The sequence below is a fragment of the Neisseria gonorrhoeae genome (genome assembly GCF_003315235.1).
GTDB classification, from domain to species: domain Bacteria; phylum Pseudomonadota; class Gammaproteobacteria; order Burkholderiales; family Neisseriaceae; genus Neisseria; species Neisseria gonorrhoeae.
Window position 1 is genome coordinate 1 of record NZ_QNRU01000008.1, and the last position, 57,671, is coordinate 57,671.

At 50.7% G+C, this 57,671-nt stretch carries 38 protein-coding genes and 19 pseudogenes (1 of these 57 running past the window's edge); 26 read left to right on the top strand and 31 right to left on the bottom strand.

Annotated elements, in window-relative coordinates; all coding sequences use genetic code 11:
- From DFR77_RS05115 to DFR77_RS13325, 9 genes and pseudogenes are all read left to right on the top strand, one after another.
- Positions 1-77 (top strand): annotated as a pseudogene (locus DFR77_RS05115) (IS1595 family transposase); the annotation flags it as partial.
- A gap of 54 nt (positions 78-131) precedes the next feature.
- On the top strand, positions 132-344 hold the full coding sequence (locus DFR77_RS05120) for a helix-turn-helix domain-containing protein (RefSeq protein WP_002243493.1): 213 nt from the start codon (positions 132-134) through the stop codon (positions 342-344).
- Between the two features lie 105 nt (positions 345-449).
- Positions 450-749, top strand: a pseudogene (locus DFR77_RS14655) (phage baseplate assembly protein V); the annotation flags it as partial.
- An 85-nt stretch (positions 750-834) separates the two neighbouring features.
- Positions 835-1,029 carry a baseplate assembly protein gene (locus DFR77_RS14660; protein ID WP_010358072.1) on the top strand — a complete coding sequence of 65 codons (195 nt, stop codon included), beginning with the start codon at positions 835-837 and terminating at the stop codon, positions 1,027-1,029.
- Positions 1,026-1,352, top strand: a complete 327-nt coding sequence (locus DFR77_RS14010) for a GPW/gp25 family protein (protein ID WP_003688709.1) — start codon at positions 1,026-1,028, stop codon at positions 1,350-1,352. The genes DFR77_RS14660 and DFR77_RS14010 overlap by 4 nt, the downstream gene beginning before the upstream one ends.
- Positions 1,353-1,372: 20 nt before the next feature.
- Positions 1,373-1,930, top strand: a pseudogene (locus tag DFR77_RS14015) (baseplate assembly protein); the annotation flags it as partial.
- 328 nt (positions 1,931-2,258) lie between these two features.
- Positions 2,259-2,822: a phage tail protein gene (locus DFR77_RS14020; protein ID WP_003695326.1), complete on the top strand. Its 564-nt coding sequence runs from the start codon at positions 2,259-2,261 to the stop codon at positions 2,820-2,822.
- 39 nt (positions 2,823-2,861) lie between these two features.
- Positions 2,862-5,113, top strand: a pseudogene (locus DFR77_RS14025) (tail fiber protein).
- Between the two features lie 98 nt (positions 5,114-5,211).
- Entirely contained in the window at positions 5,212-5,541 is a 330-nt protein-coding gene (locus tag DFR77_RS13325; RefSeq protein WP_003691215.1) for a hypothetical protein, read from the top strand.
- A gap of 15 nt (positions 5,542-5,556) precedes the next feature.
- Here DFR77_RS13325 and DFR77_RS05160 read toward each other — a convergent pair whose 3' ends face one another.
- Positions 5,557-5,868, bottom strand: coding sequence for a HigA family addiction module antitoxin (locus DFR77_RS05160; protein ID WP_012503658.1), 312 nt, complete (start codon positions 5,866-5,868; stop codon positions 5,557-5,559).
- A complete protein-coding gene (locus DFR77_RS14525; RefSeq protein ID WP_003699970.1) occupies positions 5,865-6,158 on the bottom strand; it encodes a type II toxin-antitoxin system RelE/ParE family toxin in 294 nt (97 codons plus the stop codon). Before DFR77_RS14525 ends, DFR77_RS05160 begins: the two co-directional genes overlap by 4 nt.
- 81 nt (positions 6,159-6,239) lie before the next feature.
- Between DFR77_RS14525 and DFR77_RS05170 the strand changes: the two are divergent.
- The 3 pseudogenes from DFR77_RS05170 to DFR77_RS14535 form a co-directional block, all read left to right on the top strand.
- A pseudogene (locus tag DFR77_RS05170) lies at positions 6,240-6,853 on the top strand (hypothetical protein).
- Positions 6,832-6,996, top strand: a pseudogene (locus tag DFR77_RS14530) (DNA helicase UvrD); the annotation flags it as partial. The pseudogenes DFR77_RS05170 and DFR77_RS14530, both read left to right, overlap by 22 nt.
- A gap of 103 nt (positions 6,997-7,099) precedes the next feature.
- A pseudogene (locus DFR77_RS14535) lies at positions 7,100-7,231 on the top strand (DNA helicase UvrD); the annotation flags it as partial.
- Positions 7,232-7,314: 83 nt separating this feature from the next.
- Here DFR77_RS14535 and DFR77_RS05180 read toward each other — a convergent pair.
- The 8 genes from DFR77_RS05180 to zwf all read right to left on the bottom strand — a co-directional run bounded on the left by DFR77_RS05180 (position 7,315) and on the right by zwf (position 15,246).
- Positions 7,315-7,698, bottom strand: coding sequence for a type II toxin-antitoxin system HicB family antitoxin (locus DFR77_RS05180; protein WP_003691223.1), 384 nt, complete (start codon positions 7,696-7,698; stop codon positions 7,315-7,317).
- A gap of 104 nt (positions 7,699-7,802) precedes the next feature.
- On the bottom strand, positions 7,803-7,943 hold the full coding sequence (locus tag DFR77_RS05185) for a hypothetical protein (protein ID WP_003688719.1): 141 nt from the start codon (positions 7,941-7,943) through the stop codon (positions 7,803-7,805).
- Positions 7,944-7,987: 44 nt separating this feature from the next.
- Positions 7,988-9,001, bottom strand: a complete 1,014-nt coding sequence (locus DFR77_RS14665; protein WP_003693055.1) for a lysozyme inhibitor LprI family protein — start codon at positions 8,999-9,001, stop codon at positions 7,988-7,990.
- 216 nt (positions 9,002-9,217) lie between these two features.
- Entirely contained in the window at positions 9,218-10,864 is a 1,647-nt protein-coding gene (pgi, locus tag DFR77_RS05200; RefSeq protein WP_003693054.1) for a glucose-6-phosphate isomerase, read from the bottom strand.
- Between the two features lie 225 nt (positions 10,865-11,089).
- Complete coding sequence (hexR, locus tag DFR77_RS05205; RefSeq protein ID WP_003688727.1) at positions 11,090-11,938, bottom strand: DNA-binding transcriptional regulator HexR; 849 nt, start codon at positions 11,936-11,938, stop codon at positions 11,090-11,092.
- Between the two features lie 48 nt (positions 11,939-11,986).
- A complete protein-coding gene (locus DFR77_RS05210; protein WP_003688729.1) occupies positions 11,987-12,973 on the bottom strand; it encodes a glucokinase in 987 nt (328 codons plus the stop codon).
- Positions 12,954-13,649: a 6-phosphogluconolactonase gene (gene pgl / locus DFR77_RS05215; RefSeq protein ID WP_003688731.1), complete on the bottom strand. Its 696-nt coding sequence runs from the start codon at positions 13,647-13,649 to the stop codon at positions 12,954-12,956. The genes DFR77_RS05210 and pgl overlap by 20 nt, the downstream gene beginning before the upstream one ends.
- A 151-nt stretch (positions 13,650-13,800) precedes the next feature.
- Entirely contained in the window at positions 13,801-15,246 is a 1,446-nt protein-coding gene (gene zwf / locus DFR77_RS05220; protein WP_003693052.1) for a glucose-6-phosphate dehydrogenase, read from the bottom strand.
- A 326-nt stretch (positions 15,247-15,572) separates the two neighbouring features.
- On the opposite strand from zwf, the pseudogene DFR77_RS13715 reads away from it, so the two are divergent.
- The 3 genes and pseudogenes from DFR77_RS13715 to DFR77_RS05230 form a co-directional block, all read left to right on the top strand.
- Positions 15,573-15,682, top strand: a pseudogene (locus DFR77_RS13715) (IS5/IS1182 family transposase); the annotation flags it as partial.
- A gap of 83 nt (positions 15,683-15,765) precedes the next feature.
- Entirely contained in the window at positions 15,766-17,601 is a 1,836-nt protein-coding gene (edd, locus tag DFR77_RS05225; RefSeq protein ID WP_003691226.1) for a phosphogluconate dehydratase, read from the top strand.
- A 208-nt stretch (positions 17,602-17,809) separates the two neighbouring features.
- Positions 17,810-18,448 (top strand): bifunctional 4-hydroxy-2-oxoglutarate aldolase/2-dehydro-3-deoxy-phosphogluconate aldolase, encoded by a 639-nt coding sequence (locus tag DFR77_RS05230; RefSeq protein WP_003688737.1) that lies wholly within the window; start codon positions 17,810-17,812, stop codon positions 18,446-18,448.
- A gap of 188 nt (positions 18,449-18,636) precedes the next feature.
- Here the strand turns inward: DFR77_RS05230 and DFR77_RS05235 are convergent, their stop codons facing one another.
- The 3 genes and pseudogenes from DFR77_RS05235 to DFR77_RS05240 form a co-directional block, all read right to left on the bottom strand.
- The gene (locus DFR77_RS05235) at positions 18,637-18,822 is read right to left on the bottom strand and encodes a hypothetical protein (protein WP_003688739.1); all 186 of its coding nucleotides are present in this window, start codon (positions 18,820-18,822) and stop codon (positions 18,637-18,639) included.
- Positions 18,823-18,832: 10 nt separating this feature from the next.
- Positions 18,833-18,945 (bottom strand): annotated as a pseudogene (locus DFR77_RS13720) (IS5/IS1182 family transposase); the annotation flags it as partial.
- Between the two features lie 97 nt (positions 18,946-19,042).
- The gene (locus tag DFR77_RS05240; protein ID WP_003688741.1) at positions 19,043-20,083 is read right to left on the bottom strand and encodes a zinc-dependent alcohol dehydrogenase family protein; all 1,041 of its coding nucleotides are present in this window, start codon (positions 20,081-20,083) and stop codon (positions 19,043-19,045) included.
- 162 nt (positions 20,084-20,245) lie between these two features.
- Between DFR77_RS05240 and mutY the strand changes: the two genes are divergently transcribed.
- A complete protein-coding gene (gene mutY / locus DFR77_RS05245; RefSeq protein WP_012503665.1) occupies positions 20,246-21,286 on the top strand; it encodes an A/G-specific adenine glycosylase in 1,041 nt (346 codons plus the stop codon).
- 375 nt (positions 21,287-21,661) lie between these two features.
- Here the strand turns inward: mutY and DFR77_RS12985 are convergent, their stop codons facing one another.
- The 4 genes and pseudogenes from DFR77_RS12985 to DFR77_RS14550 all read right to left on the bottom strand — a co-directional run.
- Positions 21,662-22,030: a hypothetical protein gene (locus tag DFR77_RS12985; RefSeq protein ID WP_047952879.1), complete on the bottom strand. Its 369-nt coding sequence runs from the start codon at positions 22,028-22,030 to the stop codon at positions 21,662-21,664.
- A gap of 17 nt (positions 22,031-22,047) precedes the next feature.
- Positions 22,048-23,790 (bottom strand): annotated as a pseudogene (locus tag DFR77_RS14545) (ShlB/FhaC/HecB family hemolysin secretion/activation protein).
- A 151-nt stretch (positions 23,791-23,941) separates the two neighbouring features.
- On the bottom strand, positions 23,942-24,058 hold the full coding sequence (locus DFR77_RS14670; protein WP_228841301.1) for a hypothetical protein: 117 nt from the start codon (positions 24,056-24,058) through the stop codon (positions 23,942-23,944).
- Positions 24,059-24,553: 495 nt separating this feature from the next.
- Positions 24,554-30,082, bottom strand: a pseudogene (locus DFR77_RS14550) (two-partner secretion domain-containing protein); the annotation flags it as partial.
- Between the two features lie 200 nt (positions 30,083-30,282).
- On the opposite strand from DFR77_RS14550, the pseudogene DFR77_RS05280 reads away from it, so the two are divergent.
- Positions 30,283-30,534, top strand: a pseudogene (locus DFR77_RS05280) (transposase); the annotation flags it as partial.
- On the opposite strand, the pseudogene DFR77_RS14075 reads toward DFR77_RS05280, so the two are convergent.
- A pseudogene (locus tag DFR77_RS14075) lies at positions 30,529-30,724 on the bottom strand (replication initiation factor domain-containing protein); the annotation flags it as partial. The pseudogenes DFR77_RS05280 and DFR77_RS14075 overlap by 6 nt on opposite strands.
- 393 nt (positions 30,725-31,117) lie before the next feature.
- Between DFR77_RS14075 and ribBA the strand changes: the two are divergent.
- A complete protein-coding gene (ribBA, locus tag DFR77_RS05285; protein WP_003703978.1) occupies positions 31,118-32,455 on the top strand; it encodes a bifunctional 3,4-dihydroxy-2-butanone-4-phosphate synthase/GTP cyclohydrolase II in 1,338 nt (445 codons plus the stop codon).
- A 162-nt stretch (positions 32,456-32,617) separates the two neighbouring features.
- On the opposite strand, the gene DFR77_RS05290 is transcribed toward ribBA, so the two are convergent.
- The 9 genes and pseudogenes from DFR77_RS05290 to DFR77_RS05325 all read right to left on the bottom strand — a co-directional run bounded on the left by DFR77_RS05290 (position 32,618) and on the right by DFR77_RS05325 (position 41,806).
- Positions 32,618-32,734, bottom strand: a complete 117-nt coding sequence (locus tag DFR77_RS05290) for an ABC transporter (protein ID WP_225577407.1) — start codon at positions 32,732-32,734, stop codon at positions 32,618-32,620.
- A 31-nt stretch (positions 32,735-32,765) separates the two neighbouring features.
- Positions 32,766-33,842: an HsdM family class I SAM-dependent methyltransferase gene (locus tag DFR77_RS05295; RefSeq protein ID WP_226888064.1), complete on the bottom strand. Its 1,077-nt coding sequence runs from the start codon at positions 33,840-33,842 to the stop codon at positions 32,766-32,768.
- 3 nt (positions 33,843-33,845) lie between these two features.
- Positions 33,846-34,367, bottom strand: coding sequence for an SAM-dependent DNA methyltransferase (locus DFR77_RS14080; RefSeq protein ID WP_249033550.1), 522 nt, complete (start codon positions 34,365-34,367; stop codon positions 33,846-33,848).
- A 66-nt stretch (positions 34,368-34,433) separates the two neighbouring features.
- A complete protein-coding gene (locus DFR77_RS05300) occupies positions 34,434-35,276 on the bottom strand; it encodes a hypothetical protein (RefSeq protein WP_003688774.1) in 843 nt (280 codons plus the stop codon).
- 10 nt (positions 35,277-35,286) lie between these two features.
- A complete protein-coding gene (locus tag DFR77_RS05305; RefSeq protein WP_002239757.1) occupies positions 35,287-35,847 on the bottom strand; it encodes a hypothetical protein in 561 nt (186 codons plus the stop codon).
- Positions 35,840-37,042 carry a restriction endonuclease subunit S gene (locus DFR77_RS05310; protein ID WP_003691244.1) on the bottom strand — a complete coding sequence of 401 codons (1,203 nt, stop codon included), beginning with the start codon at positions 37,040-37,042 and terminating at the stop codon, positions 35,840-35,842. The genes DFR77_RS05305 and DFR77_RS05310 overlap by 8 nt, the downstream gene beginning before the upstream one ends.
- A 49-nt stretch (positions 37,043-37,091) precedes the next feature.
- A pseudogene (locus DFR77_RS05315) lies at positions 37,092-37,322 on the bottom strand (virulence RhuM family protein); the annotation flags it as partial.
- 49 nt (positions 37,323-37,371) lie between these two features.
- Positions 37,372-40,376: pseudogene (locus tag DFR77_RS05320) on the bottom strand (type I restriction endonuclease subunit R).
- A gap of 119 nt (positions 40,377-40,495) precedes the next feature.
- Complete coding sequence (locus DFR77_RS05325; protein WP_003688780.1) at positions 40,496-41,806, bottom strand: replication-associated recombination protein A; 1,311 nt, start codon at positions 41,804-41,806, stop codon at positions 40,496-40,498.
- 196 nt (positions 41,807-42,002) lie between these two features.
- On the opposite strand from DFR77_RS05325, the pseudogene DFR77_RS14555 reads away from it, so the two are divergent.
- From DFR77_RS14555 to DFR77_RS14085, 3 genes and pseudogenes are all read left to right on the top strand, one after another.
- Positions 42,003-42,310: pseudogene (locus tag DFR77_RS14555) on the top strand (hypothetical protein); the annotation flags it as partial.
- A 673-nt stretch (positions 42,311-42,983) separates the two neighbouring features.
- Positions 42,984-45,728, top strand: coding sequence for an autotransporter outer membrane beta-barrel domain-containing protein (locus DFR77_RS05335; RefSeq protein WP_003697146.1), 2,745 nt, complete (start codon positions 42,984-42,986; stop codon positions 45,726-45,728).
- Positions 45,729-46,046: 318 nt separating this feature from the next.
- Positions 46,047-46,259 (top strand): annotated as a pseudogene (locus DFR77_RS14085) (IS1595 family transposase); the annotation flags it as partial.
- Positions 46,260-46,270: 11 nt separating this feature from the next.
- On the opposite strand, the pseudogene DFR77_RS05345 reads toward DFR77_RS14085, so the two are convergent.
- Positions 46,271-47,187: pseudogene (locus DFR77_RS05345) on the bottom strand (LysR family transcriptional regulator).
- A 253-nt stretch (positions 47,188-47,440) separates the two neighbouring features.
- Here DFR77_RS05345 and DFR77_RS05350 point away from each other — a divergent pair.
- The 5 genes and pseudogenes from DFR77_RS05350 (at position 47,441) to DFR77_RS05370 (ending at position 52,809) form a co-directional block, all read left to right on the top strand.
- Positions 47,441-48,903, top strand: a pseudogene (locus DFR77_RS05350) (DUF3360 family protein).
- Between the two features lie 250 nt (positions 48,904-49,153).
- Complete coding sequence (locus tag DFR77_RS05355) at positions 49,154-49,522, top strand: hypothetical protein (RefSeq protein WP_003691259.1); 369 nt, start codon at positions 49,154-49,156, stop codon at positions 49,520-49,522.
- 72 nt (positions 49,523-49,594) lie between these two features.
- Positions 49,595-51,004 (top strand): threonine synthase, encoded by a 1,410-nt coding sequence (gene thrC / locus DFR77_RS05360; RefSeq protein WP_003688790.1) that lies wholly within the window; start codon positions 49,595-49,597, stop codon positions 51,002-51,004.
- A gap of 46 nt (positions 51,005-51,050) precedes the next feature.
- Positions 51,051-51,845: a BUD32 family EKC/KEOPS complex subunit gene (locus DFR77_RS05365; RefSeq protein ID WP_003697149.1), complete on the top strand. Its 795-nt coding sequence runs from the start codon at positions 51,051-51,053 to the stop codon at positions 51,843-51,845.
- A gap of 187 nt (positions 51,846-52,032) precedes the next feature.
- A complete protein-coding gene (locus tag DFR77_RS05370) occupies positions 52,033-52,809 on the top strand; it encodes a ferredoxin--NADP reductase (protein WP_003688792.1) in 777 nt (258 codons plus the stop codon).
- A gap of 657 nt (positions 52,810-53,466) precedes the next feature.
- Here the strand turns inward: DFR77_RS05370 and DFR77_RS05380 are convergent.
- The 3 genes in view from DFR77_RS05380 to DFR77_RS05390 are tightly spaced (at most 5 nt apart) and all read right to left on the bottom strand, a layout consistent with a single transcriptional unit that may run on beyond the window.
- The gene (locus DFR77_RS05380) at positions 53,467-55,938 is read right to left on the bottom strand and encodes a heavy metal translocating P-type ATPase (protein WP_025456195.1); all 2,472 of its coding nucleotides are present in this window, start codon (positions 55,936-55,938) and stop codon (positions 53,467-53,469) included.
- Complete coding sequence (hflX, locus tag DFR77_RS05385; protein WP_003688795.1) at positions 55,935-57,113, bottom strand: GTPase HflX; 1,179 nt, start codon at positions 57,111-57,113, stop codon at positions 55,935-55,937. The genes DFR77_RS05380 and hflX overlap by 4 nt, the downstream gene beginning before the upstream one ends.
- Before the next feature lie 5 nt (positions 57,114-57,118).
- Positions 57,119-57,671, bottom strand: the final stretch of a protein-coding gene (locus DFR77_RS05390; protein ID WP_003693022.1) for a CAP domain-containing protein. 728 nt of this gene lie beyond the right edge of the window; only the last 553 of its 1,281 coding nucleotides appear in the window; the start codon falls outside the window, past its right edge; it ends in the stop codon at positions 57,119-57,121.

Sequence of the window (57,671 nt, forward strand, 5' to 3'; positions counted from 1 at the left end):
GGGAATGCGAATTTCGACTTAACTTCGGCACACCGTCCCGGCAGCTAAAAATCCTGCGGGATCGGTGTGGAATTTAGGGATAATCTAGTACAGCCACAAAAAATATGCGAAACAAAATAAACCGCAACGACATGGAACTCGGCTACACGCCTTACAACCTTCGCACCCTGCGCAACCGCTGCAAACTGACACAGGCCGAGTTGGCGCAAATCGTCGGGGTGAAGCACTACATACAGGTAGGCCGCTGGGAAGCCGAACCCGATACCGAAACGCGGCGGGCCGATATGCCGCTGGAAAAATGGCGGCAGTTCCTCGATTGGATAGAAAAAACAAACGCCGTCTGAAACCTTCAGACGGCATTTTTTACCCACCCCCAAACCTAAAAACCACAACCAAGCCCTACACCGCTTGCCCCCACCTCGCCGCCGCCCCAAAATAACCTCACTCTGTTGGAAGCCTGCCGGAAACGGCAAAAGCCGCCCCGTTCCGCCATTACGGGGCGGTTTCCCACATCAAGACGAGACAGAAATGACCGACCGCCAAATAGACAACCTCATCAAACCCGCCACCATCGCCGACACCGACCCCGCGTCCGCGCACAACACGGCGGCATTACCACCGACTGGCTGCCCTATATCGTCCCCTTTGCAGGCGGCGTGTCAGTATGGCGCATCCCAAGTGTCGGCGAAGCCTGCACCATCTTATCCCCTGCCGGCGAACCCGAGAACGGCGTAGTTTTATGCTGCCAAGCCTCCGACCGATACCCCGCCCCGTCCGCCGACCCCGCCGAAACCGTCGTCCGATTTCATCTGCTACAACCACAACAGCGGCGCGATGGAATTAAAAGCCGTTACAAGCCTGACCATCGACACCCCCCAAACCACCATAACCGGACACCTGACCGTCAACCAAACCACCACCGCCCAAGGGCTGCTGACCTACCAAAATGGCATGAACGGCCAAGGCGGCAGCCTGTCCGAGCACACCCACCCCGACGACTCCGGCGGTACAACGGAAAAACCCCAATGACCGACGCAGAAAACGGACGCGGGCAAGACACCCTCGCCCACATCGCCCAATCCATCCGCAACATCCTGTTCACAAGAATAGGAACGCGGCTGATGCGCGAAGAATACGGCAGTTTTATTCCCGACTTGATCGATATGCCCGCCGGTCACGCCGCCATCGCCCTCATCCACCAAGCCGCCGTTACCGCCCTCGCAAGATGGAAACCCCGCATAACCGTCCGCCGCATACAGGCAGACACCGCCGACCTCGCCGCCGGCAAAATCAAATTAACCCTAGACGTAACCCTTGCCGACGGCGGCGAACGAACCTACCGCATCAAATAATAAAAACAACAGGATAAACAATGGGAAACAGCCGATTAAGCCAACTCCCCGCGCCCGCCGCCATCGAAGAAACCGACTTTGAGGGCATCTTCGCGCGCAAAAAAGCCGCCCTCACCGCCCTATGTCCCGAAAGCATCCGCGAAACCGTCGCCCAAACCCTCGAATTAGAATCAGAACCCCTAACCATCGACCTGCAACAGCAAGCCTATCAAGAGCTGCTCGTCCGCAACCGCATCAACGAAGCCGTCAAAGCCAACCTCTTGGCATACGCACAAGGCAGCGACCTCGACCACATCGCCGCCCAATACGGACTTTCACGCAAAACCATCCGCGCCGCCGACCCCGACGCGAACCCGCCGGTTGCCGCCGAATACGAAACCGACGACGCATTCCGCGCCCGCGTCCAAGCCCATCCCGAAAAATACGCCGCCGGGCCGCGCACCGCATACGAAGCCCACGCCATCGACGCACACCCCCAAATCACACACGCCCGCGCCGTGCGCCGCGCCGTCGGCACGGTGGAGGTTTACATCAAAACCCAAAGCGGCACGCCCGACGAAACCATTTTGACCGCCGCGCGCGAATACCTGCCCGCCGAAACACGCCGCCCCCTTTGCGACAACGTGCAAGTAACCGCCGCCCAACCCAAAGACGCGGCAGTAGAGTATTCCGCCGAATACCACCCCGCCGCCAATATTCAAGCCGAACGGCAGACCGCCTGCGAAGCCTTGGATAACCTATGGCGGCAAAACGCCCACATCGGCGCATCCGTCGCCCTGTCTAAAATCATCGGCGCGTTAGACACCCCCGGCGTGAAAAAAAATCACACTGCACAGCCCCGCTGCCGACATCGAATGCGGCAACGGCGAATACATCCGAATCACGTCCACGCTCGAGCGCGAATAAATGAACAGCACCGTCCCCGCGAACAACAGCCCCCTGCAACACGCACTGGCAAAGCTGACAGAACGCGAAACTGCCGCCGTCTCCCGCCAACTCGACCCCGCCCGATGCGACCCCGGATTTTTACCCTTTCACGCCTTCGCAAGAAGCATCGGCACGGAAGAGGGCTGGGACTTTGCCGAAACCGACGAAGCCCGCCGCAACCTCATCGCAGGCTTTGCCGAAATCCACGCCCGAAAAGGCACGCCGTACGCCATCCGCGCCCTCTTCCCCATCTTGCGGCTGGGCGAAATCCAAATTATCGAACGCGACGGCGAGTTCAAGTGGGACGGCTCGGTCTTGTTCGACGGCAGCCGCACATTCGGCAGGCGCGAGGGTGACTGGGCGGAATACCGCATTGTCTTAACGCGCCCCGTCAGCATCCGCCAAACCGCCCGCATCCGCGCCATGTTGGCGGAAATCGCCCCCTTGCGGTGCGAACTTACCGCGCTCGACTACCGCAACCATCCCCACCGCTGGAACGGCAAAATCCGCTTTAACGGCGAATACGGTTTCGGCACGACATAACGCGCCCCCGAAAATCAACAAACAAAAGGAAGCCCCAAAATGGCAAACGCAACCGAACAAAACCAATTCGACCAAGCCGTCCGCCTCATCGAACCCGGCGACAGCGTCGTCGTCGGCCCAGGCGCGCCCGTCAACCAACCACTGCAAGCCCTCGCCAACCGCACCCTTTTGCTCAAAAACCAAACCGAAGCCCTTCAGACGGCATCCGACACCAAAGCCGCCGCAAGCACCGCCGTCAACGCAGGCGACGGACTGACGGGCGGCGGCAGCCTTGCCCAAAGCCGCACCATCGCACTGGGCGCGCCCGGGCAAATCACCGCAACAAGCCAAAACACCGTCCCAAAAAACGGCCACACCCACGCCATCGACACCGCACGCACCGACCGCGCCGGCATCGTCCGATTAGACAATGCCATTAGCGAAGCCGAAGACACCGCCGCCACCCCCAAAGCCGTCAAAACCGCGCTCGACCAAGCCCGCGCCGCCGCCGCGACCGCCGACCTCAAAGTCTCCCTCTCCGACAACCAAACCGTTACCGGCCAAAAAACCTTTACCGCCGAAACACAATTCCAAAGCGGCATCCGGCTGTCCGCCAACCCGACGCACTGAAACGGCGGCTACAAAGCCTATATCGGCGCGGATAACGAAAACGCCCACATCGTCTTCGGCGACGACACCCTGCGCCTGCACGGCGCAAATAACCGCATTTCCTACAACAACCACGACATCTTCCACAAAGCCAACAAACCGCGTTTCAACGAAGACATCGAAGGCAAACCGAACACGCTGTCCGGCTACGGCATCGGCAACTTCAAAGTCGAAACATTCCGGGGCGATTTGAACAGCCTCAAAACCGACGGCGTCTATTCCCTGCCGACGGCGGTCGGCAGCTCGAACCTGCCCGTTGAAAACACCGCCTGCCATATCCAAGTCATCGCCGGCACGCAACCCGGCTGGTGCAGGCAGTTGGGCTATCCCGCCTACACGTCCGACGTGTACGAACGCTACCAGACCAGCAGCGCAAACGACGACTGGAGCGCGTGGAAAAAACTCAATTCGGAAGGCATCCCCGCCGGCGCGATCGTGTCCTTTCCCAAAGCCGTCCGAAACCCCGCAGGCTATCTCAAAGCCGACGGCACGATCTTTGCACAAAACACCTTCTCGACCTTTACCGCGCCCTGGGCAACACAAACAAACTGCCCGACCTGACCCGTACCGACATCGGCATCACCGCGTGGTTTCCGTCCGACCAAATCCAGACGGGCTGGCTGGCGTTTGACGACATCCGAGAGCGCGTAACCGAATCGGCTTATCCCGAACTTTACCGCCTGCTGACCGAAAAATACGGACGCATCCAAAACGTCCCGCAGGCGGAAGACCGCTTTATCCGCAACGCGGGCAACGGCTTGGCGGTCGGAACGAAGCAGGAAGACGAAATCAAACGGCACGTCCACAAAGTATTTTCACACTGGGCAAACCACCCAGACGCCGCCGCCGTCGGTTACGAAGACCGCAATGAAAGGCAAAGAAGCGCGCTCGTATCGACTTGGACGGACGGCGACTTAAACGACAACGGCTTTTTAACCCCGCGATTGGACAGCAAAATGGCAACGGGCGGCGCAGAAAACCGCCCCAAAGCCCTGGTTTTAAAACTGTGCATCAAAGCCGCCGACACCTTGGGCGAAGCCGTGTTCCGGATAAAGTCCCACGGCGAAACCGCCAACGTCGGCGCACTGGACGCGTCAAGGCTGGCGCAAGGTTTGCAGGAAAAAGCCGACCGCGACCACACCCACACCACCGCCCAAATCCAAGGGCTGGACGAAAAAATCAGCGCCGCCGTTGCCGCGCAATTCACACGCCAAACCATCGGCGGCGTGGATATTGTCAGATTCCCCGACGGCACAATGATACAGACCGGCAGTTACAGGTTTGCAAGAGGCGGCAGCCCCATAGGAAACGAAGTTGTCTTCCCCATCGCCTTTGCCGACGGCAACGTCAAATGCTTCGTATCCGAACGCCATTCGGGACGCGTCAACGGCGAAAGGCAACACAACTGGCTGTTTATCCGCGCAAAAAACCACGCCGCCGCCATTATTACCAACTGGTACGAAAGCAGTTGCGACTGGATGGCCATCGGCAAATCCGCCTCGGGAAACGCCGCCAGCCCCACCCCGATAGTCCCCGAAATACCTGAAATCGATGAAGAACCGCAAAGAGAGAGTGGAAGATCATCAACCGGACTCCGAAACCCCCGCCGCCACCGAGGCCTCGACTTCCCCGTGGGGTCGTAAGACTAGCGGGCGGCAGGGCAGGCTGTAGAGACGGGCTTCAGCCCACCGATCCAAGCAATCCGACCGAAACCGGCCGCGCCGCCAATCCTGCGAAACCTATGCCCCGCCAATCCTGCCACTCTTCGCCATTCCCGCGAAAGCGGGAATCCGGAACCCAAACGCGGCAGGAATCTATCGGAAAGAATAACCCGACCGCCGTCATTCCCGCGCAGGCTGGAATCCAGACCCACAACGTTAAGGCGGTTTATCAGAAAAAACCGAAACCGAACGCCCTAGATTTCCGCCTGCGCGGGAATGACGAAGAGTTGGGGAGTGACGAAAGGCGGGAACAACCGCGCAAAAAGCCGCCGACTCCTTCAGACGGCATCGGCAATAAAAACCGCACGGCCGAAACCGCGCGGGAAAGGATAGCCGGGCGCGCCCGATAAGCAGCGGCCGCAGGGTTAAGTCCTTGCACCTGTTTTCATCGAAGACAAAGGCGGTTCGGGAAATAAGGGCGCAATATCAAAAGTTTTGCGTTGCCTGATTTGCCACAAATCATAACCGGCCTGCATATTCAGCCAAAAATCAGGCGAAGTGTTGAGCAGTTGGCTTAAACGAACCGCCATCTCGGGCGTAATCGAAGATTGGGCGTTGACAATGCGCGATAAGGCAACCCGGCTGACACCCAGGCGTTTCGCTATATCGGTAATGCTTGCGCCGTTAATATACTCTTTTAAAACAAGGCCCGGGTGGGCAGGATTGTGCATTTTCATATTATTCCTAGTGATAATCCTGATAATCGACAACTTCGACATTGCCGTCGTTGAAACGAAAAGTCAAACGCCAATTTCCGTTGACTTTGAACCGCCCAATGTCCCGACAAACTGCCCTTGAGGGGATGAAGATTCCAACTCGGCACAGCCATATCCGAAGGCGTTTGCGCGGCATTCAGCGCGGTTAGAAGCAGATTCAGTTTGACGGAATGCCCGGCTTGGATGCCCGATAGCGAGCCTGTTTTAAAAAAGCGTTCAAGCCCTTTGTGTTTGAAAGAAACAATCATCATCCCACCCCGTCTGTATCGCCAAAGGATACAAAACTTTTATTTGATTGCAAAGCGACGATATACAAAAAAGGAAACCCCGAAATGACCATCTATTTCAAAAACGGCTTTTACGACGACACATTGGGCAGCGTCCCCGAAGGCGCGGTTGCCGTCGGCGGCGAAGAATACGCCGCCCTCTTCGCAGGACAGGCGCAGGGCGGGCAAATTGCCGCCGATTCCGACGGCCGCCCCGTTTTAACCCCGCCGCGCCCGTCCGAGTACCACGAATGGGACGGCAAAAAATGGAAAATCAGCAAAGCCGCCGCCCGTTTCGCCAACTCCCGTTTCGCCAAACAAAAAACCGCCTTGGCATTCAGCCTCGCGGAAAAGGCGGACGAACTCAAAACAGCCTCTTGGCGGGCTATCCCCAAGTGGAAATCGACAGCTTTTACAGGCAGGAAAAAGAAACCCTCGCGTGGCAGGCGGACAACGACGCCCCGACCCCGATGCTGGCGCAAATCGCCGCCGCAAGGGGCATAGAATTGGACGTTTTGATTGGAAAGGTTGTCGAAAAACCCGCCCGCCTGGCCGTTGCCGTCGACGCGATTATCGGAAAGCGGCAGCAACTTGAAGATAGATTAAATACCATCGAAACCGCGCCAGCATTAGATGCGTTAGAAAGGGAAATCAAAGAATGGGCGCTAAACGTCGGCTGAGAGAATATATTTATCATCTACTAGTGGCCATAGACCAACTGTTCAACGCTATAACCGGCGGCGCGGCAGACGAAACCCTCTCAAGTCGCACCTATCGCGGCGCGCGGCTCGCCCAACAACCCAAAACCCGCTGGAAGATTTTATAGTGGATTAACAAAAATCAGGACAAGGCGGCGAAGCCGCAGACAGTACAAATAGTACGGCAAGGCGAGGTAACGCCGTACCGGTTTTTGTTAATCCACTATATATACCCTGATCAACGGCGTATTTTTCGACCGCCACCACTGCCGGCAGGCGTATATCAGCGAACTGAAAGGCAGGCAGCACGACGCGCGGTTCAACCAAAGCCGCGCCGCCAATGAAAGGGATACGCGGTAAAATTGCCGCCGCGCCGCATTCAGACGGCATCGGCAATAAAAAAGCCCGAAAAAATCGGGCTGAAAGTTAAGGCTGCATCGCCTTTAAGGCGGCTTTCGCCAAAAAACCGCTCGGGTTTCATGACGGGCGGCAGTGCAGGCATCGACACGGTTGAGGATATGTTGCGGCCAACTGACGTTAAACCGCACCTGTCCGGTTAATGCGGCATCGTCCGCTTCAACCATCGTCCACAACACCGCATCGGCATAATCGGGATTGTCCCGATTAACCTCTATGCTTTGCGCCTCGGGAATCGGCAGGTTTTCCTGCAAAAGCCCTTCGAGATGGAACATTGCGGCGGCTTTGGCATCGGCAAGCGCGTCGGCAACCGTATCGCCGACAGGATAGCAGCCCGGCAGATCGGGAATAATCACGCCCCAGTTGCTTTGATCGGGGTCTTGGAACAGCACGGCGGGATAGTAAATCATTACTTCCTTTCTCGGATATGCGGTATCGGCAAAGTCCAAACGCAACGAAGGGGATTTAAAAACGACAAAAACGCAAAAGCCGCCGACATTCCCGCATCCAAGTTTCAGTCAATCAGATAACCTTGGATTTCTTTGGTTTTCGCATTGATTTCTCTGGTACGGCAGTCAGATTGTGCCACCCCGTATTCGTCGCCGTCGGCGCATTTGGCACCCAAACCGTTTTGCCAGTTGCGGTACTGGGGCATAACGGTTTCGGCAATATCGGCGGGCAGTGCCTGAACCGCGCTGTTCAGAGCCGCTTTGGCAGTTCTTTCTTGTCCTCTTCCCTGACCATTTCGTCGATAAGGGCTTTTTTACGGTTGTGCAGCTCTTCCAAGCGTGCTTCGGTTTCTGCCGTTTTACACGCCAACTCACTGACTTTTATGCCGTTTGGCGTTTCACCTTCGGCTTTCGCATTGTTGGCACAGATCTTGTCCATACCGCTTTTCCATGTTTTCTGCGAGGCTTGCAGCTTATTCTGTACAGTTTGAGGCAATCCTTTCCAAAACTGCTCGAACTCGCTGCGCGACAGCTTGTAGCGTTCTTCCCATTCGGATACGCGGGCGGCTTCCTGCTCCCGACCCAATGCCTCCTGCGCCGCCGCTTCTTCTGCCTCCCTCGCTTCCTGCGCGGTGGCTTCTGCCGCTTCAAGTTTTTCGTTCCTTTGTTTCGCTTTGTCCAACGGCTCTTTAATCAGTGCCATAGACACCAGCTCGCTGAGCGGATGGATGATATCGTGTGCCTGACTGAGTTCGGCAAAGATTTTGCTTTTGTCGTCTGTCGGCTGGACGCTGTAAGAAATAGTTTTGACATAATACGCGCCTTCTTTGCGGTAGTAGGGTTCAAAAAAGTCGGGCGTTTTCTTATGGCTGTTGCCTATAGATTGGTTGGCGGCGACGGCATAATCGACAACATCGTCGGGCACGTCCAGTTTTAACGCGGCTTCACATTTGAGTTTGCTGGACGTGTCGGTTTTCTCGGTAGTTCGGACTTCATCGACGGTTATGCCCAAACGTTCGACCATTCTGCGGATATGCGATATGCCGATATCGGCAAATGCTTGGTCTTTGAATGCGTCGTCGTCAAAAGTTTTGACGGTTTCACCTTCGACATTGTCGCGGACCAGTTTGACCAAAATCTCTTTAGTCTCTTCGCTTCCGCAGGAAATTTCCTTTCCGGAAAACGGGTTGCCTATTCCCAAACGGTCGCAGCCCGACAAAATCAGCATACTTGCCAATGCCAGTGCGGGTAAATTTTTTTTCATTAGATTTCCTTTGCCGTCCAAACACGGACTGTCTGTTGCGTATTTCCACACACGCTACGGCACTTGAAGTACATGGCTGCGGAACATATATGTTTAAATTTATGCAAACCGCCATATCGGGATTGCACACGCCCTGCAAATTTACCGACGGTTTTCCTGTTCGATAAAAATGCCGTCTGAAACGGTCGGCGTTCAGACGGCATTTTTCCGCAGGTTTTATTTGCGGTTGGTCTGCAGGTAGAGGTTAATCAGGCGTTCGGTCGAGCTGTCGTGTTTTTGAGGTTCGGTTTCGCCTGTCAGTTCGCCCAAAATGGTTTTAGCCAGTTGTTTGCCGAGTTCCACGCCCCACTGGTCGAAGCTGTTGATGCCCCAAATGATGCCTTGGACGAAGGTTTTGTGTTCGTACATGGCAATCAGGCTGCCCATATTGCGGGGGTTGACCTTATCCATCAGGATGAGGTTGGTCGGGCGGTTGCCGGAGAAGGTTTTGTGCGGAACCAGCTCTTCGATGCGCGCCTCATCCATACCCTGCGCTTTGAGTTCGGCGCGGACTTCGTCGGGGGTTTTGCCGCACATAAAGGCTTCTGCTTGTGCAAAGACGTTGGCAAGCAGGATTTCGTGGTGTCCGGGCAGGTTGCTGCGTTTTTCAAGCGAGGCAATCAGGTCGATGGGGGTGATGTGCGTGCCTTGATGCAGCAGTTGGAAGAAGGCGTGCTGACCGTTAATGCCCGTTTCTCCCCAGATAATCGGCGAGGTTTCGTGTCCGACTGCTTTGCCGTCCAACGTAACCTGTTTGCCGTTGCTTTCCATATCGAGCTGCTGGATGAATTTGGGCAGGCGGTGCAAATGTTGGTCGTAAGGCGCGATGACGTGGCTGCCGCCACCGTAGTAGTTGATATACCAGATGCCGATGAGGGCGAGGATGACGGGCAGGTTGCGCTCGAGCGGGGTGTTGATGAAGTGTTGGTCCATCAGGTGCGCGCCGTTGAGCATTTCGATGAAGTTTTCTTCGCCGAGATACAGCATAATCGGCAATCCGATGGCGGACCACAGGCTGTACCGACCGCCGACCCAATCCCAAAATTCAAACATATTGGCGATGTCGATGCCGAATTCGGCGACGGCTTTTCGATTGGTGGAAACGGCGGCGAAGTGTTTGGCAACGGCTTCTTCGTCACCCGCATGATTCAAAAACCATTCGCGCGCGGTTAGCGCGTTGGTCAGCGTTTCCTGCGTGGTAAATGTTTTGGAGGCGATGATGAACAGCGTGGTTTCTGGGTGGACTTTGGACAATACGTCGCGCAGTTGCGAGCCGTCCACGTTGGAGACGAAGTGCATATTGAGGGGCGGATGACCGAAAGGTTTGAGCGCGGTACACATCGTCAGCGGGCCCAAATCCGATCCGCCGATGCCGATGTTGACAACGTCGGTAATGACTTGGTTGGTATAGCCCAGCCAGCTTCCGCTGCGGACTTCGTGTGCAAATTCGCCCATACGTTGCAAAACGCGGTTGACTTTGGGCATCACATCTTCACCGTCAACCATAATCGGCGAATTGGTGCGGTTGCGAAGGGCGACATGCAGGACGGCGCGGTTTTCGGTGGTATTGATTTTTTCGCCGTGGAACATCTGCCGCATCCGCTCCGGCACGCCTGCTTCACGCGCCAACTCGAACAGTAGGGACATGGTTTCGTCGTTGATGCGGTTTTTGGAGTAGTCCAGCGTCAGTCCGCCGACTTGCAGCCAGTAGCGTTCCGCCCGCTGCGGGTCTTGCTCGAACATTTCGCGCATATGCAATGTTTTGCTGTCGTCAAAGTGGTTCCACAATTTTGACCAGGCCGGTAAGTCGTGAAGGTGTTTCATCTGTATGCTCCCGATTGAGGTTTTCCGTGACGGGGGGCGTTTCCGCACATCGATGCGCACATAAGGCGCAACCCTGCGTACCGCCCCGATTTGGAAGGGGTTGCGGCAAACCCGAACCCTGCCGCCTTAAAGGGCGGGGTTTCCGCCATTAAGGAAATTCTGATAAAAGGCTTGCCGGAGCCTGTCCGGCCGTTCAGACGGCATTGGCGGGATGCCGTCTGAACATCAGTCTTTGTCGTAATCGATGTGCTTGTTGTGTATGCTTTTTTTGCTTTTCTGCAATTGCAGGCTGGCAGCATCGCCCAAGCGCAGGGCAAGTCCGATGGCGAGAATATCGATGACGGCAAGCTGCAAGAGGCGGGAAACCATGGGCGTGTAGAGTTCGGCGTTTTCCTGTGTGGCAACGCTCAACACGCAGTCGGCAAGTTGCGCCAGAGGCGAATCGTTGCGGGTCAGTGCGATGACGGACGCGCCGTTTTCTTTGGCGATGCTGACCGCATCCAAAAGTTCGATAGACGAACCCGTGTTGGAAATGGCAACCAAAACATCCTGATCGCTCAAAACGGATGCCGCCATCAGTTGCGTGTGCGTATCGACATAGGCGACGGTGGACATGCCGAAACGGAAAAATTTGTGCTGCGCGTCCTGTGCCACAATGCCGGAATTGCCCACGCCGTAAAATTCGACGCGGCGGGCGTGCATCAGGGTGGCGATGCCGTTTTCGAGTTCGGATTCTTTTAAGAACCTCCTCTCCCCCAACAAGGCTGCGGCGGCGTTGCCCAACACTTTTTCAACCACATTCGCCATATCGTCGTCGGCATTGAGTTCTTCGTGGACATAAGGCATACCTTCGTGCCCGATGCTGGCGGACAGGGAGAGCTTGAATTCCGGCAGCCCCTTATAACCGAGGCTGCGGCAGAACCGGATGACGGTCGGCTGGCTGACCGAGGCGCGGTCGGCGATTTCGGCGACGGCGGCGTGGACAAACCACTTGGGTTCTGCCAAGGCGCATTCGGCAACTTTGCGTTCCGCACCGGACAGGTCGGCCAGTGATTCGCTGATTTTGCTTAACATAATGATATGCCCTTCGATAATGCGGCCCTGCTGCAAGGGCTGCCGTGGTTAGACGTTTTTCAGGTGGTTGCCGAGCGCCGCCGCCGCGCCGGCAATACCCGGAAATTCGCTCAAGACGACATAAACGGGAATCGCGGCAAGGTAGGCTTCAAAACGCCCTTTGTTTTCAAAGCGGCTGCGGAAGGGGGAGGTTTTGAAGTAATCCAACATTCGCGGGATAATGCCGCCGCACAAATACACGCCCCCGCGCGCGCCCAAAGTCAGGGCGAGGTTGGAAGCGACCGTGCCCAGCATCGCGCAAAAAATGTCCAATGCCTGCCGGCACAGGGGCGATTCGCAATTTAATGCCTTTTCGGTGATTTCAGACGGCATCAGTTTTGCCGGTTCGGCTTTCTGCTTGGCCGCCAGCGTTTCATAAATCAGGCTCAAACCTGCGCCGCTGAGGAAACGTTCGGCGGAAACGTGGCGGTATTTGTTTTTGGCGTACTGCCAAATCAACACTTCCATATCGTCAAACGGCGGGAAACTGGTATGCCCGCCCTCGCCCGCCAACGCCACCCAGCCTGCGGGGCTGTGCACCAATCCGCTCACGCCCAAGCCGGTACCGGGGCCGATAACGGCCTTGGGGGCGAATTCGACAGGCTTTTGCCCGCCTACCTGCATCAGGTCTTTGCTTGAAGTCTGCGTTACCGCCAATGCCTGCGCGGTAAAGTCGTTCAAAAGGATGAGGGTGTCCAGCCCCAAAGCCTGACGGGTGGTTTCGATGGAAAACGCCCAATGGTGGTTGGTCATCTGCACCCAGTCGCCCAAAATCGGGTTGGCGATGGCAAATGCCGCGTGCCGTACGCCCGTTGCACCACTTTGGTTCAGATAGGCACGCACCGCGTCGGTAACCGTGTCGTATTCCTTACACGGCAGGACGGCGACTTTCTCAATCACGCACGGCGCGGTTTCCAATGCGAAACGGGCGTTTGTGCCGCCGATGTCGGCAACCAGCCTCGGGTAATCGGCGTGTTTATTCGGCGTAGAAGACATGGCAGTTCACTCCTTGATGGTTCAAAACGAGGCTGATCGGATATTCGCGGTTTTCGCCTTGTGCGGCTTGGTCGAACACGGCTTTTTTCTCTTCGCCCTGTATCGCCAAAAATACATGCCCAGTATGGGCAATCGCATCCAAAGTCATGCTGATGCGCTCGTGCGGCGCGGTAACGGGCGTGGTATGCACCAGCGCGACACCTGCCGAACCGTCGATTGCCGTCTGAAACTGCGGAGCTTTTGGGAAAATCGAAGCCGTATGCCCGTCGTTTCCCATACCCAAAATCAAAACATCGGGCTGCTTGTAATGTTTCAGCGCATAATCGACAACAGCATCGGGATGTAATTCGGTTTCAGTTTTTCCGTCTTCCACCATAGGAATCCACACTGCCGCAGCGGCTTTGTTCTTTAACAGGTATTCGCGCACCAGACCGGTATTGCTGTCGGCGTGGTTGGTCGGCACGATGCGTTCATCTGCCAAGGTAATTCCGACGTTTTTCCAATCCAAATCTTTTTGCGACAGGGCGTTGAAAAATGCAATCGGCGAACGTCCGCCGGAAACTGCCAACACCGCACCGCCCTTCTCGTCCAGTGCGCCCTGCAAAGCATCCGCCACTGCGTCAGCCAAAGACTGCGCCGCTTCTGCCGCATTTTCGTATTCGTGCCAAACAAACATATTTGTGTCCTTTTGTGATTTCAGACGGCATATCCCGTTACAGGGCGGCTGCCGGGCAATGGCTTAGCCGCTTCCGCCTCGAAGCGGGACTGCTTTTTCTGCCCCGCCCTCCTTCAGACGGCATTGCGAACCCGATGCCGTCTGAAGCGCATTACTGTTCTTCGTGCCACTTGTTGCCGTCGCGCGCCAACAGTTCGCGGGCGGCTTCAGGGCCCCAAGAGTGTGCGCCGTAACCGTGCGGCGGCGTGGTGTTATTTGCCCAGTTTTCCAAAATCGGCATCACATATTCCCACGCGGCTTCGAGTTCGTCGCGGCGGTTGAACAAAGCGAGTTTGCCGTTAATCACATCCAACAGCAGGCGTTCGTAAGCCTCGGCGCGGCGGCCTTCAACGGCCTTGCCCAAATCCACGCCCAAAGGCGTTACTTCCACTTTGTTGCCCGCACCCGGGGTTTTCACCTGCGTGTAAAGGCGGACGGATTCATTCGGTTGAAGCTCGATAACCAAACGGTTCGGCGCGGTTTGGCTGTTGTCGAAAATATGGTTTTGCAGCGGGCGGAAGTTCAAAACGATTTCCGCCACTTTGCCCGCCATGCGTTTGCCGGTACGCAGGTAGAAGGGAACGCCCTTCCAGCGTTCGTTTTCGATTTCGGCTTTAATGGCGACGTAGGTTTCGGTAAAGCTGTCTTGCGGAACGTTGATTTCTTCAAGATAGCCGTTCATGCCTTTGGCAGCGGTATATTGTCCGCGCACGACATTTTCATTGACAGATTCGATGGTCAGCGGCTTCAATGACTTGATGACTTTGACTTTTTCATCGCGCACCGCGTCGGCATCCAAGCCGGCGGGGGCTTCCATCGCAGTCATGCACAGCATCTGCATCAAATGGTTTTGCACCATATCGCGCAACGCGCCGGTAATGTCGTAAAACTCACCGCGCTCTTCCACACCGAGCTGTTCGGCGATGGTCAGCTGCACGCTTTCAATGTATTTATTGTTCCACAGCGGCTCGAACATTACATTGGCAAAACGCAGCGCAAGCAGGTTTTGCAGGCTTTCTTTGCCAAGGTAGTGGTCGATGCGGTAAATTTGCCCTTCTTTGAAATAACGCGCCACATCGGTATTGATTTGTTGGGAAGAAGCCAAATCCGTACCCAGCGGTTTTTCCAAAACCACGCGCACATTGTCGGCATTCAAACCGATCGCAGCAAGGTTTTCGCAGGCTTGCGCGAAGAATTTCGGCGCGGTGGACAGATAGATGACGACGTTGTCGGTTTCTTTGCGTGCTTTGACCAAATCGCCCAAAGCGGCAAAATCGTCCGGCTGCGTAACATCGACTTTGAGATATGCGAGACGTTCAACAAACGAAGCCCACGCCTCACCGGAAAAATTTTCTTTCACATGGATTTTGGAACTGGTTTCCACCTTCGCCAGAAAACCTTCGGTATCCAACTCGCTGCGGCTGACCCCCAAAATACGCCCTTCGGGATGAAGCAGACCGGCAACATGCGCCTGATACAGGCAGGGCAAAAGTTTGCGCATTGCCAAATCGCCGGTCGCACCGAACAACACCAAATCAAAATTTGTCTGTGTACTCATCGCATTATCTCGTCAGGAAAGGATTTTTTCGATGCCGTCTGAAACCTGTTTTTTCCATCACGCAGCATCGCAATATCGGAAACAAAGGCAGGCGGCATAATGAGTAGTAATACTACACACCGCTACACTTTTTGTCTATTCCCATTTTTACAATTTATTTGACCTAGTCCAAAAATCAGGCAGGTTTCCCCTATTCCGTTACAACAATCAGAAGATTCTGCGATTTAAATCAAATTTCTTTTCAATGTCTGATTTTTTTGTAACAAAATTACAAATTTTGTACTATAATAGCACCCGCTTCCCACTTTCAGACGGCGTACCTTTTAAAATATAGTGAATTAAATTTAAATCAGGACAAGGCGGCGAGCCGCAGACAGTACAAATAGTACGGCAAGGCGAGGCAACGCCGGACCGGTTTAAATTTAATCCACTATACTCACCGTCTAACATACCCGATACAAAAATCAGAAACGCACAAACAAATCCCCAATACCACCCCGTTCCGCCAGGAGACCGAACATGAACCACACTCCTATCCACCCCAAACTCGCCGAAATCACCGGGCGCATTATCGAACGCAGCCGTCCGACGCGTGAAAAATATCTGGCGAAAATCCGCAGTGCCAAACAAATGGGACGCTTAGAGCGCAACCAGCTCGGCTGCAGCAATTTGGCGCACGGCTATGCCGCCATGCCCAAAAGCATCAAAATTGAAATGCTTCAGGAAACCGTCCCCAACTTAGGCATCATCACTGCCTACAACGACATGGTTTCCGCACACCAGCCGTTTAAAGACTTCCCTGACCAAATCAAAGACGAAGCACAAAAAAACGGCGCGACCGCACAAGTCGCCGGCGGCACGCCTGCCATGTGCGACGGCATCACGCAAGGCTACGCCGGCATGGAATTGTCGCTGTTTTCCCGCGACGTGATTGCGATGAGTACCGCCGTCGGGCTGTCGCACCAAATGTTTGACGGCAGCCTGTTTATGGGCGTGTGCGACAAAATCGTTCCGGGTCTGATGATAGGTGCGCTTTCGTTCGGTCATATTCCCGGTATCTTCGTTCCGGCAGGCCCGATGTCCAGCGGCATCGGCAATAAAGAAAAAGCCCGTACCCGCCAACTTTTCGCCGAAGGCAAAGTCGGACGCGACGAACTTTTGAAAAGCGAAATGGGTTCTTACCACAGCCCGGGCACCTGCACTTTCTACGGCACGGCAAACTCCAACCAAATGATGATGGAAATGATGGGCGTACACCTGCCTGCCGCCGCCTTTGTCCACCCCTATACCGACCTGCGCGAAGCCCTGACCCGCTACGCCGCCGGACACCTCGCGCGCGGCATCAAAAACGGCACGATTAAACCTTTGGGCGAAATGTTGACCGAAAAATCCTTCATCAATGCCCTGATCGGTTTGATGGCGACCGGCGGCTCGACCAACCACACCATGCACCTCGTCGCTATGGCGCGCGCCGCAGGCGTGATTTTGAACTGGGACGACTTCGACGAAATTTCTTCCATCATCCCGCTGCTCATCCGCGTGTATCCCAACGGCAAAGCCGACGTGAACCACTTTACCGCAGCAGGCGGCCTGCCTTTCGTTATCCGCGAATTGCTGGACGCAGGCTTATTGCACGACGATGTCGATACCGTCGTCGGACACGGTATGCGCCACTACACTAAAGAGCCTTTCCTCATCGACGGCAAACTCGAATGGCGCGAAGCCCCCGAGACCAGCGGCAACGACGACATCCTGCGTAAAGCCGACAATCCGTTCTCCCCGGACGGCGGTCTGCGCCTGATGAAAGGCAACATCGGACGCGGCGTGGTTAAAGTGTCAGCCGTACGCGAAGGCTGCCGCATCATCGAAGCACCCGCCATCGTGTTCAACGACCAGCGCGAAGTGTTGGCGGCATTTGAACGCGGCGAGTTGGAACGCGATTTTATCTGCGTCGTCCGCTACCAAGGCCCGCGTGCCAACGGTATGCCCGAATTGCACAAACTGACCCCGCCTTTGGGCATCCTGCAAGACCGCGGCTTCAAAGTGGCGCTGCTGACCGACGGCCGTATGTCCGGCGCGTCAGGCAAAGTGCCCGCGTCCATCCACATGACGCCCGAAGCCCTGATGGGCGGCAACATCGCCAAAATCCGTACCGGCGACCTGATTCGCTTCGACTCCGTTACCGGCGAACTCAACGTCCTGATTAACGAGGCCGAATGGAACGTCCGAGAAGTCGAGCGCATCGATTTGGGCGCGAACCAACAAGGCTGCGGCCGCGAACTCTTCGCCGGCTTCCGCAGTATGACCAGCAGTGCGGAAACCGGTGCGATGAGCTTCGGCGGAGAATTTGCCTGATGCGCGTTTCAGACGGCCTTTTAAAACAGAAGGCCGTCTGAAAAATTATTGAAGCCGTTTAAAATAGATGCAGACGTAGCGTGAGCTTTGCCCGCGAACAAAACCCAAGCAACATCAGAATGTTTTACCCCAAAGGTTGTCTGAAAACTTAACCCCCCCATCCCGTTTGACCTCAACAAAAACGACACCCCCCACTTGGAGAACCGAAATGTCCAAACTGACCCCCCGCGAAATCCTGACCGCCGGCGCAGTTGTGCCTGTGATGGCGATTGACGACTTAAGCACCGCCGTCGATTTGTCCCGCGCCCTTGTCGAAGGCGGCATCCCCACCCTCGAAATTACCTTGCGCACCCCCGTCGGACTCGAGGCCATCCGCCTGATTGCCAAAGAAGTGCCCAACGCCATCGTCGGCGCAGGTACGGTAACCAATCCCGAACAGCTCAAAGCCGTCGAAGACGCAGGCGCGGTTTTCGCCATCAGCCCGGGTTTGCACGAATCCCTCGCCAGAGCCGGCCGCAACAGCGGCATTCCCCTGATTCCCGGCGTTGCCACTCCGGGCGAAGTCCAACTGGCTTTGGAACACGGCATCGACACACTCAAACTCTTCCCTGCCGAAGTCGTTGGCGGCAAAGCGATGCTCAAAGCCCTCTACGGACCTTACGCCGACGTACGCTTCTGCCCGACCGGCGGCATCAGCCTCGCCACTGCGCCCGATTACTTGGCATTGCCCAACGTCTTATGCGTCGGCGGCTCTTGGCTGACACCGAAAGAAGCTGTAAAAAACAAAGACTGGGACACCATCACCCGCCTCGCCAAAGAAGCGGCGGCATTGAAACCCAAAGCCTGAACCGCATCGTAAAAATGCCGTCTGAAGCCCTTTCCAGTCTCAGACGGCATTTTGCCGCTTGGCGACTCAGTCGGCATACACAGCAGCACCGCCCCTAAAATGCCCATCCATCTCCAGAACAATGCGAATGACGCGCGATATGCGGAGACCTATGACGAAAAAATAATTATAATATATTTATCAATTAGTCATAAAAATCGCCCTATCGGTAAAATGCCGTGATGAGCGGCTGAAACTAACAAGTTAACCGTCGTTAAAAAATAACGCTCAGAGACCTTTGCAAAATTCCTTTTCTTCAAACAGCCGACATCCAACCACAGGTTTTTCGGCTGTTTTCGTTTCAAATAACCGCCGTTCCCACCAAAATATCCCATTAATCCCCCTTAAATATAGTGGATTAAATTTAAACCAGTACGGCGTTACCTCGCCTTGCCGTACTATTTTACTGTCTGCGGCTTCGTTGCCTTGTCCTGATTTAAATTTAATCCACTATACCTGATTGATCAGGAACAGCCCGTTTTACACGGCTGAAAAAATGCCGTCTGAAACACGTTCAGACGGCATCCGCTTAAAAAACAACTGATTCAACGGCGATTAATCCGCTTCCAAAACCACTTTCATCGCTTGGTTTTCGGCGGCGTGTTTGAACACGTCGTAGGCTTTTTCCAATTCGCTGAATTTGAAACGGTGGGTCAACATTTTGGTGTAATCCACTGAGCTGCTGAAAATTGCCTTCATCAGTATTTCGGTGGTGTTGGCATTGACCAAACCGGTAGTGATGGCAAGATTTTTAATCCACAGTTTTTCCAGTTTGAAATCAACGGATTGACCGTGTACGCCGACGACGGCGATATGACCGCCGGGTTTCACGATGTCTTGGCACATATTCCAAGTTGCAGGGATACCGACCGCTTCGATGGCACAATCTACGCCGTCTTCGCCGACGATGGCGAAAACTTGTTTGGAGACGTCGCCGGAAGCGGGGCTGATGGTATGGGTCGCGCCCAACTCTTTCGCCGGTTTCAAACGGTTTTCGTCCATATCGCACACGATAATGGCGGCAGGGCTATACAGTTGGGCGGTCAACAAGGCGGACATACCGACAGGGCCGGCACCTGCGATGAATACGGTATCGCCGGGTTTCACATCGCCGTATTGCACGCCGATTTCGTGGGCGGTCGGTAAAGCGTCGCTCAACAGCAGGGCGATTTCTTCGTTGACGTTGTCGTGCGGCGGCACGAGGCTGTTGTCGGCATAAGGCGTGCGGACGTATTCGGCCTGCGTGCCGTCAATCATATAGCCCAAAATCCAGCCGCCGTTGCGGCAGTGCGAATAAAGTTGGATTTTGCAGTTGTCGCAAGTGCAGCATTTGCTGACGCATGAAATAATGACTTTATCGCCGACTTTGATGTTTTTTACAGCCTCGCCGACTTCTTCTACAATACCGATGCCTTCATGACCGAGGATACGACCGTCGGCGACTTCGGGGTTTTTGCCTTTCCAAATACCCAAGTCGGTACCGCAAATCGTGGTTTTGACGATTTTCACCACCGCATCGGTCGGATCGATAATCTGCGGGCGGGGTTTTTCTTCAAAACGGATGTCGTTTGCGCCGTGATAAACCATTGCTTTCATGCTGATACTCCTTGCTTGTTGATAAATAATTTCAATACCACAATAAAGTTTCTTTATATGAGTTATATGCCCCTACAAAAAATAAGTCAATAAGAATTATTTTCACAATTTTATACAATAACATACTGTTTTAAATATAAATAAAACCACCGATTGATATTAATGAACACACCCATCCCCTTCTCCGAACGGCTCATCCGCTGGCAAAAACAACACGGTCGCCACCACCTCCCTTGGCAGGTCAAAAACCCTTATTGCGTCTGGCTTTCCGAAATCATGCTCCAGCAAACGCAGGTCGCCGCCGTGTTGGACTACTATCCGCGTTTCTTGGAAAAATTCCCGACCGTTCAGACGCTTGCCGCCGCGCCGCAAGACGAAGTGTTGTCGTTGTGGGCGGGCTTGGGCTATTACGGCCGCGCGCGCAATCTGCACAAAGCCGCGCAACAAATCGTCGGACAATTCGGCGGTACGTTTCCATCGGAGCGCAAAGACTTGGAAACGCTCTGCGGCGTAGGCAGAAGCACCGCCGCCGCCATTTCTGCCTTTGCTTTCAACCGACGAGAAACCATCTTGGACGGCAACGTCAAACGCGTTCTCTGCCGTGTTTTTGCCCAAGACGGCAATCCGCAAGATAAAAAATTTGAAAACTCGCTCTGGACACTTGCCGAAAGCCTGATGCCGTCTGAAAACGCCGATATGCCTACTTACACGCAAGGTTTGATGGATTTGGGCGCGACCGTGTGCAAACGGACGAAACCCTTGTGCCGTCAATGCCCTATGGCGGACATCTGCGAAGCAAAAAAGCAAAACCGCACCGCCGAGCTGCCGCGTAAAAAAACTGCCCTCGAAGTGCAAACCCTGCCGCTTTACTGGCTGATTGTCCGCAACCGGGACGGCGCAATCTTGCTGGAAAAACGCACCGCCAAAGGCATTTGGGGCGGACTGTATTGCGTGCCGTGTTTTGAAAGTTTGAACGGGCTTTCCGACTTTGCCGCCAAACTCTCCCTGACGATGGCGGATATGGACGAACAAACCGCCCTGACCCACCGCCTGACGCACCGGCTGCTGATGATTACGCCGTTTGAAGGGCAAATGCCGTCCGAACACCATTCAGACGGCATTTGGATAAAGCCGGGCCATTTGAAAGATTACGGCCTGCCCAAGCCTTTGGAAATTTATTTAAACGGTAATAGGTTAGAATAAACAAAATAAACCCGTTGAACTGTTGTTAGCAGGTATCGCAGCAAGAACAACCGATGAATTTGGGTCGTATTTTAGGCAGCGGGATAATGTTCAAATGGGACATTTGGAACGGAAAAAGTCGGCAATTTAAAAAGGATTTTAGAAACAAAGAGGGTCAAAAACATGAACACAAACTTAAATGACAAAGACAAAGCCATGGATACCGCAATCAGGTTTCAGAAAAGGATGAGGATTCCGAAATTTTTCTTTTTAATTCTCGGAATCACAGTGGTTTTGGCATTTATCCAAGACGTGATAACGGGTTCTAATTTTCTGCAAATAACAATTATGCAAATAATATTTGTGATATATTTCAGTTTCGGAGGTATCATAATTTTATCCTACATAATCATCGCAGGAATCTGCCCCTATTGCCACGAATTCCAAAAGATGAATTATGGCACCTCCGTCGGCATCGGGTCGGATAGCTTTACTTTCTTTAAAGGCATTTCCCCTGTCCCAAAAATCGATTACTGCAGCAAATGCGGTAAGCCCCTGTCTCCAGAAGCCGTAAATAAGGTGATGAATGATAAAACCGATGAAGAAATGTGAACAGCGTTTTAACAACAGTGAAATAAAATATAAAATTTCAATTTTAAAATAATGAGCTAATGGAAATTTGACCCGGTTGTCCGGTACAGCCCCAAACATAAAACAAAAGCTGCCTGCAAAAAACCGGCAGCTTTTGTGCATCTTGTCATACATTATTCACTTCAACCGCATCAAAACGAATAACCCACCTGAAACCCCGTTACCCATTTCTTCGTCTGAAAATATTCGGGCTTTTTCAATGCACGGCCGGTAAATATATCGTAATGCAGGTTGCCGCCAAGCTTTATCTGCCCGCGTATCCCAATTGCTGTGCCGGCTAGAGTTTGGCCCGATAACCATTTGGCGGATTGTCCTGAAACATGTCCTACATCAGCCCCAAGATAAAGCTGATGGCCTGGTTTAAATTGCCAGCTCAAATCGTTGCGCCAATACCATCCCCGCTCGGCAGGCAAACTCATTTCACCGTCGAAGCCACGTACGGTGTGGTGTCCGCCGATAGCCAGTTTGTCTTGCGATGTTAGCGGGGTTTTGTTCCATTGTGCATGAACGGATGTGTCATAGGCAAATAGCTGTTTACCGATTTGAAAAGGAGTATTTACATCAGCCGATGCCGTCCAAATTTTCATACGTGACGTGCCTTCGCCAAAGGCTTCTTCAGGCGCGCGCAGAGCATCTTTCATGCCGGTGCCGTGTTTATATTTCAACTTAAAATCTGCCGTACTGCGACCGATATATCCTTTGTGGGAAAGTTCTGCCAACCAACCTGTGGTTTTACGCCGTTGTACAGTCAGTTCGGCATCATCAATGTAACTTTTTGTTTCCCTCGTCCACAGTTTTACACTGAGATAGGTTTTGCGTTTGGCATCACGATACAACAGGCGGTTGAAGCCGAAATCAGTGTTGTAACTTTTTCCATTATAGTCATAGACTTCCGATAATCCGAAAACCGCCTGATGGTAACGGTAGCCATTGTGATTGAATGCCCATGTCCATTTACCGAAAGGGGCTGAATAATGTACGGCGTAATTGTTTGATCCGCCTTCTTTGCGATGGCCGTCAAAATTTTCCTCATCGGGCGTACCGCCAATTGAACGTCCATAATTTACATAGAACATATCACTCAGTCCAAAAGGATTGTCGGCAGAGAAAGTGATATTTCCTTGGTATTTTCCTGTCGCCTCACTACCCGAATTATCCATCCCCACACTCACACAGTAGGGCAGCAGACGTTACCGCCATTGCACCACGACATCACTTTGGTTTGGTTCTCTCTCTACGGGAACGATTTGGAGATCGGCTTCCGCAGTCGGGAGACATTTGAGATTTTCCAGTCCTTGTTCCAAATCACGCAGATTCAACAGATCGTTCGAGCGGGTGGGAAATTTGTTTTGGAATGCTGCAATACGTCCTGCATGGGTTTGATCATCGTTGGACCGATCGATTCGTATGGAGCGCAGATAGCCCGGCATCAGGGTTAATTGAAGCTTGCCACTATTCAAATCCTGTGGCGCAGCCAAGATACGGGTCGTGGTATATCCCCTGCCGATCAAAGCATTTTGTGCTAAGGACATGATTTGATTAATGTCGCCCGCATGCAGACACTTGCCGGAAACAAAATGTGTTTGGCACAAGGCATGGTTGAGCGCAAACCGGAATTTAGCCGCTTCTTCACCCACCAATTCCACCTCAGAAATAGGAAAGCAGGGGCTTGCCTCATCCGAATTTGCACCGCCTACCTGTGTTGCCATCTTCTCTATGCCCGTATCGGTACCATCCAAACGAACATCTTGTTCCGGCTGCATCTGTTCACGCAATTGCTTCTCACGTTGACGTTGGAGAATATCCTGTTGTTGTGAAACAGCTTCAGGTGTGGGGGCGGCTGATGTTAGGGTGGGGAGGCAGCCATCAATGATAGGACTAACAGTGATAAGGGATAGGGATGAAATACATTTTTGGAGGAAAAGAAAGGTTTCATAGGATTGGTCTAAGTAATGTAAGCGGGCAATTATAGCAATGCACAAAAACAAACAAAAAGATAAAAAAACTCCATAAATGAAAATTTAATCACATGTTTATAGGATATGAAAAAGAGGAAGCGAAATCTGAAGCCGTCTGAAAACAACCCCACACAGCATCGGCGGACGAGTTTCCCTCAGCTGCTCCGGCAGCCGTACCCAGCATCCTTGTAATCGCCGAAACGGTCTCTTTTTCCTCCGCATTCAGGCTGCCGCCGTCTCCTTTGCCGTACAGCCATTTGCCGATGATTGGGGCGGCCGCTTCCGACCCGCCCGCACCCAATGCTCCTGCCGGGGCATTGTTGCCTCATGCTGCGGCAACCGCTGCTCCTAATACCGCGTGGGCAAGAACGTGAGCGGTTTCTTGACTGGCGGTTAGTTTGCCATTCGCGTTTTGACCGGCTAAATCTTTAAAGTGCTGTCCAATCGCATACGATACGTCTGGCGATGCGGTAGCCGCAGCGATGCCCGCTCCGCTTTGGGTCGGCTCAGCTAAACCTGAGGCTAACATGTTGAGAATGACTTTGCCTTGTTGCCAATTATCTGCTTTTGCTGCCGCATCTTGAGCTTCATGGGCTTTGCGTTTGGCAGTTTCCATATCGCCATTGGCTAATGCCTCGGCTGCTGCTGTTTCGGCTGCTTCTTTGTCTGCTTTGAGTTTGTCTAAATGTTGGTTAATCTCGGTATTGGTTTGTTGAACATTTTTACTAAAATCTTGGCTGACGGTTCTTTGTAAATCCAGTTCACTTTGCACTCTATCTTTGTCAAATATGTTTTTCAGGCTGCCCGAATGTCGTTCGGCGGTGTCTGTGGTTACGTTTGTATCAATATCGGCTTTGGTTTGTGCCGCTATTTTGCCTGTCAGCCTGATTTGTGCGGCTTCGTCTGTGATTTGAATGTTTTTGGGTATTGATGCCGCTTTTTGTGATGCTGCTTTGACTGTCGCTGTCGCTGCCGTACCCTACTGATGAACTTGCGCCGTTTTTATCGGCTATGCTTGTCAGGTGTTTGTCTTGAGGTTTATTTTTTGCGCCCTGTCCCAGTGTTTTGCCGCTTACGGCAACGCTGGCACCCAATCCAAAACTTTTTCCTTCGTATTGGCTGTAATTTTGAATATCACTGCCGGCGAGTGTGCCTGTGCTGAATCGGTTTTTACCCTTGTCTTTTGCGCTTTGGCTGCTGGTGATGATGCCGCCTTTGAGGCCTGTATGGTTTCCGACCTTGATTTGATAGCCGTCTTCTCCGGCATAAATACCGCTTTGCTCGGTTACCGAAGCATGGTCGGCTCGGATTTTGCTTTGGCTGTAATCGCCACTGGCACTGAAGCCATAACCTACGGTAACTTGTGCACCGGCGTTTTGTTGTTTGCTTTGATAAGTTTCTCTATCTTGTACACTTTGAATGCTTAGGTTTTTGGCATTGACTTGTACGCCTTTGCCGCGTACTTGCGCGCCTTTGATGATGGTATCGCCACCACTTTGGATAAGGGTTTGGCTGCCTTTGTCGCCAATATGGCTATGGCGGTGGGTTACGCTATCGCCATAGCCGTAGCCTTTGCCGACATTGCCGCCTGCGGCAACGCCTAATGACCAGCCTCCTTGTCCGAATGATACGGCAGCACCTGCGTTCCAGCCTGCTGATTTGTTTTGGCTGCGTTCGGTATTGCTTTGCTCGGCTGATTGCAGATGGATTTGCTTATCGGCAATCAGGCCGGTTCCTGCTCTGCCTGAAACATCTGAGCCTGTGATGTTGATATTGGATTGTTCGCCGCACCTTCGGCAATAAGGGTAGTTTTGCCGCCTGCTTGAATTTGACTCGCTTGGGCTTGATTGGCTTGAACTTGGGTGGTTTGTCGGTTTTGCTGTTCGCCGTAGGTTATGGAGATGCTGACTTGTTTGGCATTGGTTGTACCATTGGCTAAGTTTTGTGCGCCTTTGCCTGTTTGATAGGCCTGCCAACCTGCATTGGCAGCCGCCATGGCATTAACGCGGTCGTTTTTGCTTTGTCCGACTTGTTTGCTGCTTTGTGTGCTACGGCAATCGCTTGTTGTGCCAAATCGGTAACGGGCGAACTGAATGCCACCGTTAAGCCTTTTTGTTCGTAGGTTTGGGTGGTTTTGCTGTTTAATTGGTTTTGTGCTGCGCCAATATCCATACTTTGCGTGCTGATAAGGTTGTTGCCCTCAGGGCTGGAAACGTTGCTGCCGGTTTGTTCGTAGTGTTTGCTTGCAACAATGGTGGTATCGCCTTTCAGGCTGCCTACGGTACTGCCTGTATGTTCGTTGCTTTGGGATTGGTTTTCTTGTGTGTTTGTCTTGCTGCCAATAGTGAAGCCGATACCTGCACTCATCAATCCTGATTTTTGGGTTTGATGATAGGTTTCGCTTTGGCTTTGAGTTTGGGTTGTACCAATGCGAACATGATTGCCTGCTTGAATCCGGGTGCCATTATCGGAAATAACATTACTGCCAAGGATGTTGGCATCGTTTCCTGCCTGCAATACAACTTGCTTGCCTTCAAAGGTGCTGCTTTGAGCAGTTTCGTGATGACTTTGGGCTTTATCGGTAATGACTAATTTATTACCGCCGCCGCTTCTGCCTGTATGTTTGGACGCATCATCAACTTGGCCGGCATGGATGCCTGAGCTGATAGTAATGTCATTTTTAGCATACACGGCAAGTGTGCCTTTTGCGCTGCCGACTTCGGCAGCTTTGGCATTGAGATTATTCCCTGACAATAGGGTAACATCGCCTTTTGTTTGAATGCTGCTGCCGACTTCGTTCGTTGAACCTCGGATGGTATGGTTATCGGCATCAAAATGGATTTCTTGATATTTGCCGGTTTGTACCGTATCCAGGTTAATGTCGCGTCCTGCCTGCAGCCGGGTTTGCCCTTGATCTGATTGATTGCTGATTTGACCGGCAATGATGTTGATGTCTTTGCCTGCCTGCGCTGCTAAAACACCTTTTTCTTTGCCTGTGATATAAATACCTGCCATTCGGTCTAGGTAGGTGCTGCTACCTTGTGCATTTTGACTGCTCTTGGCCGTGCTTTGGTTGTTGATGTTGTTACCCGCATTGAGCAATAATGTCTGTTCGGCAGAAAGAATGCCGCCAATATTATTGATGTCTTGTGTGGCCGTAACCGCTGATTTTTGCGCATGAATACGCCCACCGATATTGTCTAGCGTATCGGTATTGATAATAAGCGCATTGCGCCCTGCAATCGTGCCTGAGTTTTTCAGGCTGCCTGAAACATTGATTTGTGTATTGCTGCCTGACAACAATGCACCTTTACCGTCTATGTCGCCATTTTTAACGCGTACATAAACCTGTGGCATCAATACGGTTTGTGTGCCGCCATCAGGAAGTTTAACTTCTTTTTGTACCAACCAAACAATATCGCTGGTCAGTTGCGCTGCTTGCTCGGCACTTAATGCAATGCCAACGCTGAGATTCATCGAACGTGCCGCAGTCGCGCCATTATCCATTAAGGCTTTAAATTGTTCTTCGTCGTTTTGATAACCGTCTAAACGACGATGCCCTGTCAGCTCTGCGATTTGTTCATTGATTAAACGTTGCTCGTAATAACCATCACCCAAACGTTTATGTAAATTGTTTGGGTCTAGTTTGAGGCTGCCCAGCATATAGTCACTACCCAACCATTGACGGTAGTTGGCAAAGCGTGGATCGGTTTCAACAAGATAGCCTTTATTGGCAGGATTGATAATGTATAAGCTGCTGCCGGGTAATGGGGTAAAAGAATTGGGCGTATAGGGTAGCGAAATACCGTTGCTTTTCGCAGTACGGATATTATCCCGGTTACTTTGTGGCAACTCAGTGCCTTGGCTGGGCGCATGACGGCTTAATGCTTTGCTATGCGATTCATAGGCAAATGAACCCAGTGAAATGTCGCGTGTGATTTCCTCCGGCAAAGTATAATTTTGTTCACGATGCCCTGTTTCATCATGTCCTTTACGACGCGCACGCCAGTAGTTGTGCAACTTACCATTTTCGCTGAAGACTTTCTTCTCGCCAAAGGTTTGCTCGTTATGCAAACCGTCTTTTTCTGTTTGCACAAGCAAATTGCCGCCGGCGATGATTCGGCTGTCGCTGTTGAAGACTGCTTTGCTATCAATAATCAAATCGCTACCTGCAATGATTTTAGCAGGCGCAGTTCCGGTTACTTGAGTTTCTTGCGTTACTTTTTCATAATCGTATTTATGCCAATTTTCATGCGCCACTCCATCAGGGGTGCGTAAGTGGTCTGATTCATTGTTGTAGACAAACCAGCCTAATTCATGTTGCGTGCCTTCTCGCAATAATTCGTGTCGTCCAAATGCTTCGTAATCAACAATACGCTCGCGCCCTGTTTCTACCAACTGCGTTTTCAAATGTTCATTGGTATTGTGCAGCTTTTCTACACCTAAACGCATTTTGCCTGCAGCTTCAATGATTGCGCCGGCATTGTGTATCCTTTGGGCTTTGCCTGTGGCTTGGTCATTGGTATCTAATGCGCCGCCAACCGCCATATCGTTACCGCTGTAAATCAGACTGTTTTCACGGTTATTTAATTGTTCAATGCCTAAATTCAGGTTTTCGCGTGCCGCAATGGCGGCACCTGTACCGTTTTCATCTTGATTGTCTAAGCGGGTAGCCGCAATAGCGATATTGTCGCCATAAATCCGACCTGTACCGATATTATTCATTTGCCCGGCTTGGATTTTGGTTTGTTGTCCGTCAATCAAGCCTCTATTGGTTAAATTGTGCTGCGTGCCAATGTCTGTCGTACCGCCGGATTGAATGTTGCCTTGTACTGCATTATCAAGGTTATTTGCTTTAATCCGAATGCGTTTTCCTGCTTGCAAGGTATGTGAATTTTTCAGGCTGCCTCGTGTACTGAGCGACAATTCATTGCCCGCCACGATCTTGCGTTCTACATAAAAATCATCTTGTAACGCAATATCCAGTTTATTATCAGCGGCAAGTGTGCCGTTGTTGGATAACGATTTTGCCTGAATGGCAACATCACGGCCTGATTGTATCGTGCCATTCGTATTATCAATGACAACGGTAGATTGCTGACCATCGTGAATAATCAGTTGTTGATTGGTCGCTATTTCGCCATTTTGATTGTTCAGGCTGCCTGAAACGGCTAAATCCTCTGTTCCTGCCGACAATAATTTGCCAGTGTTTTGAATCGATTGACTGTGAATTTGAGTGCCTTGTTGCGATACCGCCGTACCGCTGTTTTCAAAGGCTTGACTGCGGATATTGACTTTGTGTTCCGCTGTATTATTCATATCTTGCACATTGGCGGCAGCCATCGTGCCACTATTGACCAAACGGCCATTTGCATCAATCGCCACATTACCGGAAGAAGCAAACAACTGCCCTTGATTACGAATGCCTGCTTGTTCGGCCGTACTGATCAAGGTGATTTTGTTGGCATACAAGAATACGTGTGAAATCGGTATCACGGGCATCCAAACCGTGTCCGGCGATTACAGCATTGCCTTGCCTTATCTTAAAGCCGCTAAAGTCTCCTGCTTGATATTGCGGTTGGCCTGTCGTCAAAGTGGCACGGGAAGCATTGATAAAACCACCACCATTGACTGCAATCCCTGCCGGATTGGCAATAACGACTTCTGCACGTCGTCCACCCACTTCAATATAGCCATTCAGTTGTGAAGGATGGCTGCTGTTGATTTGGTTTACAACCACACGTGCTTCGCCCCTTGTCAACCAAGGATTGCCTTGAATCCAACCGCCTAGCTGTGTTTGGGTGTTGCTGCGACTGTTGTTTAAAATCGCCCCGCGATTACCCACATCAAACTGGGCATATTGATTAACAGAAACCCCTGCCGAAGTAGGGGTTTGAATATTGACTTGCGGTATGCCGTTACCTGTTTGCAGAATCGTGGCTTGTTGGGTTTTAGGAGCAGCTTTATCAGTAATAATGCCGTCAGCAAAAGCAATATTGACCGTACCCAAAGCCAAACATAAAGAAAAGCCTAATGCAGAAAAACAAAAGGCTTTGGAATGAGTAGGAATGAAAGAAACGGATTTCACATAAACGCTGCCCGAACCACTATCGGCACAGCTTTTACCTTCGCGCTTGGTGGTTTCGGCAACAGCTACCACAGCACCGCGTTTGCGGTTGAAAATCACACGATAGAGGGTTTTGTTCATGATTTTAGTTATTTGATTTTTATAGAGTTATTACAAACATTGGACAGTCTGGGCATTCTAGGACAAAGATTTTGGTAAGTCAATTACCGCCATTTTTTTATTAAATTAGGGGACGTACCGGATAACGGCTAAAAATCCCATTTAGGTTAGAATAAGCCAATGAGAAAAGCCGTCTAAGCCGGCATAAACAAAATAAACTCATTGGGCTATTTGTCGCAGGCGTAACTGCAAGAACAGCGGCAGAGTTGGTAGGCGTTAATAAAAATACCGCAGCCTATGATTTTCATCGTTTACGATGACTGATTTATCAAAACGGTCCGCATTTAGAAATGTTTGATGGCGAAGTAGAAGCAGATGAAAGTTATTTTGGCGGACAACGCAAAGGTAAACGCGGTCGCGGTGCTGCCGGAAAAGTCGCAGTATTCAGGCTTCTCAAACGAAATGGCAAGGTTTCCTTTGCCGTCCGTTATGTACGTTTCGTAACATTCGAAGAATTCCTGAACCCTGCCCGCCGTTTCGGTTTCTGTACCCCCTGTTAGATAAGGGGGGAAGATTCGAAGCGGTTGCCGGCTTCCTGCCGTCCGCCGGCGCGTCCGTCATCACGCCGGCAACCGCCTTTGTCATCCCTTGCTTATCTTCCATGTGCAAATCCTCAAAAACGGGCAAAAAAAAGCCCTGTTACTTGTAGAAAGTAAAGGGCGATCCGTCCGGTTTTTATCGGGAAGGCGGCATTCATCATAGGATTGCCGGTATTGCGCCTGCTCGTACCGCCTATGCCGTACCCGGCAATCAAGGCTTTTTATCAGAATTTTTTTCGGAATAACCCTCCGGAAACCCCATAATCAGAAGCGTGCGGGAAGAAACAGCCGCCCCGCCGGCGGGGTTGCGGCAATGCCGTCTGAAGCCACGAATCCGGCTTCAAACGGCATCTGTTTACCAAAAGGCAAATAATCCGATTTGGCGAAAAACAGATTTGCTTTTTGGTAAATACGCGCTTACAATCCGCTACATCCGATTTCTACAAAGGATAAAACGATGACCGACACAGCCGGCTTGCGCCGCCGCAACCTGCGGCAATGGATAGCGGAACACTACGGCGGACTGCAAAACCGTTTTGCCGAAGCCGTTGCCCTCAACACAGGCGAACTCTCCGCCCTTTTGAAAAACAAATCCTTCGGCGAGAAAAAAGCCCGCAAAATCGAACAGGCGGCAAAAATGCCCGCCTTCTGGCTCGATACCGAACACACCGGCCGACCGCCCGGACACACAGGAAAACACACCATGTCCCATATTTCCCCCATCCCCGAAATCCTAGCCGACATCAAAGCCGGTAAAATGGTCATCATCACCGATGCCGAAGACCGCGAAAACGAAGGCGACCTGCTGATGGCGGCGCAATTCGTTACCCCCGAAGCCGTCAACTTTATGATCAAACACGCGCGCGGCTTAGTCTGCCTGCCTATGGAAGGTGCAATGGTCGAAAAACTCGGTCTGCCGATGATGACCCAAAAAAACGGCGCGCAATACGGTACCAACTTTACCGTTTCCATCGAAGCCGCGCACGGCATTACCACCGGCATTTCCGCCGCCGACCGCGCCCTGACTATTCAAACCGCCGTTTCCCCGACCGCCAAACCCGCAGACATCGTCCAACCCGGTCATATCTTCCCGCTTCGCGCCCAAAAAGGCGGCGTACTCGTCCGTGCCGGACACACCGAAGCCGGCGTCGACTTGGCGCAAATGAACGGGCTGATTCCCGCCGCCGTCATCTGCGAAATCATCAACGACGACGGCACGATGGCGCGTATGCCCGAACTGATGAAATTCGCCGAAGAACACAAGCTCAAAATCGGCACGATTGCCGACCTCATCGAATACCGCAGCCGCACCGAAAGCCTGCTCGAAGATATGGGCGACGCGCCCGTACAAACTCCGTGGGGCGAGTTCCAACAACACGTTTACGTCGACAAACTCTCCGGCGAAACCCACCTCGCCCTCGTCAAAGGCACACCCTCCGCCGACACCGAAACCCTCGTCCGCGTCCACGAACCCTTCAGCGTGATGGACTTCATCCAAGCCAATCCGCGCCATTCCTGGTCGCTGCCCAAAGCCCTTGATCGCGTCCAACAGGCCGAAAGCGGCGTCGTCATCCTCCTGCACCACACCGAAGACGGCGCATCCCTGCTCGACCGCACCCTACCCAAAGGCGCAAACCAAGCCTACAAATGGGACAGCAAAAGCTACGGCATCGGCGCGCAAATCCTCGCCGGCCTCCACGTCAAAAAACTGCGCGTCCTCGGCCAACCGTCATCTTTCACCGGCCTCACCGGCTTCGGCCTCGAAGTCGTCGGCTTTGAAGAAGCGGAAAAATAATATAGTAAATTCAAATGCTTTATATTTGCTTCATTTATTGCATTATTTCCGTACAAACGAAAACCCGGTCTGTTGGGTTGGATTTTGCTTTTTTCGGATTTCGGGTAACTTCTAATTCGTCATTCCCGCGCAGGCGGGAATCCGGTTCGTCGGGTTTTTGTGTCATTTCCGATGAATTCCTGTGGCTTTGGTTTTTTGGATTCTCTCTTTCGGGGAAAGAACGGCATAAGTATTTTCCAAACCAAACAAAATGCCGTCTGAAAGGCTTTCAGACGGCATTTTAAGTTTGACCGGTTTCATTCATCGGTATTTATGAATTGAATTTCAACATCGCCAATCTATCCTTAATCTCCTTTTCCAATTCGGCAGATTCGGCGAAAAGTTTATCCAAATCCGCTGAAAATCCCGCTATTTTTTGCGCAAATTCGTCGGCGGATATATCCACATAATCAATTTTTACCTCAAAATACTGCCCCGCCGACAAGCTGTGATTCTTCGCTTTGATTTCATCGTAGCCGACCACCACGCTAAAATCTTCCACTGCCTGTTTGTTCGTGAAAGTATTGCAGATTTTTTGTTCTTCTTCGCAGGAAAGTACGGTTTTTTGGTTTTTGCCGTCTTTGATTTTTTCGCCCAAGCCCGATGCGTCAATTAATACCACTTTGTCTTTATTGGTTTTGTCGATAAACAGGATGGAAACATTGGTTCCCGTCGTGGCGAAAATATTGGAAGGCATGGACACCACGCCGGCAAGCATTTTGTTTTCCACCAAATATTCGCGGATTTTTTTGTCGATGCCCGATTGGGCGGTGATAAAACCCGTTGGCAACACAATCGCCGCTTTGCCGTTTTCTTTCAGGCTAAACAAGATATGCTGGATAAAAAGCTGGTAGATTTCCATCTTATCCTTATCCTTCGCCTTGATTTTCGGAATGCCTGCAAAAAAGCGTTCGCGGTTTTCATCGCTTTCCAGTTGATCGCGGAAATCGCTGAAATCCAATTTAAACGGCGGATTGGAAACGATGAAATCAAATTTTTTCAGACGGTCTGAAGCGTCTTTGTGATACGGCGACAAAATCGTATTGCCCTGAACCACATTATTCAGCGAATGCACCAGATTGTTCAAACTCAGATTCAGCCGCAACAAATTGGACGATTTCTGCGAAATATCCTGAGTATAAATCATGCATTTATCTTCGCCGATGACATGGGCGACATTCATCAACAGCGTTCCCGAACCGGCCGACGGGTCGTAAACGTCCACGCTGCGGATTTGCCCGCGCACCTCCTCCGGCACCAAAATATCCGCCATAATCCGCGCAACCGCGTGCGGCGTGTAGTATTCGGCATATTTGCCGCCGGAATTACTGTTGTAGTCTTTAATCAGGTATTAAAAAATCGTGGCGAAAAAGTCGAATTTTTGCGCAAAAATCGCCTCGAAGCTGAAACCCGCCAGCTTGGAAATCAGCGCGCGGCAAAAATCGTCGCGGCGACCTTCGTCGGTAATGTACTGACTGATACGCTCGAACAACACGATTTTCGCCCCGCCTTCAGTTTTTACCGAAAACAGTTCCGCATTATGTGCGGCAATATCGGTCAGCGTATCATCAAAGAGTTTGGCAAAGTCCGCGCCGTTTTGTCGCTCCGACAAATACTTGATGGAATGTTCAGGCTTCAAAACCGCTGTTTTTCCCTCAATATCCATATTGATGAACTCAATCGCCTCGTCAGGGTTTTCTTTGCGGATTTGTTTCACTTCGAAATCGTATTTGTCATTTAGGAATTTATACAAAAACGCCTGACTGATGATTTTAAATTCGTTGCCATCGTTACCTAAGCCATAGTTGGCGCAAATGGTTTTTAAGCTGTCGATTAGGGATTTGATTTGTTCGGTAAAGTGTTGTTCGGTCATGGAATGTCTCGGTTTGTTGCTAGCGTCGCTTAAATTTTGTTTAGCATTAGTTGGTTTGCTGGCAGATTAAATAGGTTGAACACTATTTGCCAACCTTTTCTCTTTTCCTAATGCTGTTGTGTAATAACGTTCATCAATACCATATAACAAATGTTTCAGCTGTACATCAGTAGAAATTTCTACACGAGAGCCATCTGCGTTAAATTTCAAGATATTATTATTATATTCAGCAAGGTAATTTAATAGTTCTTGTCTTTGATCTAGCGTCATATTATTCAATCTATCTTGAACTAAAGCTATTCTTTTCCTATTGGGAATAGATACTTTTTCACTTAAAAAATCTTCTTTTAAATCAATAAAATCGCTTTCTAAGAATTGCTGTACTTCAGTATTTGTAGCTTCTCGATACAAATCTTCAATCCCTTTAAATATATTTGAAATAGAAGAAAGGGTTCTAAATATTAATTTATCATCCTTTATTATATAAACAGCATCAGGAATATCTTTAATAACCAATAAGTCTTGTGGTTCGCATAGTTTCGCACCATTTCCGCATATAGTTAGCAAGTGCTTCTTTTTGAGTAATAATGAACTTGTGATTTTCTGGAAGAATAGTGCATCATTAGTACAAGATACTAAATACTTTAGTTTCTCTATATTTATTTCTTCCTTTTTTATTTCACTAAACATTTTTGAATCAAATAAATTTGAGTTATCCAAAAACTTAGGACAAAAATCTTGATTCTTTAAATTTTCAATTTGAAACCAAGTATCATCATCAAGATTGTAATCATAGTTATATGTTATAAAATTTAAATTCTCGTAAGAAAAGTCAGGGAAAATATGATCATCAGATAATATTTTTACTAAATCTTTCTTGCAAGTAATTTTAGCTAAAACAAAATTCATTATTGAACTCCTATTTTTCTAAGAAAGTAAAATTATTAATTCGATATACAGCAATCGAACTTACACTTTGTGGCGTTCTAAATTCCTGTTTACTAATCAGCACTAATAATAACCCTGATTCAGTTTTTGCTTGATAAAATCGATAGCCAAATAAGAAAAAAACAGGGTTAAAATAAAATGACTTAGAGCATGAAACTAGTAAGAAAATAATTCCATACATAACAAATAGCAAAAAAAGATTATTATCGGGTATGCTTAGAGCAACAAAAAAATAACCAAGATAGCTAGGTAAGAAATTATCGTTAACATATTCTAATTCTTTCACCTCTCCTTGCTTGAATTCATCCTTCCCCAAGTATTTGCTTAGCCATAAGACAGTAGCGGTTGCGATAAATGGTATTAGAAAATAAAAAAGTAGACTTAACTTAGAAATAGGTTCTATCCAATGATTTGAAATTACACGATAAAACCAAGTAAGGTCTAATATATAATATTGCGATTTAATAAAATATATTGATAACAGCAAAGATGTACTACTTATATTTAATAATATTTTAAATAGTTTATCCATCTCTTGCTCCGCTACATCTTACGGATACCTGCCCGTTCATCAGCATGGGTAGTAGGAAATCGCGTAGTTGGGTCAGGTGGTGGTTTTGTTTTAGATTATTTCGAACTTTAACAAAGAAAGTATTTGCTATTTCATTATATTTTTGAGAAATATCTTTACTAGGCAAAATTATTTTAAATTCTTTTAAGAATTTAAAATGTCTAGCATAACCATAACTTGATAAATCTATTTGATTTATGATTTGGTAAAACAAATAGTTTGGCATTCGTTCATTATTGCTTAATATTACTTGTGTACCATCTGCTCCCCGCGCATATTGAAAATTAACTAACTTAACAATTCTTGTATGATCACCAAAAATAATATGAGCATCTTGTGGGTTTAATATAGATTTTTCATCATTGGTAAATCCACAAATAAAATCTTGACTTTGGTCAACAACAGGATATTTTCCAAAATCCTTAATATCTTTATTTAATATTTTTGTAGTATTTGGGATTTTTGCTAAGCAAGATTGTAATTCTATACTTCCCCACCCCTTCGGAATTTCCCGTTTCAAGGTTTCGTCAAACACCATGTCGCCGCCTGAGGATTTGTAGGGCTTGCCGTTGGCGTCGGGGAAATCGAACTGCACAAACCAGTAGTCGTACAGGGTTTTCGCCATCTCTTCCAGGCGCGCGTTGATTTGTTTGTTCAGGGCGATTTTTTTGTCCAAAGCGGATAGGACGGCGGCGATGGATTGTTGGATTTGAGGTTCTGGAATAGGCAACTCCAGTGTTTTTAATGCATTTTCATTGACACGTTGCCTGCCGGAAGTTCCTTCCATACATTCAATCGCTCGTTTTCTAAAATCGGGACTGATTGCAAAATAATAGAGAAATTCGGGATTGGTTTCATTTTTTGCTCTTAACACGATAAATTCGGTAGAACCGAAAGCCACTTCTCCATCATCTAAAATATCTACAAAAGCGGTTTTCCCATTTTCCAAACACGGGGTAATCTTAGCTAATAAGGTATCACCATTGCGAAACTTAGCTCCACCGTTAAATGCCTTGATTTCGTAACCCGTAATTTGTCGTTGAAATTCTTTCAACATTGCCATCGGAACACTTTTTGCCAATGCTCCCTTGGCTAGTTGCTCTCTCGGATTAAAATCAGCAATATTTTGAATTTGTTGTTTCTTAAAATGATTCATGATGTTCCGTTACAAAACTCTTCAAAGGCCGTCTGAAAAAAACATTTCATCGGTAGTTCTTGCCGTCTGCGGCAGTTGTAAACTGAAAGTTTACAACTGAATCGTCCAGTTCTTGTTCTGCAAATATGGCTTTGATGTGTTTACCGATGTTTTGTTTGCTGGTTTGGTAGAGTTCGGCAATTTCTTTTTGGGTAAGCCATAGTTCGCCGTCAAGCTCGCGCAGGGTAAATTCGGATAGTCCGTCTTCCGTGGTGTAGATGATGATGTCGTTGTTGTGCATAGCTTTCCTGTATTTATAAATGGTTAAGGCTACCTAAAAAACCTCTTTCTCAAATCCGCCCGCTTTCTTTTAAATATTCCCGCACCAACAGGCGGTTGATGGCTTGGATGTCTGCAGGCTGAACAGGAAATTGCTGTTCCGTTCTAAAGCGTTTTAATACGATGCCTTGCATTTGTTTTTCAAAGTAATTTTGGTTGTCCAAAATCTGCTCCATATCCAGCACTTTTTGGTCGGCATCGGTTTTTACACCGCTTAGCGCGTTAAAGACTTTGAGTTTGTCTCCGTAGAGGGCGGCGTTTTCCATCAACCGCTTGTGGATACGTGCGTATTTGGCGTCGCCGCCGTATTTGTGCCGTAAGAGGTCGTTTTGGCGGTTCAGCTCTTTGATTTTGGCATAGACGGTTTCGAGTGTGGCGATGTTTGTCTGCATTTCTTCTTGCCCGACTTCGGCGAGGTTCTTTTTCTTGAAGATGCGTTCCAGCTCTTCGCGCAGGCTGATGTATTCAAGGTCGTCTTGGTCGAAGTTGCCCGCCAGCCCTTCGCGCACTTTGCGCATGATGTCTTTTAAATCGTCGGCAAGTTTGAGTTCCGCCTCGCCGATTTTGACGAATTGAAAGTAAACGTCTTCCAGCGCTTCATTGAGCAAATGGGCGGTGTCGCCTTGCTGTAATTTTTCGGCAAGGTTTAAGGTATCCAAGCGGGCGGCGGTTTCGCGGTACAAAAGATTGAGCTTGTCAAAATCCAGATGCGCAAGAAATTCGTGGCTGCCTTGCAGGCGCAGGATGTTGTACAACTCTTTGGCGGTTTGCAGGGCTTTTTTTAAGGCTAGAAGCTGTTTTTTGTCTTCTATTTGGCTAATTTGGCTGCAAAATTCTTCGGCGTTTTCGGTATCGAAATCAAACAGGGCGTTTTTAATGTCTGCAATTTCCTGTTCGATTTCTTCGGCGGTTTTGAATAGCTGGCTGTAACTGCCGATTTCGTCGCCCAATTCGTTGGAAAGTTCGTCCCAATAGGCGCGGTTGGTTTTGTCAAATTCGCGTTCGATATCGGCAAAATCGACGACATAGCCGTAGCGGTAAGATTTGTAGGTGCGGTTGACGCGGGTCAGGGTTTGTAAAAGGTTATGGGCTTTTATCAGTCTGCCCAAATAGAGCTTTTTCAGGCGCGGCGCGTCAAAGCCGGTCAAAAGCATGTTGTACACAAACAAGATGTCGATTTTGCCCGCTTTGAAATCTTTAACCCATTGGTCGCGTTCTTCCTTAGTGCCGACGTCGTGCAATATCAACGCGGCGGTAAAATTGTGGTCTGAGGCCGTCTGAAAATGCTCAAAAAGCTGGCGTGCCTGTTCTGCGCTGTCGCAAACGACCATGGCACCGAGGCTCTCGTCTTGGTTGGTTTTTCTGAATTTGGCGAAGTCGTCCAAGATGTAGTCAAGCATCGGGTGGACGAAGTGCGGATGGGCGTAGATTTCTTTGCGGTCAAAGCTGCCTTTTTCGATTTCAAGTTGCGCCAGTGCTTCTTGTAATTGCGCCTTGTATCGGCTGCCGATTTCTTCGCGTATCAGGCGCAGGGTGTAGCCGTCGGCAATGGAGGCGTTGTAATAGTATTTGTGGATGTAGTCGCCGAAGAGTTCGCGGGTGTTGACGTTGCCTGCGGTTACGCCGATAAGCGGCGTGCCGGTCAGCCCGATTTTGACGGCGTTTACGTCGGACTGATTAAGGTTGGCAAGAAATGAGCCTTTGGGGTTGTAGCTGCGGTGTACTTCGTCGAGAAAATAGACGCGCCGGATGGCGAGGTCGTAGTCGTTACGGGCGACAACACGGGGGCGTCTTTGAATTTTTGGATGTTGACGACGGTGATTTCCGGTTTGCCTGCGTGGTTGTGCAGGGTTTGGGCGGATTTGATGTCGGCAACGAAGGCTTCGCGGCTGTCGATGGTATGGACGATTAAGTCGCGGGCGGTAAATTCCCGCTGCGCCTGTTTCAATAAATCGAGCCTGTCCACGATGAAATAGAATTTCGGCACGATACCCTGTTTGGCGTAATAGTGGGTCAGGTAACGGGTGTTGTAATAGGCAGGCGCGGTTTTCCCCGATCCTTGGGTATGCCAAATCACGCCTTTTTTACCGCCGTTCGATAAATGTTTTTCAATGGCAAGGGTGGCAAACAGTTGCGGATAACGCATGATGTGTTTTTGCACCGAACCTTGACTTGCTTTGACGTAAGTCAGCCCGTGTTGCAGGAGAAAGGCAAGACGTTCGCGGCAAAGCAGCGAAGTCAGGATGCGGTTGGTCGGCGTATCGGGCGATTTATTGCTGATAAATTCGGGGCTGTGTTTGATAACGGGCAGATTATTGTCTTGTAGAACGTTGTTTTCAAGGTCGTCTGAAAGCGTGTCCAATAATTCGGTAAGGTTTAATTTATGCTCTTCGCGGAAGTAGTTGAATACGGGCTTGCCGCAAGCAGACGAGGCGTAAAACGCGCCTTGTGCCGGCTCGGTTGCGCCGTCGTCGTATTCCATGTTGTTGGAAAAAATCATGAATTGGGTGATGTTGATAAAACGGCGGAATTTGGGATTTTTCGCACGTTTGCCCATGCGCTCCCGCTCTTCGCCGATGCCGCCTTTATTGTTGGGCTTTTTGACTTCGATAAAGACCAAAGGCATGCCGTTTACCAGCAGGGCAATGTCGGGGCGGAATGCTTCGTCGCCGTTGATACAAGGCAACTCAGTTACAACGTGGAAACTGTTGTTGTCAAAATTTTGGAAATCGATCAGCTTCTTACCGCCGGATTGATTGGTGAGGCGTTCGTAAAATTTTTGCCCCAAATCTTCGTTATCCAGCTCTAAGCGTATGTCGGCAAGCAGGCGGCGTGCATCATCCGGCGGCAAATCGGGATTGATGCGGCAGAGGCTGTCTACAAAGATTTCGGGAAAGATATTGGTTTGTCTGTCCCAATTTGCATTTTTTAGCGAAAGATAATCATAGCCCAAGCGCATCAGGTGCAAAACGGCGGGGATTTTGACGCGGGAATTTTCGTTGTGGGTTTGGGACATAAACGTAACGTAATGGGTCATCAAAATTTATTGAAACGGATTATAACACCTGAAAAAAGCCGATACGCCTTTTCGGTGTACCGGCTTTGCCATACTGTTCTGCTTCAGACGACATCGCTTCATTTTGCCTTTAATGCCTCTTCGTCCAGCGATTTCAACCATGCCAGCTTTTCGCCGATTTTGATTTCCAGCCCGCGCGGGACGGGTTGGTAAAAGTCCGGTTCGTCCAAGCCGTCGGGCATATAACTTTCGCCGGCGGCGTAGGCGTTCGGTTCGTCGTGGGCGTAGCGGTATTCGCGTCCGTAGCCCAATTCCTTCATCAGCTTGGTCGGGGCGTTGCGCAGGTGGACGGGCACTTCGTCGCTGGCGTTTTCTTTGACGAAGCGGCGCATTTGGTTGTATGCCTTGTAGCCCGCGTTGGATTTGGCGGCGGCGGCAAGGTACAGCACGGCTTGCGCCAGCGCGAGTTCGCCTTCGGGCGAGCCTAAGCGTTCAAAGGTGGCGGCGGCATCGTTGGCGATTTGGAAGGCGCGCGGGTCGGCAAGCCCGATGTCTTCCCAAGCGATACGCACGATGCGGCGGGCGAGATAGCGCGGGTCGGTGCCGCCGTCGAGCATACGGCAAAACCAATACAGCGCGGCGTTCGGATGCGAACCGCGCACGGATTTGTGCAGGGCGGAGATTTGGTTGTAGAAACTCTCGCCGCCTTTGTCGAAACGGCGGATTTGCGCGCCCAAGCTGTCGGCGAGAAATTCGGTGGTCAGGATTTTCAGACGGCGCGTGTCGGCGGCACGTAAAAGTTGTTCCAACAAATTCAATAATCTGCGCGCATCACCGTCGGCGGTATTGACGAGCAGCTCTTGCACATCGGCTTCAATCGTGAAATCCCGGTATTCGGGCAAAGCCAACACTTTGGCAATCAGTTTCTTGAGGTCGTCTGAAGACAAGGATTGCAAAACATATACCTGCGCGCGGCTCAACAGCGCGGGATTGACTTCAAACGACGGATTTTCCGTCGTTGCGCCGATAAAGGTCAGCAAACCGCTTTCGACATGCGGCAAAAACGCGTCCTGCTGCGCCTTGTTGAAGCGGTGGACTTCATCGACAAACAAAATCGTCGCGCGTCCCTGCTGCAAAGCGATTTCAGCCTTATCGATTGCCCCGCGGATGTCCTTCACGCCGGAAAACACGGCGGAAACAGGCAAAAACTGGGCATTGAAACTCTGCGCCAAAATCCGCGCCAACGTTGTCTTGCCCACGCCCGGCGGCCCCCACAGCAACATAGAATGCGGCTTCCCGCCTTCCACCGCCACGCGCAGCGGCTTGCCTTCGCCGATTAAATGCTGCTGCCCGATGACATCATCAAGCGTATGCGGGCGCAGACGTTCGGCAAGCGGTGCGTCGGGTTCTCGGACAAACAAATCGGTCATAACGGCTCCGTCAACAGGTTTTCAGACAATATGATTATACGGCAGGGAAAGGCGGCGTGCCGCATACGGATACCGCCCCACCGTTTGTACTAAGCCGATCTTAGGCGTACAATTGGGAAATTTCAGGAAATTTATACGCTATGCCATCCATGCAGCTTTGCAACCGGACCCGCAAAGACCAGGTCCCGTTTTAACCATGCGGGGAAGTTAAGATTACAGTAAACAAAACTATTTTGCCTTATTGGAAGAAAGGGGAACAGTTATGAGAAATTGGAACTTATTACCACCGGGGAAGGGGCAGATGGAGACTTACTGGTCAACGGTTCTTACGGCATCCGTTCTTTTGCAGACCTAAAATTGGAATACAAACCCGAATTATCGGTGAGAAGCAATCATGACATTATTTTCAACAATGATTTTCAATCTGTTGACGTACAACCCTATTCCGGAAATATCCATTTGGATGCCAAAGGAAAAATTCAATTTAATTTGAATGTTGCCGATAAGGTAACAGATCCAACCACACATCAAGAAAAGTTAGTGAACGATAACGCTTTAGTGCGGTATGTCAACAATATCACCCCCTCCGATGAAAATGACAAAGGCAGCATATCCTTCCATTCAAAAACAGGCAATTTGTTCAATATGAACGTTAACGTTCATAAAGGCACACACCATTTCGGTATTCACAACCTCCGCAATACCAATGTTAATCTGACTGCCGAAGACGGCGATAATGTGGTTGCGATTAAAGGGAAGCTTGCCGAGCCTATGCCGGCAGGAAAAGTTGAGAGTACAAGTTTTTTAAGGGGTATTGAAACGGCTTTTAAATCCAATACCGTATTAACGGGGAATAACAATAAAATATCCATCACCACTGAGGGCGACGGCTTGGGATTGGGCGTAAATGGCCTCCAGTCCAACTCCCCCTATTCCGGACACACGACGGGTACTTTCATCAATAATCAACCAAGCAATACTACCCAACCTTCCCTTGACGGCACCAGCACCATCGAACTCAAAGCCGTCAAGGGGAATAATGAAGTTGATTTAAATGTAAAAAACCACGCCTCCGTAAAAGGCATTATCACGTCGCATTCTGCAAAAGCAACGCTTGAAGCCGAGGAGGATAATATTGTCCGGGTTAAAAATCCGGACACCAAGACGGCTTTAATCAATGCCTGGAAAGAAAAATACCCCAATAATTCGCCAGAACCATACAGGGTGGGGGGTTCAATCCACGATTGACAGCGATGTAGTTTTGAGTGCGGCAAACAATATCGTTGAAGTAGGAGGCAGCCCGATGAACCAAGAAGGGATTACCGCTCACGGAAATGCCACGATTACCCTCAAGGCGAAAGAAAACAATAAAATTACCGTGGAAAACGCCGCATACAGCAGCGACGGCATTTCGACTCTGATTAACAGAACGGGGGCAAGACCCGGAACAAGGGATGATGGAAATAAAATCATACTGGAAGCCGGCGGCGATAATATTGTTACCATGAAATCCGGCGATGCGGATGCGGATTATGTAAACAATTCCAAAGTATTAACGGAGACACCATATTATAAAAGCAAACGAGGTTCCAACGGCATTTTTGCCTATGGCGACAAATCGCTGGTCAAACTGATTGGCGAGAATAATATCGTTAAGAGTGAAATCAGTGAAAAATCTAAGGCATTAAATGGGGGATTTCGCCATATCGGCATTTATTCATGGCAAAACGCGAAAGTCGAATTGTCTGCGAAGAGCGACAATATCGTACAAGGCGGAATTTGGGGCTTATACTCCAACAACTCCTCAATTTCCCTCAAGGGGAAAAATAATGTGATTTCAAACCCGAAATATAATGTTTTCGCCTACAAAAAGGCAAAGGTGGATTTGACTGTCGAAAATAAAAACACATTATCTGATGCGGAATTTGGCGTATATGCCTTAAACACAAGTATGGTTAATTTGTCTTCAAAAGATAATAACGAGGTAAAAAGCACCCAAGTGGGTCTGTATTCGCAAGACGGCGGTTCAATCAATGTAGATAGGAAGGATAATATTATTGAAGGCGACGCGGTTGCCTTGGTGGGAAAAGGTGGAAGTCAAAACATTCGGGCAAGCCGTACAAACCTGATTAGTTCAAAAAGCTTAGGAATTCATGCTGAACAAGCTGCAAAAATAGCCATAACCGGCGCAAGCAATACAATTCATGCAAGCAATGCCGCTATTCGTTCATTAGACAAAAGCGAAGTTAAGATTGACGGTCAAATTACCATTGACTCCAACGTTGCCAATCTTGCAAGGCAAGATGGTTCAATTCATTTGAATTATAAAGACGATACCCGTATCACAGGGGCAACCGTATCTGATAAGGGTTTGGTAGCCATCAAACCTTTGAATAACACGAATATTGTTGCCGACACTATTCACTATAAAGGCGATGTCTTGGCGGTAAATAAGGGTAAAGTGGAATTAGATTTCACGCCGAACATCCGTTTAGTGGGACGTTTGGATAATTTTAGCGGCTTAACCGATTCCAAACATAAAAATTTATTCGAAAACTATGTTGCAAATTTAGACAGCAAAAGTGCGGGCGAAATTAACTTTAATTTAGCCAAAGACGCATTATGGACGATGACAGGTCAAAGCTGGCTGGATAAATTGGAAGGACAAGGCACTATCGATTTTAATAATGATGCTAAAACAAGTGGACGCGCCTTACATATCGGTGAATTGGCGGGTGCCAATAAATTCTTGATGCATCTGAATAAAGACGGCATTCACAGCGATATGCTCTATGTGAAAAAAGGCACTTCGACACCGCAAGAAGTCGTCGTCAAAAATCTGTCCGAAGTGCTCGACAGTATGAATTACGGCGAACGTTTGCGTTTCGCTACAGTAACAAACTCAAAAAATGAATTTGTGAACGGTAAAAAATATATTGACGATACGCACCTTATGGAGGATGCCCTGACTGTCGAATACTCCGCACATAACGGCGATAAAAACAACAAGGATGACTATAATAAATCCTTTAACGGCTCTGAAATGACGGCGGAAAAAGCTGGAGACGATTATGTCAATAAAACCTATACCGACAACAGGCAAAATGTCTATTTGGTCAAACAGGCTACCGGCAATCCGAGCCGAAATGTCAAAAATATCAATGATATGTTCGATTCAACCGCACATTATGCGTTCACTTTGGATACTTATGCCAAACGCGAAGGGGAGCGGGCTTTTTCAACGTTGGATAAAAAAGAAGGCGATTGGATAAGGCTGACGCATACCCGTGTGATTCAATCCAATGCGTTTAGGTTTCATAACAACGATTTTGAAATCGGATATGACCGATTCAGCCTCAACGAGCAGGAGAAAAAACGCAAATGGGGCATAAGTCTCGACTACGGCCACGGCAGGACATCATTATGGAATACGTTTGGCAAGGACAAAATCAGGAAATATGAATTGGCTCTGTACAATACTACCCAATACATAGATAAAGAAGGAGACGAAACAGGGTATATCGACAATGTATTAAAAATAGGAAAACTGCGTAACCGTGTGATTGCACGAAATCATATGGGGCAATTATGGGGCAAGGGAAAATATAGCAACACCCTATTCTCTATCAGCACCGAATACGGCCGCCGTAAATTTTTGGATGACGATAAATTGTGGCGGATTACACCGCAAGTACAGTTGCAATATTCCTATTTGAGAGGTACCGGCTATCGGATCGATAACGGCATAAACGTCAATTTAAGCCACGCAAACAGCCTGATAGGCCGCTTGGGTTTGGATGTCGTGAGAAAATTTGACGGAGGCAAAAAACTTTTCTATATCAAAGGCAATATCTTTCATGAATTTTTGGGCAGTCGTTCCTTTAAGGCATTTGAGGGCAAAAGTCATTATGCTCAAAAATGAAATACGAGGGGGACTTGGTATTCCGCCGGATTGGGCTACAATGCGCGGACAGGCAAAAAAAAAAAAAACGAATGTCTTTGCCGATGCGGAAAAAAGAGTTTTCCGGCGGGAAAAAAGGATCGTACAACATCCGCTTATCCGTTTCCCATCAGTTTGGCTGAATGATATCGGGGCCGCGCCATTATTCGGCAGGCCCCATTTTATTGCCACACATTGCCTGCCCGATTCCCGTTTCAACAGCAAACCCTTCCAATATTTTGTTCAAACTTGGATCGCGGCAGATGGGGGCGTGCAAGCCCCGCAAGGTTTTTTTGGCTTTTACGGAACAGCACGCATTTCGCCAAACGGCAAAATTGCATTAACGGAATTGAAAACTTTTGGAATTGTGCAAAACGGCATTTGCGTCAGTTTAACGGCATTTCCAAAGGGCATTTTAAGCCGTATTCGAGAGAATGCGGATGGCGTTTTCAGTGTTTTCAGTGTTTTCAGCGTGATAAAATTCAAATTTCTATTCTAAAACAATCAGCAAAGCAGGATTTATTTCAGTTGTCCGAGACAACGGGCGGCTGCACCGCCTGCACTCCCCATACTTTTTCAACGCACTCGAGCAGGAGTGAGACGTGGGGATTATCCTCGTATTCTTCCGCATAAATGAAATTGAGCGGCATACTGTGGCGGCACGATTCGATAATAGCCACGCCCGCGCCTTCTTTTGCCGCCGCTTCGGCTTTGTTTCCCTGCACCATTGCCACACCTATACCGCCTGCAACCAAATCGATAAGGGTTTGGGGGTAGTCGCACAATATCTGTTTTTTTGGGTGAGAGCCGGTTGCTGCGCCAAAACTGGTGCAGGTGCTTCCTACTTCCGGACACGCCCGACATTTCTATCCATACGCATTCTTGCAGGCTCTGCGGAAGGGAGCGGGTCAGCCGGGAATATTGGCTTTGCGGGCAAATCAGCGCGTAGGTCAGGTTTTGCAGGAATACGCTGCGGATGCCGCCTTGGGCGGCGTTGCCGAGTATAAAGCCGCCGTGCAGGGTTTTGTGTTGGATGCGCGAGAGGATTTCGCCGCTCATTCCGTATTGGATGTGCAGGCGCGTTTTGGGGGGCTGTTTGACCGATATTGTCCGTCAGCGCGACGAGTTTTGCCGAATCGATGGGGTGGATAATGCCCAAACTGGTCTCTTCCGAATAATCGCCTGCCAGCGTTTTGGCAAAATACTCCAACTTGTGTTTGTATTGCAGCAGGGATTCCGCTTCGGGCAACAGTATTTCGCCCGCCCGCGTCAATACCATGCCTTTCCCCGTGCTCCTGAACAGCGGCGTGCCGACATATTCTTCAAGGGCTTTAATTTGGGCGGAAACGGCAGGCTGGGAAAGGAAAAGTCGTTTGGCGGTTTGGGTAAGGTTGCCCTCGTGCGCGACGGCGACAAATGATTTTAATTGTACGGCATCCATGTATCCCTCCTTGTGCGGATGTTTTCTATATTTGTGCAATCGAAATCTTTTAGGCGGATTGTTGCTGAAAATTAACTTTTTAATCAAGTGGTTTGTAAATTGTATCAGTTTTCCGGATGATGATTATTAAAAAAAATTGGTTTTATTGCCTGTTTGGGCTTTAAATGGGGTTACGGCTTCCGAACGCAGCCCGTATCAAAAAGAAAAGTCATGCGCCCCCTTTTACGAGGCGCGATATATAAGGAGGAAGGTTATGGAAAAACATAATGGGACTTATCGGGATTTACACCGTCCGGCTTCGGAATTTGCGACGCGGGACGAATATTTGGAACATGAATTGCAGATTATGCAACCAAAACGCTGGCGGCCCAACCTGCCCTTTCGCGATTACCGCTTCGAGTGGGAGGATTTGATTCCTGCGATGGCGGGAACGATTGGAAAAGTGGTGATGGTGGGGGGCGGCGGCGTTTGCCGCACCTTTGGGGCTGCCTGACAGCTTTGTACTGGAAAATGTGCGCTATGAGCTTTTAATCGCCGCCGCGTTTATCTTATTGGTATCGGGCTTTTTCTGCCCGGCGCCAACCTGCCCGGTACGCACGGGCCGCTGATTCCGATGATTCCCATCGTTGTGTCGGCAGGCGGGCATCCTTTGGCGTTCGGCATTTCGATTGCGGTTTTAGGTCTGCTGATGGCTTTATTTCGCGGCGGCAGTATTATGGCGAAGCTGACAAGCAACGGCGTATGCGGCGGATTATTACTCTATTTGGGCTTTATCGGCACGACGGGGCAGGTAAAAAAATTGTTTTCGTGGGCAGGCGGTTTTAATATGCCCTACATCGCTTTTACCGTCATTATTGTAACGATTGTGATGTACGCTTTGTTGGAGCATTGGAAAAAACGCTGGTTGGCCGTGCCTTTGGGATGCTTGATTGCCGGTGTGGCGGCATTTGCATTGGGTGCGCCGTTTGAGTTTCACACCGCCCCCGGCCTGCCTCCAATGAGTCCTGCTTATTGGTAGGGTGAAAACAGCGGCTGGCATCTGGGGTTGCCGACGGCAGAAAGTTTTTTGGTTGTCTTTCCATTTGCGGTATTGGCTGTTGCAATGTGGTCGCCCGATTTTTTAGGACATCAAGTGTTCCAAAAAATCAGCTATCCGGAAAAAACCGATAAGGTATTGATGAATATAGACGACACCATGACAAGTTGTTCTGTCCGTCAAGCAGTGGGTTCTATTTTAGGGGGTGCAAATTTTACCTCTTCTTGGGGAACTTATATCGTGCCGGCATCGATTGCCAAACGCCCCATTCCGGGCGGTGCGGTTTTAACGGCGGTTTTATGTATTATCGCCGGGTTGTGGGGCTATCCGATGGACTTGGCGATTTGGCAGCCGGTATTGAGCGTAGCCTTGATCGTAGGCGTATACTTACCGCTTTTGGAAGCGGGCATGGAAATGACGCGCAAAGGCAAAACCACCCAATCCGCCGCCATCGTGGTGTTCTCTTCCGTCTGGTCAATCCGGTTTTCGGCTGGGCGTTGACGATGCTGTTGGATAATTTGGGCTTAATCGGCTGCAAAGAACGCAGCGCGCAATTAGGTTTTGTCGGACGAGTATTGATACCCGCAGTAGGTTTCTTAATCTTGTGTGTGGCGATGGGTGCGGTCGGGATGCTGCCCGGTATCCCTCCGTTTTTGGAGCAGTTCAAATCTTTGGGCTAGGCTGAAATCGCAAATGCCGTCTGAACCGGTTTCAGACGGCATTTTTGCAAACAGGCAAAATGACGGCGGCGGGATTTTTTATTTTCCCGATTGAAGTATAATGTTGCCGGGCTTCAACCGGATATTCAAACGGTTTGCTCCAACACTCGGAACGGCGCATAAAACGCCGCCCTTCGCGTTATCCCGAACGGGGCGGCTAATCAGATCCTATCGCCATAAAAGGCGGGGTTTCAACCGAAAAGGAATTGAGATGAATAAAACCTTGTCTATTTTGCCGGCGGCAATCTTACTCGGCGGGTGCGCCGCCGGCGGCAACACATTCGGCAGCTTAGACGGCGGCACGGGTATGGGTGGCAGCATCGTCAAAATGACGGTAGAAAGCCAATGCCGTGCGGAATTGGACAGGCGCAGCGAATGGCGTTTGACCGCGCTGGCGATGAGTGCCGAAAAACAGGCGGAATGGGAAAACAAGATTTGCGGCTGCGCTACCGAAGAAGCACCTAACCAGCTGACCGGCAACGATGTGATGCAGATGCTGAACCAGTCCACGCGCAATCAGGCACTTGCCGCCCTGACCGTCAAAACGGTTTCCGCCTGCTTCAAACGCCTGTACCGCTAACCTTCTTCAGACGGCATGAGGCAGATGCCGTCTGAATCCGTTTTCCTGCAATTTCGACAAACGAGAAAAATCATGAGATACATCAGCACGCGCGGCGAAACCGCACACAAACCGTTCAGCGAAGTTTTATTGATGGGGCTTGCACCCGACGGCGGCCTGATGCTGCCGGAACATTATCCGCAAATCGGGCGCGAAACCTTGGACAAATGGCGCGGTTTGGCTTATCCCGAATTGGCGTTTGAAATCATGTGCCTGTTCGTTACCGATATTCCGGAGGACGATTTGCGCGACATTCTGAACCGTACTTACACGGAAGCGGCGTTCGGTACTAAGGAAATCACCCCCGTCCGCACGCTTTCAGACGGCATCAAAATCCAAGCCTTGTCCAACGGCCCGACGCTGGCGTTCAAAGATATGGCGATGCAGTTTTTGGGCAATGCGTTTGAATATGTTTTAAACAAAGAAGGCAAAAAACTCAATATCTTGGGCGCAACCAGCGGCGATACGGGTTCGGCTGCGGAATATGCCTTGCGCGGCAAAAAAGGCGTGAACGTATTTATGTTGTCGCCCGACGGTAAAATGAGCGCGTTCCAACGCGCGCAGATGTACAGCCTGCAAGACGGGAATATCCACAATATCGCCGTGAAGGGGATGTTTGACGACTGCCAGGACATTGTGAAGGCAGTGCAGAACGATGCCGCGTTCAAGGAAAAATACCATATCGGTACGGTCAATTCGATCAACTGGGGGCGCATCGTCGCGCAAGTGGTTTATTACTTTGCAGGCTATTTCAATGCCACTTCAAGCAATGACGAAACCGTCAGCTTTTGCGTACCGAGCGGCAACTTCGGCAACGTTTGCGCGGGACACATCGCCAAACAAATGGGCCTGCCTGTCCGCTGCCTGATTGTCGCGACCAATGAAAACGATGTGCTGGACGAGTTTTTCAAAACCGGCGCATACCGCCCGCGCAACAGCGCGCATACTTATGTAACCTCCAGCCCGTCTATGGACATTTCCAAAGCGTCCAACTTCGAGCGTTTCGTGTTCGACCTGATGGATCGCGATCCTCAGGAAATCAATACGCTGTGGGCGGAAGTCGCGGCAGGCAAAGGCTTTGACCTGCGGTTTGCCTTGGACAAAGTCGGCGGCAAATACGGCTTTACCTCCGGCAAATCTACCCACGCCGACCGCCTCGCCACCATCAGACAGGTTTACGAGCAAGACAAAGAACTCATCGACCCGCATACTGCCAACGGCGTAAAAGTCGCCCGCGAAGTGCGCGAAGCGGGGGAAACGGTGGTTTGTTTGGAAACCGCGTTGGCGGCGAAATTCGATGCGACCATACGCGAAGCCGTCGGCGATGTCGCCATTCCGCGCCCCGCCGCGCTGGAAGGTTTGGAAAACCTGCCGCAGCGCGTGCAAACCGTGCCGAACAGTGCGGATGCGGTAAAAGGCATCATCGAACAAACCCTTGCCTGATGTTCCGTATGGGCGGCATTCCATCCGAACTTAAGATTGAAAGAAAATGACCTTACCTATGCAGGAAACCCGTTTTTCTATACTGCTGGACGAATTGGCGGCAAAACAGGAGGCAACCATCGCCCCCTACCTGCTTGCCGACGGGACCAAGGTATGGGTACGCAAAGCAGGCAGGCACAATGCGCGATGGCGTTACGCGCTGCTCGGTATGGTTGCCCGATATTTGAAACTGGGGGTGTTGAAGCCGGTTCCCAGCCTCGGCGGCGAGCCTGCCATTGCAACCGAATCAAAACGCCTGTACGAATTGCGTTCGGCAGGGATAGCCGTTCCCGAATTGCTCGCCCTCCGGAAAAATGCCCTTATGTTCGGCAATTTGGAAGGCATCCCGCTCGATACGCAAATCCGCCAAGAAGCCGAAGCCGGAAAGGCGGACGCTTGGCTTGCCGGTTTGGAAGCCATTGCACGCGTGCATAAAAAACGGCAGTTCCTCAGTCAGGCGTTTGCGCGGAATATGATGTCGGACGGGGAAAACATCAGCTTTTTGGATTTTGAAGACAACCCTTCCGAGGTCCTGACCATAGCGCAATGCCAAGCCCGCGATTGGCTCTGCTACATCCATTCGACCGCGCTGATATTGAAAAACGGCGGACTGCTGGAAGCGGCTGCGGAAAAATGGGGCGGCGTATTGTCGGATCAGCCTGCCGAAATACAAAAGCTGATTGCCGGCACCGTCAAACCGATCCTCCCGATACGCAGGCTGGAACACCCCCGCTGGGGACGGGACGCGCTCAGGCTGGCAGCCTCGATTTCCTTAATTTCCCTCGCCGATATGCCGCCGTAAGCCACCGCCCGCCCCACGATGCCGTCCGAAGCCCTTCAGACGGCATATAACCAACGCGCATCAGGCATTGTCGCAACCATCCGTTTCGTTTAGAATTTTGACTTTATCCCGAATCGGGCAGACATTTCCACTCTGCCGCACGTCCCGAACAAGCACTATCCATTTCTTTTACTGACAGGAAACCCAAATGGCAGCATTCAATACCCAAAAAGTATTGTCCGTACACCACTGGACAGACGCATATTTTACCTTTACCTGCATCCGCGACGAATCGTTGCGCTTTGAAAACGGACAGTTCGTCATGGTCGGGCTGATGGCGGACGGCAAGCCGCTGATGCGCGCATACAGCGTCGCCTCCGCCAACTGGGAAGAACACCTCGAATTTTTCAGCATTAAAGTCCAAGACGGCCCGCTGACCAGCCGCCTGCAACACCTCAAAGTCGGCGACGAAGTGTTAATCAGCAAAAAACCGACCGGAACTCTGGTTGCCTGCGATCTGAATCCGGGCAAACACCTTTACCTGTTGAGTACCGGTACCGGCATCGCCCCTTTCTTGAGCATCACCAAAGACCCCGAGATTTACGAGCAATTTGAAAAAATCATCCTCGTACACGGCGTGCGCTACAAAAAAGATTTGGCGTACTACGACCGCTTTACCAAAGAATTGCCCGAACACGAATACCTCGGCGACTTGGTTAAAGAAAAACTGATTTACTACCCGATTGTTTCCCGAGAAGAATTCGAACACCGCGGCCGCCTGACCGACCTGATGGTAAGCGGCAAACTGTTTGAAGACATCGGCCTGCCCAAAATCAACCCGCAAGACGACCGCGCGATGCTGTGCGGCAGCCCCGCGATGCTGAAAGATACCTGCAAAGTTTTGGACGATTTCGGTCTGACCGTCTCCCCGAAAACCGGCGTGCGCGGCGATTACCTGATTGAGCGCGCGTTTGTGGATCAATAAGCTGCTTGAAAATGCCGTCTGAACGGCATCAGCGATAAAAAAACCCGAATCCTGCCAATCAGGATTCGGGGTTTTTATAGTGGGTAAAAATTAGAAATGCACATTTCCGTCATTCCAACACAGGTGGGAATCCGGACTTACCTGTTTCATTATCGTTTGAAAATAAAAGAGAAACCAAACATATAGATTCCCGCTTGCGTGGGAATGACGACGGTGTTTTGCCGTAGCCAAAGCAGGAAAACATCCTTATTGTCATTTCATCATGATAGGACAGTAAGGATGTTAAAAATTAATTATCATTATATGATTGATATATAATAAAAATTATCCCAATAAGAAATGTTATGCAGAAAATAAAATGAAAAGGATGGTTTTCATTGAAAATGGTTGTTCTGCCACCGTCATACACAGAACCGGTATTTGGAAAAAAAATAATCCATATTGACATCATTATTCCATTTATCGCATAAATCCACTTTTTAATTTTTTTCCTCATTAATATAATCTCTTATTTAATAAAATCAAATACCTAGCAATTCGATCTCAAATTTTAAACGCCAACGTGTTTGAGCGGTAACAATGCATACTTTAAGTTTGTAATCCTTCATCGTCTCATTTTTGTTTTAATCGACTATACGTCTAAAGCAACGCCGCCCGTCATTGTTCGGACAGTATTTTTTCAGACGGCATTTTCCCCCGTTTGTGAAGGCGCAAGGCATTGCCCAAAACCGCCAGCGAACTGAAACTCATACCCAGTGCGGCTATCCACGGTTGGACATAGCCCAAAACGGCAAGCGGTACGGCGATGATGTTGTACGCGCCCGCCCATATCAGGTTTTGCCGGATAATATGGCGGGTGCGCCGCGCCTGATCGAGCAGGTGGGCGACGGTACGCAAATCTTCGTTCAATAACACAATGTCCGCGCCGTCCCTCGCAATATCCGTCCCGCCCGCTGCGGCGGCGGATACGTCTGCCTGCGCCAAAACGGGCGCGTCGTTGATGCCGTCGCCTATCATCAGCACTTTTTTCCCTTCTTTTTGCAAGGCTTTGACGTATTCCAGTTTGTCCTCGGGCATGGCTTGGGCGCGGTAGTGCGCGACACCCAGGGCGCGTGCGGTTTCGGCAACGGCGGTTTCGCGGTCGCCGCTGAGGATGTGCAGGGTCAGGTTTTTGCCTGCCAACTGCCACACCGCCTCCGCCGCGCTGTTTTTCAAGGGGTCGGTCAGGTAGAACACGGCTTGGAAACCGCTTTGACTGCCGAGGTAAACCGCGCTGCCGCCGCCTTCTGTTTGCGGTTCTTTACCTGAAATTTCGGCGACATAGGATGCCCTGCCCAATGCCCAAACCTGTGTTTCGCCGTTGACGGTCAGTTGCGCACCCACGCCTTCCCCGATGCGGTTGAGGCGTTGTTTAATAGCAATGTCGGGGACGCTGCCGCCTGAAATGCGGCAGTTGAGGATGGCGCGCGCGAGCGGGTGTTCTGACTGCTGTTCCAAACTTTGCGCCACTGCCAGCACTTGGGCTTCGGTCATGCTGCCGAGCAGTTCAATCCGGCGGACGGCGGGATTGCCTTGGGTCAGCGTGCCGGTTTTGTCGAAAATGATGTCGGTGGTTTGGGAGAGGGTTTCGATTGCCTGCTTTCCGCCGATTAAAATACCTTCGCGCGCCAGCGTACCGGTAGAAGCTGCCAGCGCGGTCGGCGTGGCAAGCGACAGGGCGCAGGGGCAGGTAATGACCAGCAGGGCGACGGTAATCCACAATGCGGTGTGCGCATCGGCGTACAGCGTCCAGCCGATGAAGACGGGGACGGCAAGCAGGAGTTCGCCGAATATGAAAGACGAGGCGTATTGTTCCGCCAACTCGGCAGTGCGCGGTTTTTGCGCTAAGGCGCGGTCGAGCAGGCGGACGATGTGCGACAGTCGCGTGCCGCCGCCGGTGCGGTCGGTGCGTATAATCAGAGGGCTTTGCGTGTTGAGTGTACCTGCGGTTACTTTTTCAGACGGCATTTTGGCGACGGGCAGGCTCTCGCCGGTCAGCATAGATTCGTTGACGGCACTGTTTCCTTCCAGCACCGTGCCGTCAACGGGGATGGTTTCGCCGGGTTTGACCATCACAATATCGCCTGCTTGGAGTTTGACGACGGCGGATTCGCGGACATCCTGTACGGCAGGATAGCCGGGCATCCGGTGGCAGAAGGCGGGTATCAGTTTCACCAGCCTTTCGGCGGCATCGCCTGCCTTGCGTCGGGCAATGTGTTCCATAAAGCGTCCGCCCAGCAGGAAAAACAGCAGCATCGCGATGGATTCGAAATACATCCCCTGCCCTGCGTTGGTGGCGAGGCTGTAAATGCCGGCGATGAAGGTCATGATGATGGCGGCGGCAATCGGCGTGTCCATACCGACCCGGCGGTTTTTCAGGTCGCGCAACGCGCCTTGATAAAACGGGACGGCGCAATAAAATACGACGGGCAGCACCATCAGGAAGCCGCCCCAATGGAGGATCTGCAGGAAATCGGGTTCGATGTCGCCGCCGTAAAGGTAGGTCGGCAGCGCGAACATCATCGTCTGCATCATACCCAGTCCGGCAACGGCAAGGCGGACGATGTATTGTTTGCGTTCTTTTTGGTTGGCGGCTTCGATTTTTTGCGCGTCATAGGGTGCGGCGGTGTAGCCTGTCTGCCGGATTTTCAACAGAATGTCGGAGAGGCGGATTTTGCCGTCGTCCCAGACGACGCGGCAGCGGTGCGTGCTGTAATTGAGGTCGATGCGGACGATGCCGTCTGTGCGCAAAAGCTGCTGTTCGATCAGCCAGACGCAGGCGGCGCAGGTAATGCCGCTGAGCATCAGCACTGCTTCGTGCGTGCCATTATGGGTTTCCACAAAGTCGGATTGGACTTCGGGCAGGTCGTACAGGCGGATTTGGTCGAGGATTTCTTGGGGCGGCAGTTCGGTTTTTTTCGCGTCGGCGGTGCGTCGTTTGTAATAACTGCCCAAGCCGGAATCGATGATGCTTTGTGCGACTGCCTGACAGCCGACGCAGCAGGTTTCGCGGTCTTCGCCTTCGTAGCGGACGGTCAGATGCAGGTTTTCGGGAACGTCCAGCCCGCAGTGGAAACAGGTTTTTTTCATGGCATTTCGGTTTCGTCTGTGTTTGGTGCGGCGGCACAATACTCGGCAATGGCTTCGCGCAGTGCGTCTATACCGGTATTTTCAGCAACGGAAATGCGGACGGCGGCAATTTTTCCCGCAGCGTCGCGCCATATGCCCGTGTTTTGTTCTTCAGACGGCAGCAGGTCGGTTTTGTTGTACACCTTGATGCACGGAATATCGTGGGCATGGATTTCTTGCAGTACGTTTTCCACGTCTTCAATCTGCTGTCCGCTGTTCGGGGCAGCGGCATCGACGACGTGCAGCAGCACATCGGCTTGCGCGGTTTCTTCCAGCGTGGCGGAAAATGCCGAAATCAGTTTGTGCGGCAGATCGCTGACGAATCCGACGGTATCGGTCAGGATAATGCTGCATGCGGGACTGATGTACAGCCGCCGCGCCGTCGTGTCGAGAGTGGCGAAAAGCTGGTCTTTCGCATATATGCCCGACTTGGTCAGCCGGTTGAACAGGCTGGATTTGCCGACATTGGTATAGCCGACCAGCGCAAACGTTTTGATTCTGCCCGACTCGCGGGACTTGCGGCGCAGGGCGCGCTGTTTTTTGAGGTTGGCAAGCTGTTTTTTCAAGGCGTTGATCCGATGGGCGGTTAATCGGCGGTCGGTTTCCAGTTTGGTTTCGCCCGGCCCTTTCATGCCGATACCGCCGCGCTGGCTTTGCAAATGTCCGTAACCGCGTATCAAGCGTCCCGCCAAATGGCTCAATTGCGCCAACTCGACTTGCAGCCTGCCTTCCTGCGTGCGGGCGCGGCGGGCGAAAATCGCCAGAATCAGCCCCACTCTGTCCAATACGCGGCATTGGAGGATTTTTTCCAAATTGCGTTCCTGCGTGGGAGTAAGTTCGTGGTTGAATACGACCAAATCAATGCCGTCTGCGGCAACTGCTTCCGACAGCTCCGCCGCCTTGCCCGTGCCGACAAACAGCGCAGTGTGCGGGCGGTCGCGTTTGGCAGTCTCCACGCGTACGGAATCGCCGCCCGCCGCCTTGACCAGCTCGACGGCTTCCGCCAATGCCGTCTGAAAACCGTTCAGACGGGCGGCATTGCTGCCCGTATCATCTTTATCCAACATTACGCCCACCAGCATGACGCGTTCCGGTTGCGCCTGAGTGGCACTGTTCCGTCCTGTTCTACCTGACATAACTGTCAATCCTGCAAATAAAGGGTTACACCGCGTTCCGGGCTGTCTTCCGGAGTAAGCCTGATGCGGCTTCCCGCCATTCCGCTGACGCTGAAGACAATGCCGCCCGCTTCGTGCCGGAGTATGGACAGGCTGTTGCCGAACTGCCGCCGGTAGGTATAACGGGTACACGCTTCCAGACACCAGCGTCCGCGCCAGTGGATGAAATATTTTTCGCCTTTTCTAACCGCAAGTGTCTCGCCGCCGTTTACCTCAAAATAAGGGTAATCGGGTTTTCGGGTTCTAAACTGCCATTTCGCCTGCGCGTGCCGTCCGTTGCGGACATAGTCGAATACCGCCGTATAAAGCGTGCCGTATTCCAAAGGTTTGAGCGGGAAAAGGGCGAATTGGTGCGCGGTCAGCCTGCCGTTAGGGTCGTTGCCGGCGGTTAAAACCCTGACGGGGCGGATTTCGTTTTTACCCTGATACAGCTTGAAACTTTTCATCGCAATTTTGCCTGCCGCCTCGGAAAAATCAATGCTGGCAGGATTGCCTGTGATTTCATATTCCGGCACGGGG

Coding starts and splice junctions, on each gene's coding strand:
- DFR77_RS05120 (WP_002243493.1), top strand. CDS start 132: ATGGAACTCGGCTACACGCCTTACAACCTTCGCACCCTGCGCAACCGC.
- DFR77_RS14660 (WP_010358072.1), top strand. CDS start 835: ATGGAATTAAAAGCCGTTACAAGCCTGACCATCGACACCCCCCAAACC.
- DFR77_RS14010 (WP_003688709.1), top strand. CDS start 1,026: ATGACCGACGCAGAAAACGGACGCGGGCAAGACACCCTCGCCCACATC.
- DFR77_RS14020 (WP_003695326.1), top strand. CDS start 2,259: ATGAACAGCACCGTCCCCGCGAACAACAGCCCCCTGCAACACGCACTG.
- DFR77_RS13325 (WP_003691215.1), top strand. CDS start 5,212: ATGCCCCGCCAATCCTGCCACTCTTCGCCATTCCCGCGAAAGCGGGAA.
- DFR77_RS05160 (WP_012503658.1), bottom strand. CDS start 5,868: ATGAAAATGCACAATCCTGCCCACCCGGGCCTTGTTTTAAAAGAGTAT.
- DFR77_RS14525 (WP_003699970.1), bottom strand. CDS start 6,158: ATGATGATTGTTTCTTTCAAACACAAAGGGCTTGAACGCTTTTTTAAA.
- DFR77_RS05180 (WP_003691223.1), bottom strand. CDS start 7,698: ATGATTTACTATCCCGCCGTGCTGTTCCAAGACCCCGATCAAAGCAAC.
- DFR77_RS05185 (WP_003688719.1), bottom strand. CDS start 7,943: ATGCCCCAGTACCGCAACTGGCAAAACGGTTTGGGTGCCAAATGCGCC.
- DFR77_RS14665 (WP_003693055.1), bottom strand. CDS start 9,001: ATGAAAAAAAATTTACCCGCACTGGCATTGGCAAGTATGCTGATTTTG.
- pgi (WP_003693054.1), bottom strand. CDS start 10,864: ATGAAACACCTTCACGACTTACCGGCCTGGTCAAAATTGTGGAACCAC.
- hexR (WP_003688727.1), bottom strand. CDS start 11,938: ATGTTAAGCAAAATCAGCGAATCACTGGCCGACCTGTCCGGTGCGGAA.
- DFR77_RS05210 (WP_003688729.1), bottom strand. CDS start 12,973: ATGTCTTCTACGCCGAATAAACACGCCGATTACCCGAGGCTGGTTGCC.
- pgl (WP_003688731.1), bottom strand. CDS start 13,649: ATGTTTGTTTGGCACGAATACGAAAATGCGGCAGAAGCGGCGCAGTCT.
- zwf (WP_003693052.1), bottom strand. CDS start 15,246: ATGAGTACACAGACAAATTTTGATTTGGTGTTGTTCGGTGCGACCGGC.
- edd (WP_003691226.1), top strand. CDS start 15,766: ATGAACCACACTCCTATCCACCCCAAACTCGCCGAAATCACCGGGCGC.
- DFR77_RS05230 (WP_003688737.1), top strand. CDS start 17,810: ATGTCCAAACTGACCCCCCGCGAAATCCTGACCGCCGGCGCAGTTGTG.
- DFR77_RS05235 (WP_003688739.1), bottom strand. CDS start 18,822: ATGGGATATTTTGGTGGGAACGGCGGTTATTTGAAACGAAAACAGCCG.
- DFR77_RS05240 (WP_003688741.1), bottom strand. CDS start 20,083: ATGAAAGCAATGGTTTATCACGGCGCAAACGACATCCGTTTTGAAGAA.
- mutY (WP_012503665.1), top strand. CDS start 20,246: ATGAACACACCCATCCCCTTCTCCGAACGGCTCATCCGCTGGCAAAAA.
- DFR77_RS12985 (WP_047952879.1), bottom strand. CDS start 22,030: ATGTATGACAAGATGCACAAAAGCTGCCGGTTTTTTGCAGGCAGCTTT.
- DFR77_RS14670 (WP_228841301.1), bottom strand. CDS start 24,058: ATGCTGGGTACGGCTGCCGGAGCAGCTGAGGGAAACTCGTCCGCCGAT.
- ribBA (WP_003703978.1), top strand. CDS start 31,118: ATGACCGACACAGCCGGCTTGCGCCGCCGCAACCTGCGGCAATGGATA.
- DFR77_RS05290 (WP_225577407.1), bottom strand. CDS start 32,734: ATGCCGTCTGAAAGCCTTTCAGACGGCATTTTGTTTGGTTTGGAAAAT.
- DFR77_RS14080 (WP_249033550.1), bottom strand. CDS start 34,367: ATGACCGAACAACACTTTACCGAACAAATCAAATCCCTAATCGACAGC.
- DFR77_RS05300 (WP_003688774.1), bottom strand. CDS start 35,276: ATGAATTTTGTTTTAGCTAAAATTACTTGCAAGAAAGATTTAGTAAAA.
- DFR77_RS05305 (WP_002239757.1), bottom strand. CDS start 35,847: ATGGATAAACTATTTAAAATATTATTAAATATAAGTAGTACATCTTTG.
- DFR77_RS05310 (WP_003691244.1), bottom strand. CDS start 37,042: ATGAATCATTTTAAGAAACAACAAATTCAAAATATTGCTGATTTTAAT.
- DFR77_RS05325 (WP_003688780.1), bottom strand. CDS start 41,806: ATGACCGATTTGTTTGTCCGAGAACCCGACGCACCGCTTGCCGAACGT.
- DFR77_RS05335 (WP_003697146.1), top strand. CDS start 42,984: ATGCCTGGAAAGAAAAATACCCCAATAATTCGCCAGAACCATACAGGG.
- DFR77_RS05355 (WP_003691259.1), top strand. CDS start 49,154: ATGAATAAAACCTTGTCTATTTTGCCGGCGGCAATCTTACTCGGCGGG.
- thrC (WP_003688790.1), top strand. CDS start 49,595: ATGAGATACATCAGCACGCGCGGCGAAACCGCACACAAACCGTTCAGC.
- DFR77_RS05365 (WP_003697149.1), top strand. CDS start 51,051: ATGACCTTACCTATGCAGGAAACCCGTTTTTCTATACTGCTGGACGAA.
- DFR77_RS05370 (WP_003688792.1), top strand. CDS start 52,033: ATGGCAGCATTCAATACCCAAAAAGTATTGTCCGTACACCACTGGACA.
- DFR77_RS05380 (WP_025456195.1), bottom strand. CDS start 55,938: ATGAAAAAAACCTGTTTCCACTGCGGGCTGGACGTTCCCGAAAACCTG.
- hflX (WP_003688795.1), bottom strand. CDS start 57,113: ATGTCAGGTAGAACAGGACGGAACAGTGCCACTCAGGCGCAACCGGAA.